The organism is Dorea phocaeensis (genome assembly GCF_900240315.1).
Lineage (GTDB): Bacteria > Bacillota > Clostridia > Lachnospirales > Lachnospiraceae > Dorea_B > Dorea_B phocaeensis.
The window spans coordinates 57,672-115,342 of record NZ_OEPZ01000006.1; the positions used below are offsets into that span (position 1 = coordinate 57,672).

Genomic DNA, 57,671 nt, shown 5'->3' on the forward strand with positions numbered 1-57,671 from the left:
TCTTGCTGTTCATTTTAAATTCCTCCTAATAAGTTTTCTTGATCTTTTTCAATCATGGTTGCTTGGGTTTCGTCCGGTAGCAGGCTCATCATTGCGATTTGATTTGCTTGAGCCATTGCATGGTAACTAGCAATTTTTCCGTCTATGTAGTTCTTCGTGTCTGCGGTGTAGGTTAGTTCTACGCTCGGAATTACTTCTCCACCGTCTACTGTGACTACTGTAGTTGGATAGTAGGTTGTTAATGCTCTGATTGCATCCTGCTGGTCTTGTTTGAGTGGGATGAATTGTTCGGTATTTGCTTTAAACATTACAGTTATTGGTGTACCACTCTCATACAATTTCTTAATGTAATCTGTGTATTTTTTATTTCTGGTTTCTTTAGAATCAGAATCGGTTATCCCTAATCTATCATTCGACAGTTTTATGTGAATTTGATTTATATTGTTGGTGATCCCTTCTTCCATGATGTTCGGTGCATATACATACTTAACCCACCGAAACTGCTTAGAAGCAACTAATTGGTCAGATACACTATATAAAATGTCAGGATTTGTAAAATACCGATTCGAAAACTTTTCTATATCATAGCCATCTCGATTTTCAAAGTTTTCGTTACCTGTAATTATGTACTGCTTACTTCCGTATAACCACCCAATCTGTCCATCTTGTTCTACAAGCTTGTCCCATTTTGTAATAGGGCGGTCTGAGGTAAGGGTAAGAGTTTGCGGTTCTCGGTATGATTCATATGTTGATGGTTCGTTATCTCCATAAAAGAGTGTTATTTTTTCAGAATGCTTATTATTCATGCTATCTAAGCCAGCAACTTGAATCTTGTTTTTGCCTTTTTTTAATGTCAAAATACCTTTGCTTCCAGGACTGATTCTAATATATGGACTATAATATTCATCATTGAATACAGCGGTAAAATACGAACCATATGCATTTTCTTCTTCGACTCTTACTGTATACTTTCCATCTATTGGAACTATAACTGTGTATACAAAACTTACATCCGTTTCATGTTGTACAGTCTCACCGGTATTATTATCAATGTGACCTCTAATGCCACTATCTTTGTTCCATAAGTTACCGCCATTTAAAATCACATCAATCTCATACTTCTGTGTTTCCTCATTCCACTTTCCAACATTCTTGATTTCCTGTGGATTGCTTGGACTTGGTGGTGGGTCTTGCTTTTGTACGGTATTTCCGATGATACTCATTCCCTTATTCACACGTTCCGCACTATCAGTAACTACCAAAGGACTTGCTCCACTCATGGTGTTGATAATCGGGATACCATCTCCACCGCCACTTGGTTTCTCCACAAGAGCCACCATTCCATCCGCACCGATTCCAAGAATCTTTCCGTTGTTTTCCGCCCCTTGATTCTTGTCTATCTTTTCCTTAAGCCTATCCCCTGTGGCTTTCGCATCCGAAGCTTGCCCTTCTTTCGTCAACGTCTTATCGATCGGTGTTAGTTCAATCGGGTTCTTCGCCAAGTATTCTTCAACTGCTTTCGCCAAGTCCTCGGGCGTCAGACCCGAAACCTGATCAAGCCGTTCAAGAATCTGCTGATACACGTCAGACGTTGGCGGTACAGATGCGTCCGAGTCCTTGTAACCTGTCTTTTCTATACTTACATATGCGTTATTTGTTGTCACCAAATCTCCACAGAATACACTCACCGTACCTCTTATATCTATGTCTGTGTCGAAAAATTCCCACGGGATTGCACATTCGTTTTTCTCGTCAAGTACCTGCGCTTTGGAATAACTTCGCTGAGAAAAGATCGCTGTTTTCGTGCCTTCCCATTCGGGGCTTAGAAACTCAAAGTGCGCCTTGTAGAGATTCCGACATTTCGCAACGGGTACAAGGTTATCTTTCCGTGAAATGTACTGCCCGTCTACTTCAAATTGTAGGGTTTTCATGTTTTCCCTCCTTTAATCAAAAAAAGAGGACGATCACTCGCCCTCAACCTCTGGAATACCTGCCACACTTGTTAAGATGCTTACCACACCGGCTACCACCGATGCGGATAATACCATCTTCCAATCCACCGCGGAAATGACCGCCCCTGTTCCGATCACCGCCACCGCTGTCTGTGCCATTGTTTTTACTGAACGGATTCCTGCTCTCTTAAGCCACTCCACCGTGTCTACGCTTGGCTTAAACACACTATTCTTAAACATATACTTCTCTCCTTTCTAAAACCCGATCTGCGAAGCTACTAATCCAAATACCGCCCCGATCGCCAATGTTAATAAGTACCACTTCACTTTTCTCCAGGTATCCCCGTCCCTGTTTTCCAACTCTTTCAACCGGCTCTCTTGCCGGTTCTGAGACTTCACGAGCTGTTCGACCGATTGCGCCAAGCTGTGCACACTGGTGGTCAGCTCTCCGATCTGCCGGACGGTTTCTTCCAAGTCTGTCAGTCTGTGGTTAATGCGCTTATGCTCATCTTCCATTCGCTTCGCAAACTCTAGGTGCTCTGCTCTGTCGATAGGTGTATCCATACTGCACCTCCTACATTAAACTATTCACGATCTCGGAAACCACGCTTTTTAAATTAAAGAGCTTCGGCACCTGATCCAAAGTAAATGTTCCTGCAAGTACAAGACTCACCCATGTTTTCACCAATACGCTGTCTTTCGTAAACGTCATATTACTCTACCTTCCCTTCTAATACTTTCCATACGATTTCCTGTAAGTTGCTGATCTTCGGAACGCTCTCTTTCTTGTACGTCCCATTTCTTACCAGTTCTACCCACGTTTTCACAATCACGCTATTTTCGTTAAACACCTGCGCCACCTCCTTGCAAGGATGCGATTAACATCGTCAGCTCTGCGACCGCCATCTGCATATCCGTGTTTGTTTTATCTATAGTCTGTTCTGCACTAGCAAGACGCTCCTCCACGGATTCTCCTACTTTGTTAACTACAACCCCGTAGATTTTCCCGGTGTACTCTTCNCCACAAAACCGAACGCAACTCCCGCCGCGATCTCCTTCACGTCTGTGATCAACTTTCGCTTCAGCTGCTGCGGTCCCGCGTTTTCGAGCCAGTCGCATATCTTTCTTCGGATCCTTATTTGCAGTTTCAGCCTGAAGGCTCTTAGCCGGCGTCTTTTTGATCTGATCCTCTCTTGTTTCATAATCCTTACACGCCATGCCCCTTGACCGATCCTTGTCGTTACACCGATGCCTTCTCCAGCATGATCTGCATCCTTGCATGGCTTATTCCTCCCCTCTAATTCTTTTTTCCAGCTCCTCCATTGTGATACCTAGGTATTTGGCAAGTTCCGTTGCTATCGTATGGTATTGAAACTGTGTCTTCCCTCTTTCTGGCGGGACAGCCCGTACAAACGTCCAAATATTCTCCCGTGCATTATGCCGGAGTCTTTGGGGTGTACAGCCAATAACCCTCGCCACGGCTGCTGCATTAGTAATAATTAAATTCACGTCTACACCTGCCCTTCTATCCTTTTTATCGGACAGCTTGTCTGTTAAGTTACTCTAAGAAGTATTCGATAGATACGCCGAAGTAGTCAGCTAGGATTTTTAGCTTGTCTGCACCAAGCATTTTGATTTTTCCTAGCTTCCAATCAGACAACAATGATTGAGCAATTCCTGTATCTTTCGATACTCTATACGGAGTTTTGTCTGATTCTACTAAAAGTTTCTCAAATTTTTTGTACACTATTGCACCGCCTTTCCGTACTTTTTTAATTGATATTACTACGGAATTATGATATATTTTATTTACCAGATAAATTATATTTTCCGTAGCATACACTCGAAAACTACAACGGTTTTCTTGTGTATGCTCATACTATACTACTGTTTTCCTTTTGTGTCAATATTTTTGCACCGGGTTTCTTTAGTATTTATATTTTTATGAGAGGTGAACAAATTATGTATGAGATTTTTAGTAAATTATTACAAGCACATGGGATTACCCCATATAAGGTAAGTAAAGAAACTGGAGTCTCTCAATCAACTTTGAGTGATTGGAAAAGAGGGATCAGTACGCCAAAACAGGACAAGCTTCAAAAAATAGCTGATTATCTTGGGGTTTCTTTAGATTATTTAATGACAGGTGAAGAAAAAGAAAACGATAGATATTATCTGAATGATGAAACCGCTAAAGTAGCGCAAGAAATATTTGAGAATAAGGAACTAAGAGCATTGTTTGACGTCCAAAGAGATATGGAGCCAGATGATCTGGTCGCCTTACACAATATGGCTCTTGCTTTAAAACGAAAGGAACGTGGAGGAATTGATGATACAGGATGTTAATGTTGTATTTTTAGATTTTCCAAACAAGGGTAAAGAAATGGTAGTAGAAAACGAAGACGGAACCTATACCGTTCTTATTAACGCCAGACTAACCCACGAACAGCAATTAAAAGAGTACTTACACGCGATCGGGCATATATTGTCCGAAGATTTCCAAAAGGAAAACGTGCAGAGCATAGAAGCATCTGCACATAAATAGAAATTAATTGATATGAACCCCTTGGGTTTATATAAATGTATGTAAGGTCGGGAAAGAGAGGAAATGAGATGAAAAATAAAACGACACGAATGCTGGTCACTGTCCTCGGTGGATGGTTTGGCTTACACAAGTTCTTGGATCACCGGATTGGAGCCGGAATCTTGTACTTTCTTACAGGAGGGCTGTTTGGAATTGGATGGATTGTAGATATTATTAGAGCGCTTACTTCAAATCAACATCAGTGTGATTACGTGCAATTCACTTCCGAACCACCTAGCTCTCCAATCGGGAATGGCCTTTATGAGGCTTGCATCGATGTAGCCGGATCGTCTTACTATTGCGATTCCATCGTGAGGTGCATGAAAAGGAATCCTAAATATGATCTTCCTGACAGCGAAATTCTAAAGCTGGGTAGGAATAGAACTTATGAATTTTTCCCGCTTGACGCCAATGCAATTCTGATGCCGGATCCGAATAATCCGCACGACAATAATGCTGTTATGGTTCTTGTAGACAATAACCTTGTTGGATATATTCCGGCTGAGTATGCTCTTTTTGTGAAAAATTTGATTTATCAAAAATCGCTATCTTTCGCAGGAGTAAGCATCTTGGGTGGAAATGTGAAGATTATCTATTCTAACAGGGATGTTGTTATTGACCGGAACGGATTCCGCGTTAAATTGAAATTTACATATCGAAAATAGAAATCAAAAAAACGCCCCAGCGCTATCGACACTGAGACGGTGCGTAATCTCCGAAGAGATTCCTATATTTGGCAGATATATTGTATCATCTTCGGGCAGCCTACGCAAGCGGAACACTCGTTCCATGCTGGCTGTTATTTTTGTACCCATTTTTTTAAAAAGGAGGCAATCTTATGGCAAAACGAAAGAAACACCCTAGGCTCCCTAACGGTTATGGACAGATCCGTTACTTAGGCAAAAACCGGCGTAATCCATACGGAGTCTATCCGCCCGCCACGGATGAGTACGACAGCGGACAGAAGAAGCCCCCGAAGGCTCTGTGCTATGTTAATGATTGGATGGTAGGTTTTGCAGTATTAACTGCCTATAAAGCCGGAACCTATGAACCTGGAATGGAACAAAGTCTGACAGAATTGACGCCTTCCGGTGATTCCAACCTAGTTAACCAAATACTGGCAGATTACAACCGATCAAAACCCGTGAAGGAAGCTCCGTGCAGTCCTACGTTCTCAGAAGTTTATGAAAAATTTTATGATTGGAAATTTAACGGAAAGAGGAAATATAGTCAATCCAGTATCGACAGCTCACGCGCTGCATTCAGGAATTGTTCGCCCATCCACGATAAGCCTATTGATCAGATCGGATACGATGAACTACAGGAGATTCTTGACACTTCTGTGCTCAAACATTCCAGTTTGGAACTTATGCACTCCTGCATGAAACAAACCTTTAAGTTTGCGCTGGCGCAGGGAATGATCGAAAAGAACCCAACTGAACTTTTGAAGATAAACATCGAAGATGACGATGAGCACGGAATTCCATTCACCAACGAAGATTTGAAAATTCTATGGAAAAACCGGGATAATGATATTGCTCAGGTGCTCCTGATCATGTGCTATTCCGGCTATCGGATTGGCGAGCTGTCCGTGATCGACGTCGATCTAGATTCCAAATCATTCTCAGGCGGATTAAAAACACGCACAAGCAGAGGCAGAATTGTACCTATACATTCTGCAATACTCCAGATAGTGTCAGGAAGGATTAAGGAATACAGATCAATAATGCACATGTCTAAGCAGAATTTCAGAAACTTAATGTATTCATACATTGAATCTATCGGAATCGAAAGGCACACCCCGCACGATTGCCGACATACATTTTCTAGACTGTGCGAAGAATATTCCGTTAGAGAGAACGACCGTAAGAGACTGCTCGGTCACAAGATCGGAGATATTACGAATGATACCTATGGACACAGGGAGCTGAAAGATCTAAGAGAAGAGCTTGAAAAAATCCCGTCTCCGAATTTGTTGTAAACGTGTTGTAAACGGATCCGATTTTTCCGCATTTTTCCGAATCTAAAAAAGCCGCTTAAAAACTCTCAAAACGGCGTATTTTCAAGGGTTTCAGCGACTTTTCCCTATAAATAAAGTGTTTGCTCAAAAAGCACTTTTTTAAACAAAGATTAAGAAAACATGAATTTTTCTTTACCAAATACGATACATCTCCCTCGCATTTGCCTCTGTTTGACGAACAACCTCTTCTCTAGTAATCCCTTTTAATCTAGCAATTTCATCCGCCACATAAGATAAATAAAGAGAAGAATTGCGTTTCCCTCGATACGGCTCTGGAGCAAGATACGGACAATCTGTCTCCAATAAAATGGACTCCAGTGGAATTGCTTCCACTACTTCCTTTAATTTTCTCGCATTTTTAAATGTTACGACACCACCAACACCGATATAAAAGCCCATCTTAATATATTCCAACGCCATTTCTTTTGAATAAGAATAGCAATGAATCACACCGTTAAGTCCACTTGCATAATTCTTCATAATTTCCATCGTATCTGCAGCCGCTTCCCGACTGTGAATCAATACTGGAAGATTCTTTTCCCTCGCCAAATTAAGCTGACGAATAAACCACTTCTTCTGCATTTCATGGTTCTCCTTATTCCAATAATAATCAAGCCCAATCTCTCCGACCGCAACCACTTTATCTCTTTGAAATAATGTTTTCATAGACTCAAAAGATTCCTCATTAAGACTGCCAACTTCGTCTGGGTGAATTCCTACCGCCGCATACATAAACGGATACTTCTGAACCATATCCACAACTCGCTCGCAAGAATCATAGGTTGCGCTGACATTTACAATATTGCCCACACCACCCTCAGCCATAGAATCAAGAAGCGTTTCTCTATCCTCCGCAAACTGTTCATCATCATAATGCGCATGCGTTTCAAAAATCATAATATCCTCCATTTTTAATTTGGGACGGGGTTTTTTTCAAAAAACCCCGTCCCAAATTAAACTCTTTCCCATTATTATATATATTTACAAAATTGATGCTCGAAGCTCTTCCGGCGTTTTCTGTGACAACAATGCAGGCGCAATGTCAAATACCGTTCTCGCGCCACACTCCCCAGCTCTTGACAATCTATACGCTGCTCTTGCATACGCTACCAACACGCTTGCTGTAAATTCCGGATTGGAATCTAACTTCAAAGAATATTCTATCACGTGTTTGTTGCCGTCGGTTCCCGTCTCTCCCGTACGAATCACAAAACCACCATGCGGCATTTTACTATGATTTGCTTTTAGTTCCTCTTCGGTAATAAATGTTACGGTTGTGTCGTATTCATCGAAGTAATTTGGCATTGTCTTTATTGCCTGTTCAATGACCTCTTTATCCGCGCCTTCCTCTGCTACCACATAGCAGTCACGAAGATGCTTTTCTCTGGTTGTAAGCTGTGGCTCACTTCCTGTTCTCACACGGTCTACTGCTTCTTCAATCGGAACTGTGTACTGGATTGCATTCTTAACGCCTTCAATCCTACGGATTGCATCAGAATGTCCCTGACTTACACCTTTTCCCCAAAATGTATACGTACTTCCCTGTACTAGAATGGACTCTGCATACAATCTATTTAGAGAAAACATCCCTGGGTCCCAGCCGACAGAAATAATCCCAATGTTCCCACCACTTTTTGCTGATTTATCCACATTTTCAAAATATGCCGGGATTTTTGCATGAGTATCAAAACTGTCGATAATATTGAAGTTTTCCACAACCTGTGGACCCATAACCGGTAAATCAGTTGCAGAACCTCCACAAAGCATCATAACGTCAATCTCATCCTTCATCGAGAGCATTTCATCAAAGCTTTTCACTACTGCATCTTCTGTTGCAATCTTTACGGAAGATGGATCTCTTCTTGTAAATACTGCTTTCAATTCCATATCATCATTACGGCAGATTGCCTTTTCTACGCCCCTGCCTATATTACCATAACCAACTATACCAATTCTGATTTTTTCCATTCTTTACTCCTGCCTTTCTGTACACAGTTTCACTTCCAAGTTGCCACGGATATTTTATCACGAATCATTTTTTCGGTCAATTTGGGACGGAGTTTTTTTCAAAAAACTCCGTCCCAAATTAAAATCACCCTGTCCCTTTTAACAAATTTCTGCGCCGGCCGGCATCGCTTTTTCCGGTGTCATCAACGCCAAATTTCCATCCGCATCTTCTGCACAAAGAAGCATTCCTTCAGACAATACGCCTGCCAGCTTCGCTGGCTTCAGATTAACAAGAACCATAACCTTCTTGCCCACCATCTCTTCTGCACTATAGTCTTTCTTGATTCCAGAAACGATCTGCTTTACCTGACTTCCAATTTTCACTTGAGAGCAGAGAAGTTTCTTGGATTTTTTTACTTCCTCGCAAGCAATAATCTCTCCAACCTGGAACTGCATTTTCCCGAAATCTTCAAATGTGATCTCTGGTTTTGCCTCAATATCTATCACATCTTTGTCCGTCTCTTCTACATTTTCCTCTTCCTGCTTTGGATGAAGTTCTTCTACCTTTTTCAGCACTTCTTCCAAATCCAGTCTTGCAAAGAGAATTTCTGGTTTCTCTGTCACTTTGCCATCACCAAGCTGTGCCAGAATCTTTTCAGATGTCTCTGGCATAAACGGTGCCAGCTGCTTTGCTCCGGACTTAATACTTTCAATCAGATTATAGAGTACCGTTTCGAGACGATCTTTTTTATCCTCTTCTTTCGCCAACACCCATGGCATTGTCTCATCAATATACTTGTTGCAACGTTTAAATAAATTGAATATTTCCGTAATCGCATCTGCCACACGCAGCTCTTCCATCTTCTTCTCAACTGCTAATGGTGTCTGTTCCACAACGGATTTCAAATCTGCATCAATAGCAGCATTTTCATCATCCAGTGTCACATCCTTATTTGTTACAGTACCAGCAAAGTATTTATTTGTCATAGAAACTGTTCTGTTTACCAGATTTCCCAGTGTATTCGCAAGATCCGAGTTAATACGCTCAACCAGGAGTTCCCAGGAAATAACACCATCATTTTCAAACGGCATTTCGTGAAGCACGAAGTAACGTACTGCGTCTACTCCAAAGAAATCAACCAGTTCATCTGCATACAGCACATTTCCTTTTGACTTACTCATCTTTCCATCGCCCTGCAGCAGCCACGGATGCCCGAAAATCTGCTTCGGAAGCGGCAAATCCAACGCCATCAGGAAGATTGGCCAGTAAAGTGTATGGAAACGAATAATATCTTTTCCGATCAAATGCAGATCTGCCGGCCAATTTTTATTGAATTGCTCCGTGCTGTCTCCATCTGCATCGTATCCAATACCGGTGATGTAGTTGGTCAACGCGTCCAACCAAACGTAAACTACATGCTTGTCATCAAAATCTACAGGAATTCCCCACTTGAACGAAGTTCTTGACACACATAAATCCTGCAGCCCCGGAAGAAGGAAATTGTTCATCATCTCATTTTTTCTGGATACCGGCTGAATAAATTCTGGATGTGTGTTGATATGCTCAATCAATCTGTCTGCATATTTACTCATTTTAAAGAAATATGCTTCCTCCTTAGCCGGCTTCACTTCCCGTCCACAGTCTGGACATTTTCCATCTACAAGCTGAGACTCTGTCCAGAAGGATTCACATGGAGTACAGTACAATCCTTCGTAAGAGCTTTTATAAATGTCTCCTTTATCATACAATTTTTTAAATATTTTCTGCACCTGTCTCTCGTGATCTTCATCCGTTGTCCGGATAAATTTATCATAAGAAGTGTTCATCAGATCCCAGATCTTTTTCACCTCACCGGCAACATTGTCCACATAAGCCTTCGGCGTAATTCCCGCCTCTTCTGCTTTCAGTTCAATCTTCTGTCCGTGCTCATCCGTTCCAGTCTGAAAGAACACATCATATCCCTGGCTTCTCTTATATCTTGCAATTGCATCAGCCAGTACAATCTCATAGGTGTTTCCAATATGCGGTTTCCCAGATGTATAAGCAATCGCTGTCGTCATATAAAATTTCTTATTATTCTCCATTTTTCCTCTCCTTATTTCCTTTGTATAAACAGCAAACCTTTCCATAAGCATAAAAAAACTCCAATTTTTCCAAAATCAGAAAAATCAGAGAAGGCGGAATTTCCCGCGTTACCACTTCCATTCACTCCCACTTCACAGTCAGAGCCTCTGCAGGTGCCAATCCGGCAAATGTATCTCTTTTGCCATAATTGTCGCATCTTTCGCTATAAAGGGCGATCCCTTTGCAGCCTAATATAAAGTCTTGAAATCTATTTATTCTCATACCTTATGCTCAGCCGCACCACTCAGAAGCCATCTTCCGTCAGTCTCCATCTATCCCTCTCAGCATCCCCGCAAGCGGTTCTTAGGAATTCTCTGTAAAATGTCAAAAAACGTACTCTCTTCGTCATTGCGTTTGCCTATTTACCATGTTAGAAATCGTAGCATAATCCGCCCCTAAATGTCAAGGTCAACCAACATTTCTTCCTCCACATATCATACCGCTTTCCTTCATATATATAAGTAAAAACTTTAAGGATTCATTATGACCAAAAAACGTTCTGTAATTCTCCTTCTCTTCGCAAGCCTTCTTCTCCTTCTGACCGCTGCTCTTTCTCAAACTTCTGCTAAATCTGAGAACCAGCAGTTTGAGGACTATACCAAACAGTTCTTCCGTCAGGAAGTCTCCGGGAATACAATCTCACTCCATTATATGCTGAAAAATCCCACCGACTACGGCATTCGTAAAATTCCAGTGACCTATGGACACTGCTCAACTGACACCAAAGCCGCCACCGCTTCGATTCAACAAAGCCTGGAGCAGCTTCGCTCCTATGACCGGGCAAATCTATCCAAAGAAAATCAATTAACTTACGATGTCATGGAAGATTCCCTTACCCTCTCCCTTGCACAAGCCCCCTATCTTCTCTACGATGAACCACTTACTCCACTGACCGGTACGCAGTCTCAACTCCCCGTTCTATTGTCTGAGTACCAGTTCCATACGGAAAATGATGTAAAGACCTACTTAAACTTGTTAACTAAGACACCTGATTATTTCTCTTCTATTATAAATTTTGAAAAAGCGAAGGCACAATCCGATCTTTTTATGCCTGCTTACTGTGCCGATGCCCTTATAGAAGAATGTAAGGCATTCATCGACATGGGTGCGGATAATTATTTAATTTCTTCTTTTCAAAATCGCCTTGCTCCACTGCCCATCTCCAAACAACAAGCAGATCATTATAGAGAAGAAAATTCTAACTGCATTTCCAACTATGTAATTCCTGCTTATCAAAATCTTCTGACTGCCTTGGAATCACTAAAGGACAGCGGGAAAAACTCCGACGGACTTGCTCATCTTCCAAACGGAAAAAACTTCTACGAAACACTAGTTGCCGCCGAAACCGGTTCTCACCGAAGTATTCCACAACTTCAGGAACTAACCAAGCGACAGATGGCTGACGATCTCTCCTGTCTTCAAACGGCTTTAACCACCTGTAGGACAGATCCCTTAGCCAGTTCTTCCTCCTCTGCTCCCCTTTCAGATCAGACTTCACTTCCTGATTTTGATGAGCCCGCCGAAATTTTAAGCACACTGTCTCAGAAGATGAAAAACGCTTTTCCAAAACCACCAGACGTCACTACAAACATCAAGTACGTGCAAAAATCAATGGAAGAATATTTAAGCCCTGCCTTCTATATGATTCCTTCCATCGACACCACCAAAAACAATACCATTTACATCAACAAAGGGCACCTTCCTGATGGATTGTCTCTTTTCACAACACTTGCCCATGAAGGATATCCCGGTCACCTTTACCAGACCACCTACTATGCAAGTCAAAATCCATCTCCCGTACGCAGTCTCTTAAACTATGGAGGCTATACAGAAGGTTGGGCGACCTATACAGAAATGATCAGTTACTACTATACCCCGCTTCCCAAAAATCAAGCCACCATTCTGCAAAAAAACTCCTCCCTGATGCTGGGTCTGTACGCCCTGGCAGATATGGGAATCCACTATGATGGCTGGACATTTGCAGAAACCGTTGCATTCTTCCGCCAATATGGCATCCAGGATACGGATACAATTCAAGATATCCACACTCTCATCATCGGAGATCCTGGTAATTACCTAAAATACTACATCGGATACGTAGAATTCCTGGAATTAAAGAAAGACGCTGTGGAAAACTGGGGAGATAAATTCTCCCAGAAACGATTTCACAAGGCCGTTTTAGATATCGGACCGGCCTCATTTGACGTAATAAGGAAACATCTGGGACGGAGTTTTTTGCAAAAAACTCCGTCCCAGATGTTTCTCTCCTTTTTCAACATATTCCCCCAGCCAGCACCATACTGGCTGCAAGCCCAGCCAAAGACGCAAACAGTGCTCCGGCCAGCGTATATCTGGTCCTGGTAACCTTAGCTGCCATAAAGTACACGCTCATTGTATAGAAAATTGTCTCGGTGCACGACATACTGATTGAGGCAATCAGTCCAATGTAAGAATCGGTTCCAAATTCTTTGAACACATCCAGTAAAAGTCCGGTAGCCGCCGATGATGAGAACATCTTCACCAGCGTCAATGGCACCAGTTCCCCCGGAAACCCAATCTTCCCGGTGAACTGCTGCATCAGCCCCGCCAGAAAATCCAGGAATCCAGACGCCCTCAACACCCCCACCGCTACCATAAGACCAATCAGCGTCGGCATAATTTTTAACACCGTAGCAAATCCATCCTTAGCTCCTTTCACAAAGGTATCATATACCTCCACTTTTTTCAGCACTCCGAAGCAGACAATTCCAAAAATAACCATCGGGACAATAAAGTCGCTGACCGCTAATAGAAACTTCAAAAAATCACCTTTCTTCCGTCTCTTGTTTCTCTTCCTGAAAGTATATGTCACTTTTCCGGCTTCTCATTCTTGAAATCCCACCATCCGGGTACTAAAATAGAATCAAACCCTCGCAGAACCGTTTACCAAATCGGCTTCAAAGCGCAGAGTTCTACTATATGCTGCCGCTATGGCGGCGGAACGGAGATTATCATGTCACAGCACACAGCTTCCAAAAATGATTTCAGCATCGGCAGCATTTCCGGGAACATCCTTCGTCTCGCACTTCCCATGACTGCTGCCCAGCTCATCAATGTTTTATATAATGTCGTAGACCGCATCTACATCGGCCATATTCCGCATGCATCCTCCCAAGCGCTGACTGGAATCGGGCTTACACTTCCCATCATCACCATCATTACTGCATTCGCAAATCTGTTCGGCATGGGCGGCGCGCCATTATTTTCTATTGCCCGCGGCGCAGATGAACCAGAGAAGGCCGGAGCAATTATGGGGAATTCCTTTTCCATGCTGGTTCTCTCCGGCTTTTTACTTTCCATCCTCTGCGGCCTGTTCAAGCGACCGCTTCTTTACCTATTTGGCGCCAGTGACACAACCTACCCATACGCCGCTTCCTACCTTAATATTTATCTCATCGGTACATTATTCGTGATGATCAGCCTTGGAATGAATAATTTTATCAATGCGCAGGGCTACGGGATCACCGGAATGCTGACCGTTTCTATTGGCGCTTTGCTGAATTTAATTTTGGATCCGTTATTTATTTTTGTATTCCAAATGGGCGTAAAGGGCGCTGCCCTTGCCACCATTATCGCTCAGTTGGTCTCTGCAATCTGGGTTCTTCATTTCCTAATTTATAAAAAAGAAATTATTCCGTTATCAAGAAAACAGCTTAAGCTACAGTCTCCACTGATCCGAGAAATTTCCGCATTGGGAATGTCCGGATTCGTCATGTCTATTACCAACGGTTCCGTTCAGATTATCTGCAATGCGACCCTTCAGCATTATGGCGGAGATCTCTACGTCGGAATTATGACTGTCATCAATTCCATCCGAGAGATTGTCACCATGCCGGTAACCGGTCTGACTTCCGGTGCGCAGCCGGTTATGAGCTTTAATTACGGTGCAAAAAAATATGATCGTGTCAGATCTGCGATCCGTTTCACGACCATATGCTGTATCCTTCTTTCCCTGACTGCATGGGCGTTGCTTTTTTGTTTCCCGCATTTTTTCATTCAGCTGTTTACCGACGAACCGGAACTTTTAAGCCAGGGCGTTCCAGCCATGCATTTATATTTTTTCGGTATTTTTATGATGTCCCTTCAATTTGCCGGACAATCCACCTTCACAGCGCTTGGCAAATCCCGTCAGGCCATCTTCTTCTCCCTGCTTAGAAAGGTGATTATCGTTATTCCACTGACCTTACTCCTTCCGGAAATCGCAGGTCTTGGAACCACCGGAGTCTTCCTTGCGGAACCAATCTCCAATTTCATCGGAGGCACCGCCTGCTTTGTTACCATGCTGTTCACCGTCTGGCCTTCCCTGAAATCCTGATCCATTTCACGCTCCGCACTGCCTGATTTTCACGCTCCGCACTGCCTGATTTTCACACTTCACACTGTCCGGTTCCCACCCTTCACACTTCCCGGTTCCCAGACTCTTCCTTTCTTTGCCCGAAAAGATCATACATATTAGATATTTCTCTGCATATCTGATATTTCTCTGCATATCTGATATTTCCCCGCATATCTTATAAAAACGGTTCAAAGAAAGCGATCCTATGCTCAACTATCTCTGGGCAGGCATGATCCTGACCGGTGTCATCTTTGCCGCCTTCTCAGGAACCATGCCTGATATCACAAACGCAGCCCTTGACTCTGCAAAAGAAGCCATTACTCTTTGTATTACCATGATGGGCGTCATGTCTCTTTGGATGGGGCTTATGGAAATCGCCGCCAAATCCGGAATCATCCGCAGCGCATCCAGGCGAATCCGTCCGCTGATCCATTTTTTGTTCCCCCGCCTTCCCCATGGACATCCGGCAGAAGAAGCCATCACTACCAATATAATTGCCAACATTCTGGGCCTTGGCTGGGCAGCCACTCCCGCCGGACTAAAAGCAATGGAAGAACTATCGAATTTAGAACAGGAGCGCCGTGACAGCAGACTGCCTGCGCAAAAACAAGGCGTTGCCAGCAATGAAATGTGCACCTTCCTGATTCTCAATATTTCTTCCCTGCAGCTGATTCCAGTCAACGTCATTGCCTACCGCAGCCAATATGGAAGCGTCAATCCTGCCGCAATCGTTGGCGCCGCAATCATCGCAACCACCATCAGCACCCTCGCCGGCATCCTTTACTGCAAATGCAGGGATCATCATTTCTAACCAAAAGTGACCGGTTCCCCGCCCGATCTATACAACCAGCTTTCCCTTATATCCGGCAAGCCCGCCAATATTCTCTGCCTGATATCCATTTTTTTGCAGAAATTTCTCCGCACGCTTAGATCTTGCTCCACTTAAACAGTACACAAAGATAGGGGTATCTTTGGAAATGTCTATCGTTGGGATCTGATTAATCGGAAGATTCACGCTTCCTTCCAAATGTCCCTGCTTGTACTCTTCCACAGATCTTACATCCAAGAGTACCGCGCCCGGTGTCGCCTGCACTTTTTTGATTCCTTCCTCCAGATTTGGCATATCCTGTAAACGATCAAATAAACCCATATGTTTCTCTCCTTTTCTACGATAATGTTTCTTGGTTTCAGCATACTGCACACCCGTCCAAATCTCCGTGATCACATCACAATTCTTAAGAAAACACTCCGGATTTTCTGCATAGAAATCTTCTTTTGAATTTACATTTCCTCAAAATACGACAAACTATTATTAATAGTTATAAATATACCGACTTTTATCTATAAATATTGACTTTTATCGCCAAAAGTTATACACTAGTTTTAATTCAATCGATGAATTCAAAAAGTTCATCACGATTTAGACATCTGAAAGGAGGAAGAGAGTATGTGGGGACATATTTTCGATCTGAACAATCCGCTGATCGGAGCGGATAACACCTGGGTATTGTGGGCTATTTGTGCACTGGGCGCTGCTACTGCTATTTATTTAGAGCAGAAGTACGACTGGGCCGCAAAAGTAACGGGAGCAATCATTGCTCTGGTGCTCGCAATTATTTTATCTAACTTTGGTATCATTCCAATGGCTGCACCTGTATGGGATGCAGTATGGGGATACGTAGTACCGCTTGCTATTCCACTTTTGTTATTACAGTGTGATATGCGTAAAATCGGAAAAGAAGCTGGACGTATCCTGATTATTTTCTTAATTGGTTCTGTTGGTACTGCCTGCGGCGCACTCCTTGGTTACGCGGTTTTAGGAAACTTTATTCCTGAACTTGACGGACTGGCTGGCGTATTCACCGGTACTTACATCGGCGGTACTGTAAACTTTGCTGCACTTGGCGCTGCATTTGAAGTATCTGGAGATATGATTTCTGCAGCTACTGTTGCAGATAACTTACTGATGGCATTATACTTCTTTGTACTGATCGCAATGCCATCCATCGGTTTCTTCCGCAAACACTACAAACATCCTTACGTAGATGAGATTGAAGCAGCCAGCGCTTCCGGAAACAAAAAAGCCGGTGAAACCAACGCAGCAGCTTTCTGGGGAAGAAAAGAAATCTCCTTAAAGGACATTGCTCTCGCAGCCGCTACTGCATTTACAATTGTGGCAATCTCCAATATTATCGGCGGCGTATTTACAGCAATTATTCCAACAAGCAATCCTGTATTGCAGATGCTTAACACCTTATTTGGTAACATGTATCTGTGGATTACTACCATTTCCATGGCATGTGCAACATTTGCACCTGGATTCTTTGGAGAAATCAAAGGAACAAACGAACTTGGTACTTTCCTGATTTACCTGTTCTTCTTCGTAATCGGTGTACCTGCATCTGTTCCGATGATTATTAAGAACTCTCCATTACTGCTTGTATTCGCAGCAATCGTAGTTGCAGTAAATATGCTCTTCAGCCTTGTAGCTGGTAAATTACTGAAATTCAACCTGGAAGATATCATCCTTGCTTCTAATGCCAACATCGGTGGACCTACAACCGCTGCTGCTATGGCTGTATCAAAAGGATGGACCAAACTGGTCGGACCAATCGTACTGGTTGGTACATTGGGATATGTACTTGGTACCTACTTCGGATTAATCGTAGGAAGTATCCTTGGATTATAAAAGATTTGGTCAATAGGGGAATTACAACTGAATAAAGATAAAGTTTTCATTGAGAGGAAGAATACAGGGGCGGATTCCAATATCGCTCCTGTATTTTATTAATTAAATATTTCACAAATAACAGAAAGGGGTCTGCTTATGAACTTTGATGCACATTGCGACATATGGACTGACGTTACACACCATTACTTGAATCAGGAACACGATATTTTTCGCAAATATCACTATGAACGCCTGAAAAAAGGTCAAATCGAGGGCGGCATCTTTGTAATCTGGAACGATCCTCCATTCGATGCCGATCCACTGAAACGTACCCATCAAATGATGGCTGCCATCACTCAGGAAGAACCGGAATGCGCCGACATCCTAAAGGTTTCCCGTTCTTACGAAGATATGATGAAAGCGAAGGAAGAAGGCAAGATGTATGCCTTCATTGGACTGGAAGGTTTAAAAAGCATTGGCGAAGACGTGGACATGATTGATGAATTTTATAAATTCGGTGCAAGACACGCAAGTCTTACCTGGAACGAAGAAAATCCTCTGGCAACCGGAGCTCTTGGCACTCCGGAACGAGGACTTACGGATCTTGGAAAGAGAGCTGTCCATAAACTCGAAGACCTGGGAATGATCCTTGATGTATCCCATCTAAATGATACGTCTTTTTGGGATCTGCTCTCAACAGCTCATGGACCGGTCGTTGCCACTCACTCTAACAGCCGCGCTCTCTGCAACCAGCGCCGGAATCTGATGGATGACCAGCTAAAAGAACTGGCCAGAACCGGAGGCATCGCCGGATTAAATTCCTTCAATGAATTCGTCCATGCCGAAGAGGACAAGCAGACAGTAGAAAATCTGGTAAAACATCTGGTACATATGGTAGAGGTAATGGGAATTGATCATGTCGGATTTGGATTTGATTTCTCCGAATTCCTGTGCGGCGATACCTTAAGCTCTTTCAGCAGCCAGGCAAATCCTTATACGATCGGTTTGGAAGATGCCTCCCACGTGCCAAACGTCATCGCTGAAATGAAGCGAGTTGGCTTCCATGAAGATGAGATTGAAAAGATCGCCTACAAGAACTGGCATCGTATTATCAAAGAAGTGATTAAATAATGATTCACAGAGAAACCGCCACAGAAAAGTAAATTTTCCGTGGCGGTTCCCCTATCTAAAGTTTCCTTATTCTCTATATTTCTCTTGTGTATTCCAGAAGCCATACCCGCTCCTCTTCACTCAGATATGGCGATATCTCTTCATATACTTTCTTATGGTAGGCATTTAACATGCGCTTCTCGTCCTCGCTCATCATTTCCGGCACAATCGCGTCCAAATCCATCGGCACAAGGGTAAGCGGTTCAAAATGCAAAAACTGCCCATATTCGTTCTGCTCTGCCTTTCGCACTAACAGCTCATTTTCCAAACGGATCCCGTGAGATCCTTCGATATAAATTCCCGGCTCGTCCGTAATCACCATTCCCTCTTCAAAGGCCGGCATTCCCCCGGGAACGCCCCTCCAGCGAAACGCAATCGGCCCCTCGTGGATGTTCAGAAGATAGCCAACACCGTGTCCAGTTCCATGCTTAAAATCCCGTCCCCTGTCCCAAAACGGCTTTCTGGAAAGGATGTCCAGATTCACACCCGTACACCCTTCCAAAAACTTTGCATTCGCCAGCGAAAGATTACTGATCGCAACCAGCGTAAAGTCTTCCTTCATTTCCTGAGGAATCTCTCCCAAAGCATAAGTTCTCGTAATATCCGTAGATCCTTCATAAAATCCAGCTCCCGTATCCGTCAAAAACAACATCCCCGGCTTAAGCTCTTTGTCCGTCTCTTCTGTCGCCGAATAATGCACAATCGCCCCATGCTCTCCTGCCGCTGCGATCGGATCAAAGCTTGGCCTGATAAAATGCTCCTGTCCTCTTCGGAATTCATCCAGCTTCTCAGAAGCGCTGATTTCCGTAATCCGCTCCGTTCCTACGTGTTCTTTCAGCCATTTCATAAATCGGATATGGCATACACTGTCCTTCATCTGAGCCTTTCTAATATTCGCAATCTCCACGGGATTCTTACGACACTTGAACATCACCTCTGGGTTAGCGGCTTCCACTACCGCCACACTACCTGGGATCTCCCGGTACAATGCATAGTTCATGCGCGCTCGATCCAGAAGGAGTGTCGTATTCGTAAGCTTCCCTATCTCCCGGTAAATCTCTTCATATGCAAAAAATCGGACTCCCGCGCGGGCAAGTCTCGCCTTTAAGTCTTCTCCAAGCTTATCCGAATCGATATAAAGCCTCACTTCCCTCATACTAATTAATGCATAAGCCAGCACCATCGGGAAAAATGAAATATCATTTCCTCGCAGATTCAAAAGCCATCCAATATCGTCAAGTGTCGTCAAAACATGCCAATCTGCACCGACCTTTTCCATCTCCTTACGAACTCGCGCAAGCTTCTCTTCCACCGATTCACCCGCGTAGCACACATCCAGCTCAAATGCCGGTTCCTTAGAAAGGGATGGCCGATTCGTCCAAATTCTGTCAATCAAATCACTTTCATATCGGATCGCACCACCCTTAGCGGTCACCATTTTCTCATATTCACAGCCATCCTCCATAGAGATCACACGCCCATCAAATCCAAGGACACCCTGATCCGGAAGCATCTTTCTTACATATTCCTTCAACGTAGGAACTCCCGGTTCTCCCATCTTCATCAATTGAATGGACATCCCTTTTAGTTCCTTTTCTGCCTGGATAAAATATCTGCCATCTGTAAAAAGAACAGCTTCCTCTGCTGTGATCACCGCCGTTCCTGCCGACCCTGTAAATCCGGTCAGATACTCCCTCGCATGAAAATAGTCTCCCACATATTCACTTTGGTGAAAATCAGCGGAAGGGACGACATAACAGTCTATCCCTTCCCGTCTCATTTCCACTCTTAACTTCTCAATTCTCTCTGCTGCCATCATCTTCGTCTTCCTTCCTCACACAATCTCTTCCGGAGAAATCTTCCGCTGCTTCAATTTCAGATACACAATCTCTCTAAATAAAGCGTACACGACAGAAACCAGCGGAATAAAGATCAACATTCCCACGATTCCCAGCAGATTTCCTCCAATCGTAACCGCAGCCAGTACCCAGATGGACGGCAGTCCCACCGAACTGCCCACCACATGAGGGTAAATAAGATTTCCTTCTATTTGCTGCAGTACCAAGAACATTACAATAAAGATCAGCGCCTTCACCGGGTCTACCATAAAGATCAAAAATGCTCCAACCACACATCCAATAAACGCTCCGAAGATCGGAATCAATGCCGTAAACGCAATTAAGATTCCCACCAAAAGCGCATATGGCAGCTTCAAAATCGTCATCGTGACTACGAACATACTTCCTAAGATCACCGCTTCCACACACTGTCCCGTCAGGAAACTAGAGAAAGTATTATAAGTCAGAGCCAATACTTCCAGCGTTGCCTCTGCACGCCCCTTTCTTGCAAATGCGAACAGCACCTTCTTAGCCTGTACAGACAGCTTCTCCTTCTGAAGCAGAATATATACTGCAAACACAAATGAAATAAAGAATGTTGTCAAACCGCTCACGATACTTCTCGCCGCCGTCAGCGTTGAATTCAACACGCTTCCAGCACCGTTTCGGAAGAAGTCTATCACTGCATTCATAATCTTATTCCAGTCAAATTCCAGGCTGTTCACCCAATTCATAATCTCATCATTATTGTGAAACAGCTGATCTGCCCATTCCTGCACCTGCGGAATGAACGCCTGAATACTTTTTCCCAATCCGGCAAATGTACTCGCAAGCTGCGGCAGCACTACGAACATGACAAGCCCAATCACTGCGATTACCGCAAACAGCACAATCAGCATACTGACCGGTCTGGCAAGTTTCTTCATCCCTTTGGATTTCTCTCTTCGTTCTTCAGGAAAGAGGTGCCGCTCAATAAACGACATCGGCACATTCAGGACGAAGGCAATTGCTCCGCCCAAAATAAATGGAAACAGGATACCAAATACGAATCCCAAAATATCAAATACCATCTCGTGTTTCCACAGGCATACGATCACCAGCGCTGTAAACACAATCAGTCCTCTTATTTTCCTTATGGTATCACGATTTAACTCCATGAAGTCCTCCAATCCTTATTTTTCTTTCCGTGTACGGATCCATTTCAGAATCTGGATGATTGGCAGATTCAAAAGTGCAAGACCATATACGGTAAAGAGCTGTCCCATACTCAGGGTAGCCACCTTAAAGATACCGTGAAGCGCCGGAATTGTCAGCACACCGGTAATCAATACCAGACCGATTAAGAATGCTCCGATCAGGTAAATATTATTGAAAAATTTCTTCGTAAAAATCACCGGCTTCTTTGCCTTACAGTTGAATCCATGTACCAAACGGCTTGTACACAGCGTACCAAATGCCATGGTACTTGCAAGCAGCGCACCGCCGCTGTTTAATCCAATCAGGAACGCAATCATCGTCATCACGCCGATGCTTAAACCTTCTGTTCCGATGCTCAGAAGATAATCCTTCGTCAGAATCGATTCATTCATCGGACGCGGTTTCTCATTCATTACATCTTTGCTGTGAGGCTCTAATCCCAATGCAATCGCCGGAAGACTGTCTGTCAGCAGGTTAATAAAGAGCAAATGCACCGGGGCAAATGGAACCGGAAGTCCTGCGATGGACGCATACAGTACCGCAAGAATCGCTCCAAAGTTACCAGATAACAGGAACTGAATAGAATTCTTGATATTCTGATAAATATTTCGTCCATTTTCCACTGCTTTAACAATAGTTGCAAAATTATCATCTGTCAATACCATTGCAGCGGCATCCTTGGAAACTTCACTTCCTGTAATTCCCATTGCCACACCGATGTCTGCCTGTTTTAAAGCCGGCGCGTCATTGACACCGTCTCCGGTCATCGCCACGATATTGCCTTTCTCCTGCCATGCACGTACGATACGGATCTTATGCTCCGGTGATACTCTGGCGTAGACGGAGATTCCTTCTACGAAGCTTTTTAACTCTTCATCGGACATGTCCTCGATCACAGCGCCCTCACAGGCCTCAGACTCATCCTTCAAGATCCCGATTCTCTTTGCAATAGCTGCCGCTGTAATCTTGTGATCGCCGGTAATCATAATCGGCTTAATGCCTGCGCGGATACATTCTGCTACGGCTGCCTTTGATTCCTCACGCGGCGGATCCATCATAGAAATCAATCCTAAGAAGATCAGATCCTGCTCATCTTCCAGTCCCAATGTTTCCTGCCCTTTTAGCTCTTTATAGGCAAATGCCAGCACGCGGAGTCCGCCTCTGGAAAATTCCAAGTTCTGCGCCTCGATTTTCTCTTTGTCTTCTTTCGTCAGTTCTCTTACAGTATCGCCAATTCGGATGGAAGTCATACGAGTCAGAAGCACGTCTACCGCTCCTTTGACGATCATGGTCTGCTGTCCCTGAAGTGTATGCACCGTAGACATCAGCTTTCTGTCACTGTCAAACGGAATCTCCAGCTGTCTTGGATACTGTGCTCTAACATCCGCAGCTTCTCTTCCCAACTTACTTCCCAGATTAATAAGAGCCGTCTCTGTCGGATCTCCAATCTCCTGTCCGTCTGCATTAGTGGAATCATTGCAAAGGATACTGCTCGTAAGCAGACGCTCCTGATTGCCGTCTGCAAGATCAATATCTGCTGCAGCAATCCGTTTCTCATCTACATAGTAATCTTCTACCGTCATCTTATTCTGGGTCAGCGTACCCGTTTTATCAGAGCAGACGATAGACACACTTCCCAGTCCCTCTACAGCCTGCAGTTTTCGGATGATGGCGTGTTCTTTCGCCATTTTCTGAGTACCAAATGACAATACAATCGTTACAATCGAGCTTAACGCTTCCGGAATCGCAGCTACCGCAAGGGCTACTGCAAACAGGAACGCATCCACTGCGGAACCACCGCGGATCACATTGATTCCGAATAAGATTCCACAGAAAATCAAAATAATAATCGACAATTTCTTTCCAAACTCATCCAGGTTGATCTGAAGAGGCGTCCGCTTTTCAGAGGTTGTCTTAAGAAGCTTCGCAATCTTTCCGACCTCTGTCTCCATACCGATCGCCGTCACTTCACAGGTCGCACGCCCATAAGTTGCAAAGCTTCCTGAGAATACCCGGTTGGTCTGATCTCCAAGGGCTGCGCCTTCCGGAACTTCATCAAGAGACTTCTCAACAGATAAGCTTTCTCCCGTCAGCGCACTTTCGTCCACCTTCAGGCTTGCACACTCTAATAATTTTCCATCAGCCGGGATACAGTCTCCCGCCTCAATGATCACTTCATCCCCGATGGTTACCTCTCTAGATGGAATCTGCATCAGCACACCGTCACGGATGACCTTTGCCTCCGGTGCAGACAGCTTCTTCAAACTATTCAATGACTGCTCTGCTTTTACCGTCTGTACGGTTCCAAGGATCGCATTCACCGTAATTACCACAAAGATTACGATAGAACTCTCCGCATCTCCCAGAAATCCCGATACCACAGCTGCAATAATCAGAATGATTACCAGAAAGTCCTTGAACTGCTCCAGAAAAATCTGAAGAGTGCTTTTCTTCTTGCCTTCTACAAGCTCGTTAAATCCATACTTTTCTTGGTTTTTCTTTGCCTGTTCACTTGTTAACATTTGTTTTCCTCACTTTCCTGCAATAGAAAAAGAGACTCCTATTGCATATATTTTCTATGCAATAAAAGTCTCACTATTTCATTACGATACGGATGATCTCTCATCGTATTGACGACATCGCAAACGCTGATTACTCATTTCCTATCAGCGCAAGTTACTCCCTTTTATTATTCCATAATATACAGGAAAATATACACGCTGTCAATATTTTATCTATATACAATTGTAAAACTATTATTAAAAGAAGCAGGCTCCCCCCTCATTGGAAACCTGCTTCTTCCTCTCTATATATTATCTTTGGTATTGGCTAAATCTTATCCCCATGGATTCTCAGTTGGGTACTTCACGCCTGCTGGCTGGTTGTATCCGATCTCTTCTACTGGAACTCCGATGTACTTAAATACTTCGTAAAGAGCTTTTCCATGGTGTCCGAATGCAACGGCTCCGTGATGTGGATATCCACCCTCGATCAGTACGTGACGGTAGAATCTTCCCATCTCCGGAATTGCGAAAATACCGATAGAACCGAAGGAACGTGTTGCTACTGGAAGGATCTCTCCATTTGCAATGTATCCGCGCAGAATGTTATCTGCTGTGCTCTGCAGACGGAAGAATGTGATATCTCCAGGCATGATATCTCCTTCTAAGGTTCCCTGTGTTACCTCTTCTGGAAGTGTTCTTGCCATGATCACCTGATACTTCATCTCTCCGCAGCAGATCTTGCTTGATGCTGTATTTCCGCAGTGGAATGCCATAAAGGTATCTTTGTGTGTATAATCGAATTTTCCTTCAATCTCAGATTTGTACATATCTGCAGGAACAGAGTTGTTGATATCAAGGAGTGTTACTGCATCCTGGCTGACAACAGTTCCGATGAACTCGCTGAGAGCTCCGTAGATATCTACCTCACAGGATACTGGGATTCCCTGAGATGCCAAACGGCTGTTTACATAACATGGAACGAATCCAAACTGTGTCTGGAATGCAGGCCAGCATTTTCCTGCGATTGTTACATATTTGCGGTATCCTCTGTGCTCCTCTACCCAGTCTTTCAGTGTCAGTTCGTACTGAGCCAGCTTGGTCAGGATCTCTGGTTTCTTGTTTCCAGTTCCTAATTCTTCTTCCATCTCTTTCACAACAGCCGGGATTCTCTCGTCTCCTGCATGCTTGTTGAATGCTTCAAAGAGGTCAAGCTCAGAGTTCTCTTCGATCTCTACGCCTAAGTTGTAAAGCTGTTTGATTGGCGCGTTACATGCTAAGAAGTTTAACGGTCTTGGTCCAAAGCTGATGATCTTTAAGTTCTGAAGACCTTCTACAGCACGTGCGATTGGAAGGAAGTCGTGAATCATGTCTGCACACTCTTCAGCTGTTCCAACCGGATACTCTGGGATATATGCTTTTACGTTACGAAGCTTTAAGTTGTAGCTTGCGTTCAGCATTCCACAGTATGCATCTCCACGTCCCTGAATCAGGTTGTCTCCAGATTCCTCAGCTGCTGCAACGAACATCTTTGGTCCATCGAAATGTTTTGCAAGCAATGTCTCGGAAATCTCTGGTCCGAAGTTTCCAAGGTATACACAAAGTGCGTTACATCCTGCATTCTTGATATCCTCTAATGCCTGAACCATATGAATCTCGCTCTCTACGATACATACTGGACACTCATAAATATCTGCCTCATCGTATTTTGCCTTGTATGCGTCTACTAATGCTTTTCTTCTGTTTACGGAAAGACTCTCCGGGAAACAGTCACGGCTTACTGCCACGATACCTACTTTAATTTTTGGAATGTTAATCATTGTTGTTATCTCCTTTTTCCTTATTTTTATATACAGGGAATGATTCCCTGTCTCCTATCCCTCTTGTCTGAACAGTCTTTTACTTTCCCGGCTGTCCATAATAAGCATTTGCTCCATGTTTTCTGTAGTAATGCTTATCCTGTAACTCCTGTGGAGCCGGCTCATTCTGTGGATTGATCATCTCACAGCGAGCTGCCATCTTAGCAACTTCTTCCAGTACAACTGCGTTATGTACCGCTTCGTGTGCATCTTTTCCCCATGTAAATGGTCCGTGGTTCTTGCACAGAACGGCTGGTGTCGCCTCGTAATCCCGTCCCTGACGCTCGAATTCATCTGCGATCAGTACGCCGGTATTCTTCTCATATGCCTCGTCAATCTCTTCTTTGGTCAGATTTCTGACGCATGGCACTTCACCGTACAGATAGTCTGCGTGAGTCGTTCCGTAACATGGAATTCCTCTGCCTGCCTGAGCCCAGCTTGTTGCCCATGGAGAGTGTGTATGTACGACTCCGCCAATGTTCGGGAAGCGGTTGTAGAGTTCTACATGAGTTGCAGTATCAGAAGATGGATTATATTCTCCTTCTACTTTATTCCCATCTAAGTCTACGACTACCATGTCTTCCGGTTTTAACTCGTCATATTCCACGCCACTTGGCTTGATTACGAACAATCCCTTTTCACGATCAATTCCGCTGACATTTCCCCAGGTAAATGTTACCAGACCGTATTTTGGAAGAAGCATGTTCGCTTCATAGACTTCTTTCTTTAATTCTTCCAGCATGTTTGTCACCTTCTCTTTTCTTTTTTCGGCTGCGCTGTTTCCTGCGCAGCCCTGCTCTTTTATAAGCGTTTTTAAAACAAGAATTTTCGATTCCTAGTTGAGATGTACTCCAGCTGCCTTCTCGATTTCGATTCCTGCTTTGTATCTCTCGATAAAGGTCTCGAATCCCTTCACATCCTCTGCGTCTGGGCTCATGCTTTCCCCTGTATCTCCGTGGAATACACGGTTTCCAAGGAAGTCGCCAAGGCTTTCACCTTCTGCTTTATGAAGCATGTAGGATGCCAGAAGAGCCATTCCCCAAGGACCACCCTCTCCGGCTGTCTTCATAACAGATACCGGTGTGTCGATGGCTGCCGCGAGAAGCTTCTGTCCCACACCTTTGGTCTTGAACAGACCGCCGTGTCCCATAATGGTATCGATCGCAACATTTTCCTCTTTCAGAAGAATATCCATTCCCACTTTCAGAGCTCCAAGCGCTGTGGAGAGGTTTGCTCTCATAAAGTTTGCAAGATTGAAATTGCTCTTTGGTGTACGGACAAACATTGGTCTTCCTTCTTCTACACCGGTAATATTCTCTCCAGAGAGATATCCGTAAGAAAGAAGTCCGCCGCAGTCAACGTCTCCTTCCAATGCCTTGTTGTACAGAGTTCCGAACAGCTTGTTCATATCTACGTCGATTCCGAAGCTCTCTGCGAACTCGCGGAAAATTCCTACCCATGCATTTAAGTCGGATGTACAGTTATTTGCATGAACCATACCTACCAGACTTCCATCTGGTGTCGTTACCATATCAATCTCTTTGTGTACTTTCTGAAGTGCATGCTCCAGTACGATCATTGCAAAGATTGAGGTTCCTGCAGATACGTTTCCTGTTCTTCTTGCCACACTGTTAGTCGCTGCCATTCCTGTTCCTGCATCACCTTCCGGTGGACAAAGAGGAACGCCTGCTTCTAATGCACCGCTCTCATCTAAAAGTTTTGCACCTTCTGCTGTCAAAGTACCAGCCTCTTCTCCTGCCGTCTTTACAACCGGAAGAATCTCGGTCAGTGTCCATGGGAACTTCTTGTCTGCAATCAGTTCGTCGAACTTCTGAACCATAGCTGCATCGTAGTTGCCTGTCTCCATATCGATTGGGAACATACCGGAAGCGTCTCCTACTCCCAGCACCTTCTCCCCTGTCAGCTGCCAGTGAATGTATCCGGCAAGGGTCGTAATATAATCAATGTCTTTTACATGCTCTTCGCCATTTAAAATTGCCTGGTAAAGATGTGCAATACTCCATCTCTCAGGAATATTGTACTGGAAGAGTTCTGTCAGCGCCTCAGCTGCAGGACCTGTGGTGTTATTTCTCCAGGTACGGAATGGAACCAGTAAGTTTCCTTCCTTATCAAATGCCATGTATCCATGCATCATAGCGCTGAATCCGATAGCTCCGATCTTCGTCAGCTTCACGCCGTATTTTGCGTTCACGTCCTCGGTCATTTTGCGGTAGCTGTCCCGAAGTCCGGTCCAGATATCGTCTAATGTATATGTCCAGATTCCATTATCCAGACGGTTCTCCCACTCGTGATCGCCGGAAGCGATTGGGTTATGATCTTCATCGATCAGAACCGCTTTGATTCTGGTGGAACCAAATTCCAGTCCGAGAACTGCTTTACCGCTCTCGATGACTGCTTTGATCTGCTCATTACTGCTCATCTTTATATCTCCCTTTCTTATCTATTATCTACGGTATACCGCATCGTTCCAACGCAGTTCATTCTTGAACTGGCGGATATTGGTATTCTTATCAATGTATACAGCTTCGATTCCCATAGCTTCTGCCCAGTCACCCATCTGCTCTGCCGTTAAGTCATAAGAGAATGCTGTGTGATGTGCGCCGCCTGCCAGGATCCATGCTTCTGCGCCTGTCTGAAGGTTCGGCTGCGGTGTCCAGAATGCAGTTGCAACCGGAAGCTTCGGCATCGGTTTCTCGGTCTTCTTGCAGTCTACATCATTGATGATCAGCCGGAAACGATCTCCCAGGTCAATGAGGGATGTCGCAATCGCCGGACCTGTCTTAGAAGTAAATACCAGTCTTGCCGGATCCTCTCTGTCACCCATGGACAATGGCTGGCATTTGATGCTGATCGGTCCGTCTGCAATCGTCGGACACACCTCTAGCATGTGCGCCTGCAGAATTCCTTCTTTACCCGGAACCAGATTGTAGGTGTAGTCTTCCATAAAGGAAGTTCCCTTGGCATCCTTTACGCCCTGTGCCATAACCTTCATTACACGAACCATGGCTGCCGTCTTCCAGTCTCCTTCTCCACCAAATCCGTAACCTTTCTCCATCAGTCTCTGGATTGCAAGTCCCGGAAGCTGCTGAAGCGCTCCCAGATCTCCGAAGTGGGTTACGATTGCCTGATAATTCTTCTCTTCTAAGAAACGCTCGAATCCGATCTCAATTCCAGCCTGAACAGCTACGTGTCTGCGGAATTCTTTCTCATCTCTTCCTTCCAGAAGGATGTCATATTTATCGTAATATTCTTCTACCAGCGTATCAATATCTGCCTGAGAAACGCAAGCCACAGCTTCTGCAATCTCGTTCACTGGATAAGCGTCTACTTCCCATCCGAACTTGATCTGTGCCTCTACTTTGTCGCCTTCGGTAACGGCTACATTTCTCATATTGTCTGCAATACGCATTACACGCACGTGACGGCTCTCAACTACGCCGACTGCTGTGCGCATCCAGTCGCCGATCCGCTTCTGAACGTCTGCATCTTCCCAGTAGCCCATCACGATCTTTCTGACCTTTCCAAGACGGGTAAAGATATGTCCGAATTCCCGGTCTCCGTGAGCTGCCTGGTTCTCATTCATAAAGTCCATATCAATGGTATCGTATGGAATCTCTCGGTTGAACTGGGTATGGAAGTGAAGAAGTGGCTTTCTGTACTCCTGAAGTCCCATAATCCATGATTTTGCAGGAGAAAATGTGTGACACCAGGTAATTACACCTGCACAATTCTCGTCATTGTTTGCTTCATTGAAAGTCTTTCTGATCATCTCGTTCGTCAGAAGCGTTGGCTTCCACACTAATTCAAAAGGAAGATTTCCAGATGCATTTAAGCGCTCCACCATAATTTGGGAATGCTCTGCTACATGCTCTAAGCATTCATCTCCATACAGATCCTGAGATCCTGTACAGAACCAAAACTGATATTTTTTCGTTGTTAACATAGAACCTGTCCCTTTCTATTCCATTGATATTTTGATATTTTCATTTTTTATAACACATAAAACGATGTACAGACCTTTTCTCCCGACCTGCACATCGTTCTTTACTTAGTTAGACTTACTCTTACGTGCCATTATCACACTCTGGATTACGAGGAACAGACACAGCATTGCTGCAACTGTAATTCCTGTCCACCATGCCTGATCAAGTCCGGCAGAAGATACAATATTCTGAATTGTACTCAGTGACATAACACCGAAGAAGGTTCCGATAATGTTACCTACACCTCCGGTCAGAAGTGTTCCACCGATAATGGATGACGCAATTGCGTTCATTTCCATACCTGTTGCATGGGATGGAGCTCCTGAACCTACGTGAAGGAAGTATACATATCCTCCGATTCCTGCCAAAAGTCCACAAAGCAGGTGCGCGATAAAGCGTGTTTTCTTTACATTGATACCAAGCATCAATGCGCTCTGTCCATTTCCACCTACTGCGTAGAAGCTTCTTCCAAGCTTAGTGTAACGCAGTGCGAAGAATAATGCGATTACTAAAACTACGGCTACGATTACACCGATCTCTACATAAGCGTCTACATATTTGCCAACTCTGTTGACTGTTCCAATTCCCGGAACAATCACACGAGTATCTTTTAATGCCACAAATGCTTCATTCTCTACGTTGAATGGGTTTGTATGTACAATCGTTGTCATACCACGGGCAAAGAACATTCCTGCCAATGATACGATGAACGGCTGGATGTCAAGGTATGCTACCAGATATCCTTGAACCAGACCAAATGCAAGACCGATACCAACTGCAATCAGAAGGGAAACGAATACATTTCCGCCCATCTTGTCAAGGTATACTGCACAACACATACTTACAAGAGCTGCTACACCACCGACAGAAATATCAATACTTCCCGTGATCATAACCAAACTCATTCCACAAGACGCGATCAAAAGCGCTGCATTGGCATTTAAGATATTAAAGAATGTCTGTGGTTTTAAGAAACCACCGCCCTGGAATACAATTGCTCCGATATACATCAGGAAGAATACAATCACGGTAATCATCAGAAGCAGATTTGTATCTGACATGTTTTTCAATCTATTCTTACCGGTTGCTGTCTTATTCATTTTAGCCATTTTAAGCAACCTCCTTTGCCTGTGGTTTTAACTTCTTTGCCAAACCGGCAAATTTCTTTCTTACGACCGGAGCACTGCTGACAACAAGTGCAATAACAACGACTGCCTTATATGCAGAAAGTGCTGCAGAATCTACGTTGAACTTGTAAAGTGTTGTTGTCAGGAACTGAATTACGTATGCACCTAAGATAGAAGCAGCCATGTTGAACTTACCACCACTTAATGCGTTACCACCAAGCGCTACTGCAAGGATTGCATCCATCTCGATATCTTTTGCGATAACAGAGTAGTTGATGGAAGACAGACGGCTTACCTTGATCAGACCTACAACAGCTACACACAATCCTAAGATTACGAAAGCCAGGAATTTGATGAATGCAGGGTTCAAACCATTTAATCTGGAAGAACTTGCATTGATACCTACTGCCTGTGTATATAATCCAAGGTTCGTGTATTTCAGAGCTAATCCTGTGACTAATACACAAATCAGCATAATAAATACCGGTGTTGGAATCGGAATTCCAGGGATAAATCCACCGTATACTCCAAAGGACTCTTCACTGATTACCGGCAGCTCATTGTTGTTTATCCAAGCTGCGATAGAACGACCTGCTGTAAATAAAATCAGCGTTGCGATCATTGGCTGAATATTAAACTTTGCAACCAAAAGTCCGTTAAATGCACCACATGCCATTGCTGCCAGACATGCTACTAAAAATGCTACGATTACTGGTGCCTGTAATGTCTCTGGACGAGAGTTTGTTCCGCAAAGTACACGAAGAATAACGGAACCTGCGATAGCTACTGTCGCACCCACACTGATATCCTGTCCACCGGAAGCCGCTGTAACAAGCGTCATACCGATTGCAAGAATTGCAAGCTCTGAACCGTAGTCCAGAATTGTGATCAGATAACCAGACAGAACTGGATTTCCAGCGCTGTTAACATCCATTGTAACTTTATAGAAAGACGGATCTACGATCAGGTTAAATAACGCAAGAAGCACCAATGCCACGATCGGAATGAAGATCTGTTTTCCTCTCATTTTATTTGTAATGTTCTTCATAATTAATTGTCACCTCCGGCAATTGTTGCCATAATACCGCTCTGCGTCAACTCATCACCGGTCAGTTCTCCAACGACCTTGCGGTCGCGCATAACAACCAGACGAGAACAGGTACGGAGCATCTCATCCGTCTCAGAAGAGATAAATGTAACACTCATACCTTCTGAAGCAAGCTTCAATACTAATTTCTGAATTTCTACTTTTGTACCTACGTCGATACCTCTTGTAGGCTCATCCAAGATCAAGTACTCCGGATGGGTCAGAAGCCAGCGTGCAAGAATTACTTTCTGCTGGTTACCACCGGACAATGCTTTGATCGGAGTATCTGCAGATGCAGTTTTGATTTCCAGAAGTTTGATATATTCTTCTGCGAATTTATTCTTCTCAGCTTTAGAGAATGGACGGAAGAATCCACGCAGTACCTGTGCTGCAAGGATAATGTTGTCTCTTACAGACATATCTCCAACGATACCATCCAGCTTCCGGTCTTCCGGCAGGTATGCAATTCCCTGTTTCATTGCATCTAATGGTTTGGAAATCTTTACTTCTTTTCCATTCTTCTTTAACTTACCATGAATAACTCTGTCAGCTCCAAAGATTGCACGAACACATTCACTACGTCCGGAACCGAGAAGTCCGGTAAAGCCGTTAACCTCTCCCTTCTTAATATAGAAGTCAAACGGTTTGATTCCTGCGTTACTCTGCAGTCCTTCTGCTTCAAAGAGTGACTCTCCACTGTCTTTTCCTTCATATACTTTCTGTTCGCCCTTGATATCGGACATATCATCTAATTCCTTACCAAGCATCGTTGCAACAAGCTTCACTCTTGGCAGGTCCTTGATTTCATATTCACCGACAAGCTTACCATCTCTTAAGACTGTAATCTTATCACATACCTCGTATACCTGATCCAGGAAGTGGGTTACGAAGATAATACCAACTCCTTTTGCTTTCAGGTCACGCATCAATACGAAGAGCTTCTCTACTTCCTGTTCGTCCAGAGAAGAGGTTGGCTCATCTAAAATTAAAACTTTACAATCCATATCAACAGCACGGGCAATTGCTACCATCTGCTGAATTGCGATTGAACAGCTTGATAACTGCTGTGTTGCTTTCGCTGGAATATCGAGGGATTTGAGGATCTTATCTGCATCCTCATTCATCTTCTTCCAGTTCGCGCAGACTCCTTTTCCACGTCCGATATACATGTTCTCTGCTACAGAGAGATTCGGACATAATGTAATCTCCTGATATACAGTACTGATACCAAGATTCTGAGCATCCTGAGGGGAGCGGATTACTGCCGCCTTATCAAGACCTTTCAGATAAATTTCTCCTTCGTCTTTCTCATACACTCCGGTTAACACCTTAATCAGAGTCGATTTTCCGGCTCCATTTTCGCCCATCAACGCGTGGATCTCACCCTCACACAATGTAAAATCTACTGCCTGCAGCGCACGGACACCGGGAAAGCTCTTGTGTATATTTCTCATTTCCAATACAGATTTCTCTTTCACCAGCGTATTCACCTCTTTACCTTTATTTGCTGTGTCACCTTTCACAGTAACACAGGCGCGGTAACCCCGCGCCTGTTAACAGTCACTTAGACACCATTTACTTCATATCCAAATTAGATTCCGTATGTATCAACATCTTCCTGTGTGATTGTTGTAGCATCAAATCCTTTTTCTTCCATGACGATTGTCTTCTCTTCGATTTCTTCACCCTTTTCGATCTTCTGGATTACTTCATCGATATATTTAGCCTGGAATGGGTTACACTGTCCATCGTAGTTCCAGTTCTGAGCAAGCAGTTCTTCTAATGCCCACTTGTTGCAGTCGAATCCCATGATAACAACGTCCTTGCCAACTCCGTGAGACATGTTTGCTTTGTCAAGAGCTGCTACAGCACCTTTTGCCATATCGTCGTTCTCAGCGTAGATTACGTTGAACTTCTGTCCTGCATCGATAGCGGACTGAACGATCTGCTGTGCTTTCTCTGCGTTCCACTCTGCTGTCTGCTGTGTAACGATGTTCCATCCTTCTTCTTTTGCCATAACATCTAATGCTTCAGAACGTCCCTTCTGTGCAGCAGATCCCATAACTCCCTGAAGGTGAATGATGTTGTACTCGCTAAGCTCCTGATCTTTCAACCATGTAGCTGCTGTCTCACCTTCTTTTTTCATATCAGATACGATAGATGCTTCGTAAAGCTCTTCGTCTGCATCGATTGTACGGTCGAACAGGACAACTCTTGTTCCAGCATCCTGAGCATCTTTCAGTACAGAATCCCATCCAGATGTATCAGCTGCGGATAACAGTAAGTAGTCAACACCGTCCTGAATGAATTTCTGAGCTGCTGTGATCTGCTCATCGTTCTTAAGGCTGTATGCGAAAGAAGCATCATATCCATTCTCTTTTGTGAACATTTCTTTTAAGTCTTTGTCGTTTGCTGTACGGAATCCAGACTCGTTAGGGTCGTTGTTGATGATACCAACTTTGATCAGACCGCCATCTTTTCCGCCGTCTTTTGCTTCTTCAGCTGGCTCTTCTTTTCCGCCACATCCCATTGCCATTGTTGCAACCATTGCTGAGCATAACAATACGCTTACGATTTTTCTTTTCATTGTGAAAATCCTCCCTTTATATAGTTTCTCTTTTTTTGCCCGGTACTTTTGTTTTCCGTTCCGGTTGTTGAGATTAATATACGGAATTTTTCACATTTTTGAAACCAGCTATCTTCTGTAAAAGGTTTATATTTTTTTTATTTTTTTATTTTTTTGTGTTTTTTTACGAAAATTTTGTGTTTTTTTTAGATGGAATCATAATAGTTGCTTCCGTCCCTACATTTTCCTCGCTTTCAATCTCTAAGCCGTACTCTTCTCCGTAATAATACTTGATCCTCTGATTTACATTTGCCAGTCCAAAGCTGTCGCTGCCTCTCTGCTCAATCGGTGTTTCTATATTCTCTCTTAACGCCTTAAGCGTCTCTGGCGGCATTCCTTTTCCATTATCTTCCACCTTGAATACCAGACAGCTTCCTTCCTGATATCCCCAGACACGAATCCGGCTCTTCCCTCTTTTCTTCTTCACACCATGATAGAGGGCATTTTCCACTAACGGCTGTAAGAGAAGCTTCGGAATCATACATTCTGAGATTTCTTTTTCCATTTCAATCTCATACTCCATGATATCCTGATAGCGAAAGCCCTGAATCTTCAGGTAGCTTTCTATATGGGAACGCTCTTCCCTTACCGTCATAAAATCCTTTCCTGCTGCCAGCATCGTCCGAAAGAAATCGGACAAATCTGTTACCATAGAAATAACATCTTCACTTCGGTCGTCCTCTGCCAGCCACACAATGGAGTCCAACGTATTGTAAAGAAAATGAGGATTGATCTGCTCCTGCAAAAGCCTGGTTTCAACCAAATGCAGATTCTTCTCTTTCTCCTTAATATTTTCCACCAGCGTTCCGATCTCTTCCGTCATATTATTAAAGCTGTCTGACAGTACCTGAACTTCCCGGATATTAGCATTGCCCGCCCGCGCGGTAAAATCTCCTTCTCCTACTTTTTCTGTCTGATCGCACAGATTCTGAATCGGCTCTGTAATGCTTTCAAACGCCCGCATCGTCAATACAACCGCCAGATAAACGGCTTCTGCCGCAACCAGCAGGCACAGAAGCAGAACCCTTATATTTCGCTTCTCCTGCAGGATGGAGATCTGCTGAAGCTGCGCCGTCTCCACACGGATATATTCTCGAATGCCTTCATCGATAATCGTTGTCAGCATATAGATATTATCTTCCAGATACTGCATATTTTCTTCATAGACTCCGCTTCCCTGAATCATATCTTCCAGCGTCTCCAAATTAAGTTCCAGCACATTCAGTGTGTTAGAAAGTCTTCGGATCTGATTCTGATTCATATCCACGGCCGTCATATCCGACAGTTCCCTGCATCCGCTTCGCAAATCCTCTATGGCTTCATAAGGATTGACCGTCACTACACCGTTGACCATGATCTCTCCGTCTCCGAGATCCTGGAACTCTTCTTTCTGTACAACGGCAAGATAGGTGCTGTAATCCATCGATTCTTTAAAATTCAAACGGTCGTTTGCATAGGTAATACTCTTGGTAATCTCTGAATAAGTAGCGGTCGCGCTGATCATTGAATGGATACTGTACACCAGCGCAAAAAACATCGGAAGAAACACCGCCAGCGCGATGATAACCAGCTTTGTATTCAGCGATATTTTCTTCTTTTCCTTCATATGTCTATCCCTTCCCGGCAATTTTCTTCCTTTCTATTACTGACTTTTTCGCCTTGCCCGATACTCTTTCGGAGAACAGCCCTGGGTTTTCTTGAAAATGTAACTGAAATAATGCGGATCTCGATATCCCACTTCATAGCCAACCTCTGACGTCTTCATCGCAGAACACATCAACAGTTCCTTCGCTTTGTTCATTCTTACCTCCGTCAGATACTCCACAAAGGTCTGTCCTACTTCTTTACTGAAGATAGAACTGAAATAACTCGGACTCATGCCTACACGCACCGCCACTGTATTTAAGGAAATTTCTTCCGACATATACTTCTTCTCAATCTCTTCCTTCGCCGTGGCAATCAGGTCTGAATAGCGTCTTCCGCTTGCCCGGTCACGAATTTCAATCGCTTTTAGCAGAAGCTGTTCAATAACTCCTCTCATCTCGCCAAATGCATCCGCCCTGGCAGCCGATGCCTGCAGATCCTGAACTTCCTTCTCCACTTCTTCACCTGCCGACAACTTCTCGCAAAACGACATGATTACGATACCGATATCCATCACCACATACTGCCTTACCATAGCAGAGCGCATATGATCTTTCTCCAACTGCGCCATATAAGCCTCGCAGAAGGTCCCCACTTCTTCTCTCGTACCTCTGTTCAAGAATTTCTCTAAGATTGCCCGGGACTGTCCTACCTGTACGAATCCCTTCACCGGAACCTCTTCTTCATCCTGACTTCCCAGATCTTCCATCGAAAGAATCTGTTTTGGCTTCTCTGTAAATCTTGCCGCGAAAACTTTGTCCGCCTCCCGGAAAGAATCCTTAAGATTCCGGAGACGATCGACGCACATTCCGATTCCACCGAAGTATTCCATATCCTTCCAGGAATCCATCACGCAGTGGAGGCGGTTACTAAAGCTTCGGATTCGTTCTTTCATCTGTTCTTCATCTTCTGCCAGAAGGAGAAATGTCCATCCGGAAATTCCCCGCCGGAACAGATACAACGCATCCGTTCTGTTTGCCTCTTCTTCTATCTTCTCACTTGCCCGAACAATCTGTTCCAATACCGTCTTATCATCCGCGCTCATCAAAATCTTGAACAGGCAGACCGCGTAGCATGGGGCGCTTAGATTCATGCCATACTTTTTCCCTTCTTCCACCGCTTCTGCCATAGACATCTCATTTAGAATCAGCCGATCAAAGAACTTTGCCTTCTCATTTTCCGTATTCTCCTGCATGTCTTTCGAGTACCGAATCAGAAGTTCCTTCTCTTCACGATCATGCCAGATGCTTTCCTTCACCTGATTTAGAACTTCCAAAAGATTCGCTGAGGAAATCGGCTTCAGAAGATAATCCGTCACTCCGATCCGAATCGCTTCCTTCGCATATTGAAATTCATCGTAGCCGCTTAAGATCAGAATCTTAATATCTGGAAGCTCTTCTTTCACCAGACGGCTTAACTCCAGACCGTCCATGAACGGCATACGGATATCCGTAATCAGAATATCCGGCTTCTCTTTTAAAATCAGCGGATAAGCAAGTTCCCCGTCACTTGCCTCGCCCACAAAATCATAGCCTTCTTCTTCCCATTTGATTCCTTTCTTCACTCCGTTTCGGATAATCATCTCATCTTCTACCAGAAACACCTTAATTCCACTCATCTTTTTGCTCTCTCCCTATTCTCTTCCCAGTCATTTCACTTTTTCTGCTTCAGATTCTCTGCTTCGGATCTAATATCCTCGTTTTTGCACGATGGATTCCGTTACTGTCTGCACGGTGTACTCCTTCCCGCCCAGCATGATCTGCATATCCTCTGGCATACTATAGAAAGTCTCTTCCGGGACGTACATCTCTTTCTGCCATAACTCATTTGTTTCCAACAGGTGAATCACTTTCTCCACATATTCCCCATGCCAGGGATTACATTCTCCGTTGATCAAGATCTCCTTGTGAAGTGTTCTGCGAAGGCCTTCCCTTGTCGCATCAAAAGAAATGATCTGGATATCGCCTCCTGGTCCTACCGTTTTCCCCGCATCCCGGATTGCATCGATTGCTCCAAACGCTTCATTATCATTTTCACAATATACAAAATTAATATTATCGTGCTCCAAAAGCATCTTCGACATCACTTCATAGGCCTTCGCTTCCGTATACTCTCCAGATTCCTGCTCCAGAAGGTTCCACCCGTACTTCTGCGCTGCATCTTCCAATGCATTCGTTCTTCCGATCTGGGCGGTAGCCCCTAAAGTTCCCTGAATATTTACAATATTCACCTCAGGAATCTGCTGTTCGTCCACATACGCCTTCATCACTTTACACGCCTTCTGCCCTTCCAAATAAAAATTAGAGCCAATCCAGGCTGCATACAGGCTGGAATCCTTAACCGCCACCTTTCGGTCAATGATAATCACAGGAATCTCTGCTCGCTTCGCTTCTTCCAGCACCGTGTCCCATCCGCTCTCTACCACCGGAGAGAACACAATGTAATCCACCTCCTGCTGGATAAATTTACGAATTGCCTTAATCTGGTCTGACTGCTTCTGTTTTGCGTCTTCAAAAATCAAATCATATCCCCGCTCCGGTGTAAACGTCCGCTTCATTGAAATCGAATTCGCACTTCTCCAGTCGGACTCTGCTCCCACCTGAGAAAATCCAATCGTAGTCAAAGAGTCTTTCTCGCCGTTTTTCCATATTTCCGTCTGTTTACCAGATACCTCTACCATTGAAACCGCTACAATCAGAATCGCTGCTGCCAAAACCACTCCGATTGCCGTCGTTAATATCTTCCGTCTCATTCCTATTCCTCCGTATCGCTCCAGGTGAATCTGTATCTCCCCAGGCGTCTGTTCCTACGGTTCTATTTTAGAGGGAAAAGCTGAAATATTCAACTATAGAAAATCGGTTTTCATAAGAAAAAGACCGGGGCGCTCTACGCGTCCCGGCCTTTCCCTTTTGTATAAAGCCTGATTATTCTGATCGAAATGTCAAATCCAAAGCTTCTAGCTGTGTTTCTTACGGTAAACAACTACGCCTGCAGCTACCACTGCTACTACCATACATCCAACTAAGATACCAAACGGAGCGGTATCGCCTGTCTTCACAGAACCAGTTCCTTTTCCATTTGTTGTACCTGGTTTGCCAGTTGTGCTTCCCGGCTTTCCGTCGGTACCGGTTCCTGGTTTGCCTGGCTCAGTAGAAACAGGTTTCAGCGCATCTTTTGCTTTGTTCAGCTCTGTCAGCGCATTTGCAATGTCTTCTTCTGTTGCATTCTCATCCTTCAGAACGTCTTTCGCATGATTCAATGCATTCTGATAAGCTTCCCAGCTATCCTTGGTGTACTTATCTTTCTCAGAATCTGGAATTGCATTGTCTACTGCATTCTGCAGATCTTCCTTGCTTGGTTTTTCCGGCTCTGGATTCACTGCTGTGTCTTCTAATGCAGCCTGAAGTGCTTTGTATGCATTGTAAACTTCTGTCTGTGTTGCAGCTTCATTTGCAAGAACTTCCTGTGCATCTGCAATTGCCTGCTGAAGTGCTGCCCACTGCTCTTCGGTATAGTCATCCTGACTTGGTACTTGATCGCCAGTTGTTACAGCGTCTACCAGAGCCTGAAGAGCATCCTTATTTACAACAGATGCATTATCTTCTACTTTTACATAAGCATGATATCTGTAGTTGTAAGCATCGTACATTGGATAGAACTGTAATCCGTTGGTTGTAAGGTGTGGTACCTGCTCAGAATCAGCTCCTGTTACTACGCTGATAGAGTCTTCCAGGTTGTCGCTTAATGCAACGGTATACCAGTTCATCGGTGTGTAAGAATCTCTCTCATCTTTTGCTACCATAACCAGTGGTCCATACATAACGGATGCAACGGTACTTCCGTCTACTTTGTCCGGAGTCTTGTCAAGGTGAAGTGTATATGGCATATGAATGGTTACCACGTCTCCATCTTTCCATGTACGGTTGATCTCTACGTATGTGCTTACTTCTGGATTGGTGCAGATAGTCTCACCATTTACCTGAACCTCAAATCCCTTGGTTGCCCAGTAAGGAACTCGAAGCTTCATAGCAAATTCGCCAGAACCCTTCACTGTTAATTTAGAGTGCTCGGATGGGAATTTGGTCTCCTGTTTTACAGTGATTCCCTTCTCTGCCCAGTTCAGAGTTGTTGGCATATACTGGTTTACATACAGTGTGTTGGCAGATTTTGCGTAAGCTGCTGCCTGATATTTTACATGGTTTTCCATACCGGTTCCGTTACAGCAGGTAAATCCGCCGTAGTCAGAATCATAGCCTCTTCTCTGGCCCGGATCGATTGGAAGCATGTATGTTGTTCCGTTGTGCATGTAGTCTGTTGTATCATGGCTCTGAGATGCTGCGATCTGGTTGATCATAGTTCTCTCATAGTAATCCATGTACTCTGCCGCGTCTGGTTCATAGTTATATAAGTCTTTGGTAAGCTTCAGCATGTTGTATGCTGCACAGGTCTCGCAGTTCTCACCACGACCTCTGTTACCAAGAATAAAGTTACCCTGCTGATATGGTTTCTGGAATTTCTCTCCGGTTCCCACACCACCGATGGAGTAAGCATAACGCTGTGTTACGATGTTCCAGAAGTTCCGTGCTGTATTATAGTAAGCTACGTCTCCTGTTGCTGCATACTCGTGAACCGCACCTACGATTCTTGGAATATGCTGGTTGGCATGTTTGTCCTGAACTACGTCAACATTTGCCGCCAGATCTGCGAACCATGTCTTATGGTCAAATAATGCTGCTGCTTCCTGGTAGCGGTCTTCATGTGTGATCTCATACAGTCTTGCAAGAGATTCATTCATACCACCGTACTCACCGGCGATGTACATTGCCCACATGTTCTCACGCTGTTCCTCTGTAGTACAGCCTTCCAGTCTTAAGTAAATCCAGTCGCCGATTCCCTTTGCTACTTCCAGAGCTTCTTCATTTCCGCCGTATTCGTAGCAGTCGATCATACCAGCTTCAATTTTGTGAAGTGTATAGTATGGAGCCCAGATGGTTGCATATGGTGTATACTGCTCTAAGAGTGCGAACTGGTCTGGAGAATAAGCACTTAAGAAGCCTTCTCCCCATGTAGATGGATCTTTGCTCCACTTGTTCTGTGCCGCATCGGATGGTGTACACTGAGTTACGAATTTTGCCGGATCACCCTTGGACATATCCTGTAACTTCTTCAATTCAGTTACCATGTAATCCATCTTTTCTTTGTAAACTGCCTCTCCTGTTGATGCATAAGCCTGTGCCAGTGCAGACAGGAAGTGACCGGTAGAGTGTCCTCTTAAGAGTCCGGTTGGCTCTTCCCATCCGGTCAGAGGCTGTGCGCCCTTGGTATCAGCGCCAAAGGTTTTTCTGAAGTTATAAAGCATTCTGTCTGCATCCATAACCTTCAGATATTCTAAGTCACGTGCCATATTCTGTCCGAAGATGGTGTCCGTTCCATCCAGATGGATATCGCTTAAGCTAAACTCTGTTGTTACCGTTGCCGGCGCCTCAGATGTCGTATCTGTTACAGTTACGGTTGCCTTTACTTCTACGTCGTAATCAACAATCGTTCCAGTTACTTCTACCTTGTCACCTGCTGTTGCAAACTGATCTGCTGCCAGATCGATTGGCCATGTAACCTTCTCTTTTCCGGTTGTGCCATCTTCATAAGTAACGTCTACGGTAGCCGGAAGATAAGGAAGCGTATTCTTAACTGTCTTAACTTCCACTGCCTTTACATCTACAATGTCTGTCTTCTCATAAATCGGCATTACGGTTGCAACGAATTCTTTGGTCACAGATTTGTCGCCATAGGAAATCGTTGCAGTTAAGGTTACTTCTGCTTTATCTCCGATTGGTCTTGTCACCGTACCGTCTGTTGCGATCACTTCCGGATTGGAGCTTTCCCATGCGATTGTAGAACCTAATTCTCCTTCTGTTGGAAGGGTAAGATTGTCTCTAACAGAAGAAAGTCCGCTAAGAACCAGAGCCTCTGCATCACCGTTTACAATCTCTTCTGCGGTCAGGTTCTGTTTTACCGTTACTTTGAATACCTTTGTATCCGTTACGTCACCAGATGTGAGAGTTGCGGTCAGTGTTACCACTGCATCGCCTTCTCCTGCTTCCGGTCTGGTTACCTTACCGTCTTTTCCAATGACTGCTTCGTTATCACTTGTCCAGCTGATATCAGATCCTGCTGCTCCCTTTGTCGGAAGAATCAGATCAGAAGTCACTTCGCTGACATCTCCAAGATCCAGCCATTCTTTGTCACGTTTTACCTTCTCTTCATCAGGAACTGCGAACTTATCTTCAACCTGTTCCTGTGTCATAGCATAGTCGTAGATCTTAAAGTCTGCAACCATACCATTTAAAATATCATTCTTGAACTGACCATAACCGATCAACGCATTATTCGCGCCCTTTAATACGGAAAGGTCTGCCTGTGTCTTCTCTGTTCCGATCAGGACACCGTCCTCATAGAGAGACATCTCTTTCTCAGAACCATCAAAAGTAACGGTTGTGAAGATCCATTCATCAGTGGCTAACGCCTTCCCTTTCTCTGGTCCCTTCTCATCGCCCCAGCCGCTGTTGGTTAAAGCTGCTGTGTATCCTTTGTGTCCCTCATTGGAACCGTCTGCCAGAAGATACATATAAGTTGTGGTATTGAACTGACCCTTGTCATTCTTAAATCCAAAATCCCAGATTCTCTGATAAGAGCCCCATGCTTCTTTCATATTTACCCAGCAGCTGACTGTTATATCTTCCAGATCATTGAAGACACCAACCGGAAGCTCTACATAAGTATTCGTATTGCTTGGCTGTCCTCCAAGGAATTTGTATGCAGTCTGATCTGCTCCGTAAATATTAACGTCCTCTGTCGTTACCTGAGACCCTGTCGGACGGATTACTCCCGCTTTTCCGTTACCGCTTAAGTCTTCTACGATGGTTCCTGTCTTCAAACTTTTAAAGTCATAGTGAAGAATCAGTCCATCTTCTGCCGCTTTGGCATCCTTCTCTCCGGCTGCCAGCGCCTGGATGCTGGTCATCGGAAGGGATGTCGCTGTGATGGCGCATACCGCGCCCAGGGCAAGTCCTTTCTTTGCCCATCTCTTAAAACCTTTCATTTCATCTACCCTTTCCCTTTCTATAGATTTCGGTTTTGATTTCTTTCACACTTCCTCGATCGCCCCCTTTGTTTTTTAGGCTGCGCAAGGAAACTTCCTTACGCAGCTTTCGTTTCGTTATTACATTAAGCTCTCCGTTTGCGAATCACCAGCGCTAATGCGCCTGCGCTTCCCAGTAAGAAGAGCATGATGCCTGGATCTGCTTCATCGCCTGTCTTCACTTTGCCAGCCTGATTTGCACTGTTTTTATCTGTGCTTCCAGTATTTCCGGCTCCCGGCTTTCCGGTGTTTCCTGTATTTCCACTGTCTCCACCCGGTTTGTTGCCGTCACCGCCTGGCTTATTGCCATCATCTCCGCCTGGCTTGTTACCGTCATCTCCGCCGCCTGGATTCTCCGGCTCTTTCTCCAGTCCGTCGATGGCTTTCTGAAGTGCTTTTACTGCATCTTCTACATCCTGCTTCGTCTCCACGGTATTCATAGCATCCTGGGCTGCCTTGATGGCATCCTGAAGAGCCTGATAGCTCTCTTGTGTGTAGCCTTCCGCCTGAATTGCCATGGCTTCTTCGATCTTATTCATCAGTGGAGTTTTGTCCACCTCTGGCACAGCCTCTTCTACCTTTCTAATCGTTACCTGATAGTCTTTGGCCGTCACATGATCCTGTGCTTTTGTCGTAATGGAAACGACCGTCTCATCACCTGTCAGACCGATCTTTCTTGGATGCTTATCATCAATCAAAATGCCGCCTACATAGACCAGACCGCTTTCCATCTTCGGTGTCGCAAGCATGTTCACGCTTTCTGTATCCATTGGTACTTCCAGCACATACTCTGTCTTCTCCGATGCAAAGCCTTCCGTTAACTTACCGGTGTCGAAAGACAAAGCCTTCAAACTTGCATCGGTGTCATACTCTGCGGAAGTGGAAGTTCTGATTCCAAACAGTCCTCCTACGAAACTATTGTATTCCGGACGGGACTGGAATCTTACGGTTACCTTGCCACCTTTGGCATTATCGATAATTTCCTTTGGTATCTCTACCGTATGGGTATAGAATTCATTTGCGGATGGAGCGTCGCTGTAATCATAAGGACCATCCAGTACGGTTCCGTCTACCATGATGTCAAATTTTCTTCCGCGGTCTCCGGAGAAGAATACGCAGTTCAGATAGTTGTGTTCTGCATTCGGATCAATCTTCATATCATAGCTGAACCATCCGTTTGTCTTACCGTCACGATAAGTTTTTCCAAGATGAGAACCTACCTGTGTATTTTCACCCTGCTGGTTCTTTGCCGCCTCTGAGTTATTGGCGTCAAAGCTGTCCAGATAATCGATACTCATTTCCTGATCCCGGATCACCTGCTTATTTGCCAGGATACGATCCTGAGATGCCTGAGAGTCCGGCTCTTCCATATACATGTAGATACCGTAACGCTCTTTATATCTCATATAATGTGGAGAGTAAACCAATGTCTCAGACTCGGAGTCCACATTCTTAAGCGCGAACTGGATTTCTCCATTCTCTCCGTCTTCCATCCGAACCATATTTTCATTCAGGTTCGTAAGCCATTCATCTGGGCTCATATTCTGCGTGGTGATAACCGTCTGTGCTTTTGGATCAAAGGTTCCAACTCTTACCAGGATTCCGTTTGGATTGGAAGCTTCGATATTATTTGTCGTCAGTTTTGCACTCAGTACGATTGGGCCGTACTTGAATGCAATCAGATTCGGTTTATCCGGCATCGGATATGCCACCATCTGCATTGGCATCTGATAGGTCACCTTATCGCCGCTCTTTACTGTAACCTTGAAGTATCCATTTTCTTCCTGAAGGTCTGCCTTTTTATCGTTCACCTTGATCACAGCTTCTCCTGCTAACCAGTCTGGTTTCCGAAGCCGTAATACGGTTCCTGCCTTTGCTTCTTTTACTTCAAAGGTCACCGTGTCTTCATTTGGCATATTGGCGATCTGCTTGATATGGATTCCGTCCCGATTTAATTCGGAAGCCCAGAACATATGCACAGACACGCCGTCTTCATTCAACTGGTAAATATTGTCACCCAGCTTAGAGAAGTTCTCCATACCCGTTCCGGTACAGCACCAGAACTCGTCAAATGGACGGTTGAATACCTTATTGTATCCCGGCGCCATTGGCTGGAAATACATGGTGGTTCCTGTCTCCGGGTTCTGGGATGGCAGGATCGCATTCGTATAAGTTCTCTCGAAGTAATCCATATACTTCTTATCACCGGTCACATGATACAAAGCCTTGGACAGCTTCAGCATATTGTATGTATTACAGGTCTCACAGGTGGTACTTGCATCGTACTCACTCTTGGTTGCATCATATCCAATCTTGTCTGCCTCATGGAAGTGCTCGGACTGGCTGTTGCCGCCTGTTACATAAGTGTGATGATCGATGGTAATATCCCAGAAGTTCTTCGCTGCTTCCAGATACATATTCAAGCTGTCTTTTTCTCCCCGAGACAGTGCATTGTAATATTCTTCATTCTCTGTCAGAACGGTGTAGCGCTTCACTGCACCGGTAAGCTTCGGAACGGTCGTGTTGGCATGCTTGCCGTTTAACACGTCCTGATTTGCCGCCAGCTGTTCAAACAGAGCAGTTTCATCAAAATATTCTGCTGCCGTCTTAAAGTGATCATTTCCAGTCAGATTGTAAAGCTCATAGAGGGCTTCATTCATTCCGCCGTACTCGGTTCTTAACATCTGATTCTTATCTGTCAGCATACTGAAACGGTTGTAGAGATATTCTCCAAATCCTTCTGCTACGCTAAGAGCTGTACTCTTAATCGCCGGATCATCTACATTCTTCGTCACATCCAGAAGACCTGCCACCATCTTATGAAGGTTGTAATATGGAACGATCAGGTTGTCGCCGCTCTGGATCTTTGTTCCTGCAAGCGGAACGCCGTCCACTCTCTGCAGCCATTCCTCCGGGAATGGGGAGACGTAGCCTGCACTTTCCGGATGCGCTGCCCCGTAGGCGCTCTGGCAGGCTGCCAGTCCGTTCACCGCCTCGGTAATCTCTGCTTTTAATTTCTCTTTGGTCTCTCCGCTGCTGCTTAAATAAGCCTGGGATGTTGCGGACATATAGTGTCCAAATGCATGACCACGGAAGTTATTATCCGTTCCTCTCTCCCAGCCGCCGTAACCGGATTCTGTAGTTGGTTCCAAGCCAGCAAGCTTGTACCACTGGTATAAGAACTTTTCAGAATCTAAGCTCAGCAAGTATTCGCTCTCTTTTTCTGCCGCGTTGGCAAGCCAGTCATCCTGAAGAACCACGCTTCCCATAATACTGTCCGGCTCTGCTTTTACTTCCTTCTTCGCAATGACGGTAACCTTGAATTCTTTGGTCACCTCTTTGCCGCCTGCGTAGGAAGCCGATGCGGTCAGCGTCACCGTTACGTTCTCTTCGCCGATCTCCGGGCGCGTCACCTTACCGTCTGCACTGATCACGTCTTCATTGCTGGACTTCCATGTGATATCGGAGCCGCTGGAGCCCTTAGTTGGAAGCATCATGTTATTCTGAACCTCTGACGGGATATTCAAAGCGTCAAGGTCTGCCTGTGCTACCCCCTCTTTGTCGAAGGTCTGTCCGGCATCTTCATAGAGTCCGATGACTTCTTCCTGTGTTGCCACATCATTATAAATCTGATATTCATCAATCACTGCGTTCAGATATCCCGCATTATACTTCGGACCATTGTAACCAATGGATTTCTCCATAGATGGATCTGAGCCAAGTACTCCGGTAGCCGTCTCACTCATTCCGTAGGTAATCGACGTCTTACATTTTGTTCCATTTCTATAGAAACAAATTTCTTTCGTCTCCTTATCGTAAGTAACTACTACATGAGTCCATTCTCCCGTTGGGAAGAATGCTGCACGATTTCCGTCTACACTTACCCGATACGGCTGTCCGTTCGTTGCTGCCGGTCCTACAGATAAGGTCAGTGGACGATTTCCATTCTCCATAGAAAGGTACCAGCCATCTGTATACCATTCATTCTTGTTCCAGGAGATCAATTGCTCCCCGTTTCCCATATCCTGATTAGGTTTCAGCCAAAATGACAGTGTCAAATTCTCTGGCTGAAGATCAGCTTCCGTTCCCAGCTTGACATAGCTTTTCCCATCCAGAGAAAGCCCTTGCCCTTTGACTCCTTCTGCATAGTTCTCCGCACCTCTTCCCATCACGACTGCATGAGAGCCGGCCGGATCACTTAAGCTGCCGTCAAAACTTAAGTCCAGCACCTGACCTGTCAATCCCCCTTCCGCTTCTACAGTCAGCGGAGAAAGGGGAGTCACCAGCATTGCCGCAGACAGCAGCATTGCCATGCTTTTTCCTCTTTTCATAACTTCTCCTTACCGGTATTATTGGTAACGTCTAGTAGACCAATTTATACCATTCTATGCTTTTCTATTACACAGGATATTCTTTTTTTATCCACTCGTAAATACAATAATTCTAGAAAAAGGTGAGAAAATTTTCACTTTTTCCTCACCTTCTTCAAAAAATACATTTTTTTATGATATTTGTTAGATTTTTTATCTGTTAGATTTCCGTTTTCTAACAGTCACGGTACATCCAGCTAAAGATGCGCCGATTAAGACTGTCCACAGCATCCAGTTTGCACTGTCTCCGGTCTTCACAGTTCCTGCCTGTGTTCCAGGTTTGCCTGCTGTACTTCCTGGCTTATTGCTGCCTGCGTTACCAGTATTTCCGGTATTTCCAGTATTGCCATCACCAGTTCCTGGTTTGTTGTCTCCGCTTCCTGGTTTGCCAGTTGCCGGAATTACCTGAACATCTTTCTTCGCAGTACAGTTCTTACAGTGGATGGACTTGCTTCCATCTTCCGTCTCGGTTGCTTCTTTGTCGATGGTGTAATCATCTTCCCACTCATGCTCTGCCATTGGAAGTACGGTCTCTTCTTCACTGATTTCAAGGGTTCCTTCTGCATCACTGAAGTATTTTCCACAGTCTGCACAGTACCAGTATTCAATATTTCCTTCAGAAGTACAGGTTGGCTCTACGCCGTCTGTCTTCTTCAAGTCATGCACATGTGCCGGAGGTGCGTCTTTTGTTACTTCCACTGCAGTAGAATATTCCATTGCGAATCCGCCGTATACCGGTACGTCTTCATTTGCAGTTACGGTTGCAGTTACCACTGCTTTTCCTTCTCCTACTGCCGTAAGGCTACCGTCTGCGTAAGTCACAACCTTGTCATCTTCGCTTTCGTAGGTTACGGTTACCAGAGCCTGAACTGCTTCTGGAAGAACGAAGAGTTCCTGTGTCTCTCCTTCTTTTAAGCTTACCTTCGCTGCCGGTTCTGCAATCAGATCAAACGGATTGTCAACATGATCGTAAGACATCTCTTCCATCGCACGTTTCAGATTCTCATATGCTGCTGCGATTCCTTCATAAGTCGGATTCTTCACTGCTTCTTCTGCTGCCGCAATGGATTCATTTAATCTCTGCTTTGATACTTCGGAAAGTCCGGTCTGATCCATTTCTTTTGCTTTTTTGATCAGATCATTAAGCTCTGTTACATCAAGCGCTTTTACCGTTACCGTGAAGGATGCTTCTCCGGTAAGAACTCCGCCTGCAACTTTTGCAGTTACAGCTACTTCTGTATCCTTTGCCGGAACGGAAATGGTTCCGTCTGCCGCAACCACATCTTCGTTGCTGCTGCTCCAGTCAAGCTTGATGCCTTCCACAGCTGTTGGAAGCGCCAGGTTGTAGTAGATCTCATCTGCGCTCTTGTTCTGTCCCAGAATATCCTTAACCGTCAATTCACGCTTCAAAGTTTCCTGTGCCTTCTTGCTGAATTCTTCTGCTGCCTGATTCTGTACTTCCTCTTCTGTCATTGCAACGCTGTAGATCTTCACGTCATCCATCAGACCTTCATACTCTGCGTCCCAGTTGTTAACACCCAGGTAGATATCCTGATTTACTCCGGATAATGGATTATTGCTGTCTGCGGTTCCCAGACAAATTCCATCCAGGTATACACTGACCTTTCCGCTCGTTCCTGTCATGGTGATCTGGTGCCACTCTTTTCTTCCAATCTCTGGATTGAAGAGAGTCGTATGTGTACCATAGATGCCGCCCTTTGCCCAGACCTTGCACTTATCAGACTCATAAGCGCGTCCGGAGATGGATATCCAATTTTCTGGATTATGGTGTCCAAGGAACATTACGACTTGATTTTCTACCAAGCCTGCATCTGCTTTTACCCATGCGGAAACGGTATAATCATTTCCAAGGTTTTCCTGGTTAAGCTTCAATCCATACTTTCCAAGCTGAACAGCTTTCCCTGTACGGCCTTCTTTATAGACAACTTCTCCAGTATAGTTTTTCAGTCCAGTTACGATTGCAGAAGCTTCTTTTGCGCCTGCCACACCGTTTGTCAGATTTTCTTCAAAATCAAAGGATGCTTTCAGCTGACTGTTTAAGTTATCTTCTACATGAACCTTCGTCTCTGCTGTCTTTTTCACCTTACCAAGGGTTACTGTCGTTGTGATCGTCGTATCTCCTGCTTTTTTCGCGGTTACGACGCCATTTTCATCGACCTCAGCTACTTCTTTATCTTTACTTTCGTAGGTGGCTTTCGCTCCTGCTTCCACTGCTACCGCCGGGATATTCACCGTAATCTGCTCGATTCTTCCCTTCAGGGTATTGATGGACTCTGTTGCGGTGATGCCTTCCTGATCGAAAATGTCTTCTGCTGTGATCTCCGGGTTATAAAGCTGCAGTACTTCTGAGTCTGTCAGCTTCCGATTGTAGACCTTAACATCGTCTACCAAGCCTTTAAATTCCGTATCCCAGTTATTAACACCAAGGTAAATGTCCTGATTATCTCCGGTCAGCGGTGCGATACTTCCGCCAGATCCAACTGCCTTTCCATCCAAATAAGCAGTTACTCCGGCGTTAGATCCTGTCACTGTCAGACAGTGCCAGTTCGCATCAATATCAAAGTTACCGAATCCTGCCCATCCAAAGCTCTGGTTGTTGCCGCTTCCATTGGTCCAGAACTTGCAGGTTGCACTTCCTGCCGTCTCCGGTCCTGCCACTGCAAGCCACTTCTCCGGGCTGTGATATCCCAAGAACAGAACTGCTTCATTCTTATCGAATACACCGTCTGGCTTCAGCCACATGGATACGGTAAAGTTATCGCCAAGATTTTTCTGGTTTAATTGTAATCCATACTCGCCCAGACGAACCGCCTGCCCTTTGTCCTTGTCTCCAGCTTCAAATACCGGCTGACCGCTGTAATCTTTCAATCCTGTTACAACAGCCTTAGCCTGTCCCTGTCCATCGACGCCGTTTGCAAGCTGACCGTCGTTAAAGTCATAAGATGCAACCAGCCCTTCTGTAAGGGATTTCCCTTCCGCCTTTACGGACGCCTGACCAGGAACGATAATAGAGGACATAACCAGCGCGCCTGCAAGACAGGCTGCCATGAGTTTCTTTTTCTTCATCTCTTCCTTCTCCTTTCCCTTTGTCCGCTTAACGGTAGTTTTCTTCTACAACGGTGATCTTCACATTCTTGGTATACTCCGTGCCGTCATAATGATAAGTAACCTCTAATGTCTTCTCACCAGGTTTCTTCATATCAAGATCCGCTGCATTGGTCTCGTAATCTTTCACTGCTTCCGTCTTTCCATTTGGAAGAGTTACAATGACACGCATATCGTCAGTATTCAGTTTCTCTCCGACCGTATAGAATCTTGTGGTCTTTAATACTTCTGCATTCTGAGCTGCCTGTGCCTCATCGTTCTTCGCCTCTGTTGATACGAAGAAGGTTGCCTCTTCTTTTTCTGTATCTTTAGAAACGAAAAGTTTTCCTTCTCTGCTTACCAGATAATATCCCGGATAAACTACACTTTCAAAGGTCACGCCGTATCCTGCCAGTCCTTCTACTGTCTTAAATGTCATGCGGTTTGCTTCATCCTCCGTTCCGCCTGCATCCTGTGCAAGTACAACCGGAGCTGTTCCGTTATCATCAAGCGCTACTTTCAGATACATACCCGGCTTGTAGTTAGACTCGATCGACACATACTCTGCCTTATTCTTGTCTGCTTTACCTGGAACGATCTCCCATTCTCTCTCTTCGCTTCCTGCATAGAAGTCAGCAATGACTTCCTTGCTTCCGCCAATGGAGCCAAAGCTTCCCGGATTCCAGTCGGTCATCGGATACTGCTTGTCATCTGTCGTATTCTCAAATGTCTCGCTTGCGATATAGTTTCCATTCCAGTCTGTGATCTTGCTGATAGTTCCAGTAAGTCCTATTGCCGTCTTCTTGATCGGATCAATGCTTCCGTCTGCATTGATATCGAACTTCTCCACACAAGCAACTCTTCGGAAACCGCTTCCGTGCGGCATACTTCCGTCATGGTAAACGAAATATGGCTGACCCTTAAAGTTAAATACTGCCATATGGTTCGTGTTTGCCGTTGCGGAGGGTTCCATGATGACGCCGCCAAAGTCCCAATCATTACTCATAATGTCATCGGTGGTAGCATATGCCATCTGCTCTCTCCAGTCACAGGCAAAGAACATGTAATATGGTCCAAAATAATTGCCGTTCTCATCCTGCTGACGATAGTAATAAGGAGCCTCTGTAAAAGAATGTCCCTCGAATTTATCTTTATCGCTGAAGATCTCTTTGCCGTTCATCTTTCCGACAACAATGTCATGGCCTTTTCCATAACCAACGGAAAGATTATCTTTATTACCATCCTGATCCTTGATGGAAATCATATCTTCATTTAACTCACATACGAAGAAACGGTTGTTTCCCCATCCAAGGTAACGATGTTCTTCACCGTTCTCATCTGTCTCAATCCATACCGTTGGATCAATGTCTTCCCATGAATGCGGTCCGTTTGGTGTCTGGGTATCGCTGACAAGCGGTTTTCCAATGTCTTTAAATGGACCCGTTGCCTTGTCAGAAACTGCTACACCAATGGATTTTCCAGGTCTTCCTGCCTCTTCACAGCAATAATAGAAATAATATTTTCCGTTGCTTCCTTTGGTAACCTGTGCTGCCCATGCAGATACATCATCCTGTGCCCAGGTGATGTTGGATCTATCTGCTTTTAAAATCATACTCTCATACTTCCAGGTCTTCATATCCTTGGAAGAATAACATCTCCAATCCGGCATATTGTAATATTCTCCCGTGGAAGTATCATGGCCTACATAGCAGTATACGGTGTCCCCGTCCACCAAAATGGACGGGTCACCACCGTATAAAATGTTTCCATCTGCATCAAAGCCAAGCATCGGGTTACCAGAATTACTCTTATTCAATTCCTTCACCACAGGCGCGGCAGCTTCCGCTGCCTGTGCCTTCATCAGTGCAGGTTCTGCTAACAAAGCCACGCCTGTAAGCATAGCCAGTGCTCCTGCAATTGCTTTTCTTTTCATGCACTAACTCCTTTTTCTTTTCATAACCAGTACGATTGCTGCACCTGCTGCTACCAGTAATACGACTGCAACTCCGATTGGTGCAACATCTCCGGTCTTCACTCCAGCTGGGTTCTTCGAAACGACGCCCTGACTTGCATTTCCCTGGTTTCCGTTCGGATTCTCGCCGCCTGGGTTACCGCTTGTTCCTTTTTCTTTTACAGTTACAGTGAAGGATGCTGTCTTTCCTGCATAGGTTACGGTAATCACCTGAGCTCCAGCCTGATCCTTATTGTATCCTTCTACTGTTACTTCACTAAGGTCAACCGTTACTTCACGTCCGTCTCCGTAAACAGCTGTTACCACCATTCCAGTAAGATCAAGTTCTTCACCCTTCTGGTATTCTACCTTCGTTGGTGCTGTCACTTTGATGAAATCAAGAACGTCTGGATTGCCGCTTTCTTCTTTTACAGTAACATCGAATGTTGCTGTCTTTCCTTCGTATGTTACGGTGATCGTCTGCGGTCCAACCTGATCTTTGTTGTATCCTTCGATTGTTACATCATTAAGATCAACTACTGCCTCTTTTCCATCGCTATAAATGGCTGTTACAACCATTCCTGTCAGATCAAGCTCTTCACCCTTCTGGTATTCTACCTTCGTTGGTGCTGTTACGTTGATAGACTCTAACTTACCTTCTTCTGCTTTCTCTTTCACAGTTACGGTAAATGTTGCTGTCTTTCCTTCGTATGTTACGGTAATTGTCTGGGTTCCAACCTGATTCTTGTCGTAGCCTTCTACCTTCACATCCTTCAGATCAACCTCAACTTCACGGTTATCGCTGTAAACTGCCTTTACAACCATTCCAGTAAGATCAAGCTCTTCGCCTTCCTGATATTCCGTCTTAGCCGGTGGTGTTACCTTGATAGAAGCTAAGGTAATCTCCTCCTTTGGAACCAGTGCGTTCATTGCGTCGCGAAGTGCCTGTGCTGCTGCATCTGCTTCTGCTGTTGTTGTCACAGTGTCAAGAGCTGCTTTTGCTGTATTCAGGGCTTCTTCAAATGCTGCGTAGCTTTCTTCTGTATAATCTTCTGGATTCAATGCTTCTCCGTCTGCAATTGCTTTCTCAAGCTGATACTTATCTACGTAGTCAGCATTGCCCCATTTTCTCTGAAGTGCGCTGTACTCAGATGCTGTTACCGGCATTACATAACCATGACGGAACTTGCTTCCGCTTGGGAAGGAGTATTCGCCCTCATCCAGCATTCTGAATTCACCAGACTCCAGATCTGTTGTAATCAGTGGATAGTATCCCTGTCCTCTTGCGAAGCGGTCTACCATCAGACACCACTGATCTTTTCCATCTGCTGATTTCTCATTCATCTTGAAGATGATTGGTCCTTCTACAGCGCCCTGTGCTGCCATCAGATCTGTAGACAGAGTCTGGGATGGAATTTCTGTAAATTTACCAAGAACTGCATCAGACTTATCGATCACGGTAGTTCCCTTGCTCTCATTCTTGGTATAACGGTAATATGTTCCGTTATGCTCAATCATGGTAGAGTCGATTACCTTCACGATCTTTCCGTTTGCATCTGTTCCGCCGTCACGATAAAGTTTCGGCTCTGTAAATGTACGGAAATCTCTTGTCTTACAGTAGTAAATTGCATGGTTCTCGAATTCCTGTGTTACATTTTCATTTTCATCTACTTCCAGTTTTGTTGCAGACCAGTATACTACGTACTCTCCGGTCTTCTCGTCGTAAATGAATTCTGGTGCCCATGTACATCCTGCTCCTTCCGGTGCAATCTCAGATAACCATGGCTCGCTCCAGTTTACAAGGTCGTCAGACTCCCACACAACGATGCTGTGACTTCCGCTTCCGCCAGCGCCCCCCCAGCCAACAGCGCCTTCATTGTGGTTGTCTCCTCCTTTGTTGGTTGCAATACTTAAGTCTGTTGCGATCATATAGAACTTGTCGCCTTCCGGTGAACGTGCAATGTAGTGATCACGAAGTCCGCTCTCACCGATGTTGCTTGTCAGTACCGGATTATTCTTATTTAAGTTCTCCCAGTTCAGTCCGTCTTTACTCAGTGAGAAATAGGTCTGTTCCTGATTGATATTCTCTTCTGTTCCGTTGAAACGAACGAACAGATATCCTACATAATCGTCTTCTTTTACTTCCTTCGGAGCAGCTTTTACCGTCACTTCGTATGTCTTGGTGATGGATTCGCTTCCCTTCTTGGAAAATTCTGCAGTCAGAGTTACTTTTGTATCCTCTTTCTGTCTTGTTACCACTCCTGCCGGAGTCGCATCGTATCCGTTGTTATCCTTCGCTTTTGTACTAATTACTTTTTCATTGGAAGAAGTCCACTTAATAGATACACCGTTCTTCTCTGCCGGAAGGGTAATATTTCCTTTGATGCTGTCTGCATTCGGAATCACAACACTATCGGCTACCATAGCAACCGCACCCATCATTTCCTTACGTGCTGTCTCATCCTTCTCTGTGAAGTTCTTAACTTCCTCATCTGTCATTGCCCAGTCATATACTTTTACATTATCGTAATAAGCACGGAAGTATTTGTCTGGATTTGTTGGCATAGTCTCTTCGTTATAAAGAGATTTTCCAAGGTATGCAATCAGGTTCTCACCAAGATCTGTCATGGAAATACCCGTACTATTGTTGGATGCAATCTTCTTTCCGTTGCGATAAACTTCTAAAGAATTCTGGGTTACAACAATCTTGATATTCTGCCATACCCGGCTGTTGTTCGGATATGCGCCTGACTGAATCGCCTGGCTTTCATTCTGATAAGAAGTTGTAGAGATCGCGGTCTTAACCTTATTTGGCTCTACCTTCAAGAACAAATATTTATTATTGTCCTGTCCTACGCCAAAGGTAAAGTAGTTACCAGATCTTGTTACTTCTTTTACATCCATGGAAATGGTCATACGATCTTTTCCATCGAAGAATCCCTGTGGGAATGTAAGGAACGCATTATGTCCGTTTACTTTCTTGTCTCCGTCAAGGTATAATACCTGTCCGTATTCTTTATCCCATACGTAGGATGCTCCTTCGCTTAAGGATGCATTCTTGTCTTTGTCTTTTCCGGTGTCTGCTACACCTGTCTCAGCATTATATTCCTCATCAAACTTGTATTCCAAAGAAGGAGTGGTATCTGCTGCTTCACCTTTCACAGTAACCTTGATACTTGTCTTGCCTTCTTTTGCGAATTCCTTCTCTGACATGTTGAGGATCGGCATACCGTCTTTATCGTAGAATACCGGTTTGATATATGCATGACGACATGGGTCATACAATGGATCTCCGCTGTGTCCCTTATGTGCTGCTGTCGGTCTTGCGTGGTATACGATAATCTGGTTTCCATGCTCATCAACGGTAAAGGAGTTGTGTCCCGGTCCGGATACCTCATCATTGAAATCGGTACTCGTCATGATTGGGTATGGGTTCTTGGTCCAGTTGTCAGGATTTGTTAAATCGTCTCCTGCCTTACCGCTAAGAAGTCCGATACAGTATTCAGAACCTGTTCCGGAAGCAGAGTAAGCAAGGTATACATTGTCATCTCTCTGAATGACTGCTGCACCTTCATTTACCCGGAAACGTACATTCTCCCAGAAGTACTCTGGTACCGTGATTACAGATGCTTTACTTGTCAGCTGTGTCGGATTGCTTGGATCAATCGTCGCAATGTAGAGACTGGAAATTCCTTCCGGGTTCGCTTCATTTCTTGTAAAGTCTGCCCAGCAAAGATAATGTCTTCCACCTGCTTCAAAATAAGTCATATCAAGAGACATCGCATTCAGACAGTTCTTTTCATCGCCTGGCATTGCTTTTACGTCTCCTGCCATCTCCCAGCTAGCCGGATTCATCATATCATCGGAATTATTACATTTCACCATAAATGGACGAATGTTGAAGGTAGTTCCTGTTCCGCTGTTGATTCCTGCTGTACTTAAGTAGTACCAGCTGTCGCCAATCTTATGAAGCTCTGGCGCCCAGATAAATCTTCCTCTTGCCGGATCATCCTTCTCATCCCAGATTGTTACTTCCTCAGCCGTTGCCAGTCCTGCAACTGTCTTGGCTCTTCTAAGAACCAGTCTGTCGTAACCGTCTGGATCATTGCCTCCATTCATTGGATAAGAAGCTGTGAAGTAATAATAACCATCATCTTCATTGTATACAATATGCGGATCCGCTCTCTCTGGAATCAGCGGAGCATCTGCATCCGTATACTTGGTTCCAACGATTCCGTCTACGGTATAGGTTCCCGGACGATTGGTATCGATCTTCGCAATATCGTTCTCATCCCAGGTAATACCATAGGTCTTCTGTGTTCCGTCAGAGTAGGTTGCGGATGCTTCTGCGCCAGATTCTTTTGAGAGAAGCTCAGCGGA

General features: G+C 44.6%; 42 protein-coding genes (2 of these 42 cut by a window edge). 9 read left to right on the forward strand and 33 right to left on the reverse strand.

Translation table 11 applies throughout. From position 1 onward, the window contains the following. The 8 genes from C0979_RS11185 to C0979_RS11215 form a co-directional block, all read right to left on the reverse strand. Nucleotides 1-13: the start of a hypothetical protein gene (locus tag C0979_RS11185; protein ID WP_101696073.1), read on the reverse strand. It extends 167 nt beyond the left edge of the window; 13 of the gene's 180 nt are visible here — the first part of the coding sequence; its start codon is at nucleotides 11-13; its stop codon lies beyond the left edge, outside the window. A 1-nt stretch (nucleotide 14) separates the two neighbouring features. Continuing rightward, entirely contained in the window at nucleotides 15-1,931 is a 1,917-nt protein-coding gene (locus tag C0979_RS11190; RefSeq protein WP_101696074.1) for a hypothetical protein, read from the reverse strand. A gap of 33 nt (nucleotides 1,932-1,964) precedes the next feature. Next, the gene (locus tag C0979_RS11195) at nucleotides 1,965-2,192 is read right to left on the reverse strand and encodes a holin (RefSeq protein WP_101696075.1); all 228 of its coding nucleotides are present in this window, start codon (nucleotides 2,190-2,192) and stop codon (nucleotides 1,965-1,967) included. Between the two features lie 15 nt (nucleotides 2,193-2,207). Beyond that, nucleotides 2,208-2,516 (reverse strand): hypothetical protein, encoded by a 309-nt coding sequence (locus C0979_RS11200; RefSeq protein ID WP_101696076.1) that lies wholly within the window; start codon nucleotides 2,514-2,516, stop codon nucleotides 2,208-2,210. A 10-nt stretch (nucleotides 2,517-2,526) separates the two neighbouring features. Further along, nucleotides 2,527-2,664: a hypothetical protein gene (locus C0979_RS12040; protein WP_200816265.1), complete on the reverse strand. Its 138-nt coding sequence runs from the start codon at nucleotides 2,662-2,664 to the stop codon at nucleotides 2,527-2,529. 1 nt (nucleotide 2,665) lies between these two features. Then, nucleotides 2,666-2,803, reverse strand: coding sequence for a hypothetical protein (locus C0979_RS12045; RefSeq protein ID WP_200816266.1), 138 nt, complete (start codon nucleotides 2,801-2,803; stop codon nucleotides 2,666-2,668). 433 nt (nucleotides 2,804-3,236) lie between these two features. Next, nucleotides 3,237-3,461 (reverse strand): hypothetical protein, encoded by a 225-nt coding sequence (locus C0979_RS11905; protein ID WP_101696078.1) that lies wholly within the window; start codon nucleotides 3,459-3,461, stop codon nucleotides 3,237-3,239. A 49-nt stretch (nucleotides 3,462-3,510) separates the two neighbouring features. Next, nucleotides 3,511-3,699 (reverse strand): helix-turn-helix domain-containing protein, encoded by a 189-nt coding sequence (locus tag C0979_RS11215; protein WP_101696079.1) that lies wholly within the window; start codon nucleotides 3,697-3,699, stop codon nucleotides 3,511-3,513. A 215-nt stretch (nucleotides 3,700-3,914) separates the two neighbouring features. Between C0979_RS11215 and C0979_RS11220 the strand changes: the two genes are divergently transcribed. The 4 genes from C0979_RS11220 to C0979_RS11235 all read left to right on the forward strand — a co-directional run bounded on the left by C0979_RS11220 (nucleotide 3,915) and on the right by C0979_RS11235 (nucleotide 6,517). Next, nucleotides 3,915-4,298, forward strand: coding sequence for a helix-turn-helix domain-containing protein (locus C0979_RS11220; RefSeq protein ID WP_101696080.1), 384 nt, complete (start codon nucleotides 3,915-3,917; stop codon nucleotides 4,296-4,298). Further along, nucleotides 4,282-4,497: an ImmA/IrrE family metallo-endopeptidase gene (locus C0979_RS11225; RefSeq protein WP_101696081.1), complete on the forward strand. Its 216-nt coding sequence runs from the start codon at nucleotides 4,282-4,284 to the stop codon at nucleotides 4,495-4,497. Before C0979_RS11220 ends, C0979_RS11225 begins: the two co-directional genes overlap by 17 nt. Nucleotides 4,498-4,565: 68 nt before the next feature. Then, nucleotides 4,566-5,201: an NINE protein gene (locus tag C0979_RS11230; protein ID WP_101696082.1), complete on the forward strand. Its 636-nt coding sequence runs from the start codon at nucleotides 4,566-4,568 to the stop codon at nucleotides 5,199-5,201. A 173-nt stretch (nucleotides 5,202-5,374) separates the two neighbouring features. After that, entirely contained in the window at nucleotides 5,375-6,517 is a 1,143-nt protein-coding gene (locus tag C0979_RS11235; RefSeq protein ID WP_101696083.1) for a tyrosine-type recombinase/integrase, read from the forward strand. 171 nt (nucleotides 6,518-6,688) lie between these two features. Here C0979_RS11235 and C0979_RS11240 read toward each other — a convergent pair whose 3' ends face one another. The 3 genes from C0979_RS11240 to metG form a co-directional block, all read right to left on the reverse strand. Then, entirely contained in the window at nucleotides 6,689-7,453 is a 765-nt protein-coding gene (locus tag C0979_RS11240; RefSeq protein ID WP_101696084.1) for a TatD family hydrolase, read from the reverse strand. Between the two features lie 84 nt (nucleotides 7,454-7,537). Beyond that, complete coding sequence (locus C0979_RS11245) at nucleotides 7,538-8,524, reverse strand: diaminopimelate dehydrogenase (protein WP_101696085.1); 987 nt, start codon at nucleotides 8,522-8,524, stop codon at nucleotides 7,538-7,540. A gap of 138 nt (nucleotides 8,525-8,662) precedes the next feature. Next, nucleotides 8,663-10,633: a methionine--tRNA ligase gene (metG, locus tag C0979_RS11250; RefSeq protein ID WP_101696113.1), complete on the reverse strand. Its 1,971-nt coding sequence runs from the start codon at nucleotides 10,631-10,633 to the stop codon at nucleotides 8,663-8,665. A 478-nt stretch (nucleotides 10,634-11,111) separates the two neighbouring features. Between metG and C0979_RS11255 the strand changes: the two genes are divergently transcribed. Then, nucleotides 11,112-12,992, forward strand: coding sequence for a DUF885 domain-containing protein (locus C0979_RS11255; RefSeq protein WP_101696086.1), 1,881 nt, complete (start codon nucleotides 11,112-11,114; stop codon nucleotides 12,990-12,992). Here C0979_RS11255 and C0979_RS11260 read toward each other — a convergent pair. Beyond that, nucleotides 12,901-13,428 carry a spore maturation protein gene (locus tag C0979_RS11260; RefSeq protein WP_101696114.1) on the reverse strand — a complete coding sequence of 176 codons (528 nt, stop codon included), beginning with the start codon at nucleotides 13,426-13,428 and terminating at the stop codon, nucleotides 12,901-12,903. The two genes, C0979_RS11255 and C0979_RS11260, sit on opposite strands and share 92 nt — an antisense overlap. A gap of 192 nt (nucleotides 13,429-13,620) precedes the next feature. Between C0979_RS11260 and C0979_RS11265 the strand changes: the two genes are divergently transcribed. Beyond that, nucleotides 13,621-14,982, forward strand: coding sequence for an MATE family efflux transporter (locus C0979_RS11265; RefSeq protein ID WP_101696087.1), 1,362 nt, complete (start codon nucleotides 13,621-13,623; stop codon nucleotides 14,980-14,982). A 6-nt stretch (nucleotides 14,983-14,988) separates the two neighbouring features. On the opposite strand, the gene C0979_RS11910 is transcribed toward C0979_RS11265, so the two are convergent. After that, nucleotides 14,989-15,156 carry a hypothetical protein gene (locus tag C0979_RS11910; RefSeq protein WP_159459879.1) on the reverse strand — a complete coding sequence of 56 codons (168 nt, stop codon included), beginning with the start codon at nucleotides 15,154-15,156 and terminating at the stop codon, nucleotides 14,989-14,991. A gap of 52 nt (nucleotides 15,157-15,208) precedes the next feature. Here C0979_RS11910 and C0979_RS11270 point away from each other — a divergent pair, with 52 nt between their 5' ends. Next, nucleotides 15,209-15,814 carry a nucleoside recognition protein gene (locus tag C0979_RS11270; RefSeq protein ID WP_101696088.1) on the forward strand — a complete coding sequence of 202 codons (606 nt, stop codon included), beginning with the start codon at nucleotides 15,209-15,211 and terminating at the stop codon, nucleotides 15,812-15,814. 27 nt (nucleotides 15,815-15,841) lie between these two features. On the opposite strand, the gene C0979_RS11275 is transcribed toward C0979_RS11270, so the two are convergent. Next, nucleotides 15,842-16,153, reverse strand: coding sequence for a rhodanese-like domain-containing protein (locus tag C0979_RS11275; RefSeq protein WP_101696089.1), 312 nt, complete (start codon nucleotides 16,151-16,153; stop codon nucleotides 15,842-15,844). A 297-nt stretch (nucleotides 16,154-16,450) separates the two neighbouring features. On the opposite strand from C0979_RS11275, the gene C0979_RS11280 reads away from it, so the two are divergent. Beyond that, the gene (locus tag C0979_RS11280; protein WP_101696090.1) at nucleotides 16,451-17,692 is read left to right on the forward strand and encodes a DUF819 family protein; all 1,242 of its coding nucleotides are present in this window, start codon (nucleotides 16,451-16,453) and stop codon (nucleotides 17,690-17,692) included. 138 nt (nucleotides 17,693-17,830) lie between these two features. After that, nucleotides 17,831-18,805: a dipeptidase gene (locus tag C0979_RS11285; RefSeq protein ID WP_101696091.1), complete on the forward strand. Its 975-nt coding sequence runs from the start codon at nucleotides 17,831-17,833 to the stop codon at nucleotides 18,803-18,805. 73 nt (nucleotides 18,806-18,878) lie between these two features. Here C0979_RS11285 and C0979_RS11290 read toward each other — a convergent pair whose 3' ends face one another. From C0979_RS11290 to C0979_RS11380, 19 genes are all read right to left on the reverse strand, one after another. Further along, entirely contained in the window at nucleotides 18,879-20,663 is a 1,785-nt protein-coding gene (locus tag C0979_RS11290; RefSeq protein ID WP_101696092.1) for an aminopeptidase P family protein, read from the reverse strand. A 15-nt stretch (nucleotides 20,664-20,678) separates the two neighbouring features. Beyond that, nucleotides 20,679-21,839, reverse strand: a complete 1,161-nt coding sequence (locus tag C0979_RS11295) for an AI-2E family transporter (RefSeq protein ID WP_101696093.1) — start codon at nucleotides 21,837-21,839, stop codon at nucleotides 20,679-20,681. Between the two features lie 15 nt (nucleotides 21,840-21,854). Further along, nucleotides 21,855-24,401, reverse strand: a complete 2,547-nt coding sequence (locus tag C0979_RS11300; RefSeq protein ID WP_101696094.1) for a cation-translocating P-type ATPase — start codon at nucleotides 24,399-24,401, stop codon at nucleotides 21,855-21,857. Between the two features lie 314 nt (nucleotides 24,402-24,715). Continuing rightward, entirely contained in the window at nucleotides 24,716-26,200 is a 1,485-nt protein-coding gene (locus tag C0979_RS11305) for an L-fucose/L-arabinose isomerase family protein (RefSeq protein ID WP_101696095.1), read from the reverse strand. Nucleotides 26,201-26,279: 79 nt separating this feature from the next. After that, nucleotides 26,280-26,981 carry an L-ribulose-5-phosphate 4-epimerase gene (locus C0979_RS11310; protein ID WP_101696096.1) on the reverse strand — a complete coding sequence of 234 codons (702 nt, stop codon included), beginning with the start codon at nucleotides 26,979-26,981 and terminating at the stop codon, nucleotides 26,280-26,282. A gap of 93 nt (nucleotides 26,982-27,074) precedes the next feature. Beyond that, complete coding sequence (locus C0979_RS11315; RefSeq protein WP_101696097.1) at nucleotides 27,075-28,679, reverse strand: xylulokinase; 1,605 nt, start codon at nucleotides 28,677-28,679, stop codon at nucleotides 27,075-27,077. Between the two features lie 24 nt (nucleotides 28,680-28,703). Further along, nucleotides 28,704-30,203: an L-arabinose isomerase gene (gene araA, locus C0979_RS11320; protein ID WP_101696098.1), complete on the reverse strand. Its 1,500-nt coding sequence runs from the start codon at nucleotides 30,201-30,203 to the stop codon at nucleotides 28,704-28,706. A gap of 105 nt (nucleotides 30,204-30,308) precedes the next feature. Beyond that, on the reverse strand, nucleotides 30,309-31,352 hold the full coding sequence (locus C0979_RS11325) for an ABC transporter permease (protein WP_101696099.1): 1,044 nt from the start codon (nucleotides 31,350-31,352) through the stop codon (nucleotides 30,309-30,311). A gap of 1 nt (nucleotide 31,353) precedes the next feature. Continuing rightward, nucleotides 31,354-32,418, reverse strand: a complete 1,065-nt coding sequence (locus C0979_RS11330; protein ID WP_101696100.1) for an ABC transporter permease — start codon at nucleotides 32,416-32,418, stop codon at nucleotides 31,354-31,356. 2 nt (nucleotides 32,419-32,420) lie between these two features. Then, on the reverse strand, nucleotides 32,421-33,911 hold the full coding sequence (locus C0979_RS11335; protein ID WP_101696115.1) for a sugar ABC transporter ATP-binding protein: 1,491 nt from the start codon (nucleotides 33,909-33,911) through the stop codon (nucleotides 32,421-32,423). Between the two features lie 137 nt (nucleotides 33,912-34,048). Continuing rightward, nucleotides 34,049-35,044, reverse strand: a complete 996-nt coding sequence (locus C0979_RS11340) for an ABC transporter substrate-binding protein (protein ID WP_101696101.1) — start codon at nucleotides 35,042-35,044, stop codon at nucleotides 34,049-34,051. Nucleotides 35,045-35,207: 163 nt separating this feature from the next. Then, a complete protein-coding gene (locus C0979_RS11345) occupies nucleotides 35,208-36,689 on the reverse strand; it encodes a sensor histidine kinase (RefSeq protein ID WP_242962700.1) in 1,482 nt (493 codons plus the stop codon). Nucleotides 36,690-36,725: 36 nt separating this feature from the next. Next, nucleotides 36,726-38,345 carry a response regulator gene (locus tag C0979_RS11350; RefSeq protein WP_101696102.1) on the reverse strand — a complete coding sequence of 540 codons (1,620 nt, stop codon included), beginning with the start codon at nucleotides 38,343-38,345 and terminating at the stop codon, nucleotides 36,726-36,728. A gap of 69 nt (nucleotides 38,346-38,414) precedes the next feature. After that, nucleotides 38,415-39,479, reverse strand: a complete 1,065-nt coding sequence (locus C0979_RS11355; RefSeq protein ID WP_242962701.1) for an ABC transporter substrate-binding protein — start codon at nucleotides 39,477-39,479, stop codon at nucleotides 38,415-38,417. 204 nt (nucleotides 39,480-39,683) lie between these two features. Next, nucleotides 39,684-43,826, reverse strand: a complete 4,143-nt coding sequence (locus C0979_RS11360; protein ID WP_101696103.1) for a beta-L-arabinofuranosidase domain-containing protein — start codon at nucleotides 43,824-43,826, stop codon at nucleotides 39,684-39,686. Nucleotides 43,827-43,951: 125 nt separating this feature from the next. Next, complete coding sequence (locus C0979_RS11365; RefSeq protein WP_101696104.1) at nucleotides 43,952-48,196, reverse strand: beta-L-arabinofuranosidase domain-containing protein; 4,245 nt, start codon at nucleotides 48,194-48,196, stop codon at nucleotides 43,952-43,954. 192 nt (nucleotides 48,197-48,388) lie between these two features. Beyond that, nucleotides 48,389-51,322: a LamG-like jellyroll fold domain-containing protein gene (locus tag C0979_RS11370; protein ID WP_101696105.1), complete on the reverse strand. Its 2,934-nt coding sequence runs from the start codon at nucleotides 51,320-51,322 to the stop codon at nucleotides 48,389-48,391. 28 nt (nucleotides 51,323-51,350) lie between these two features. Then, nucleotides 51,351-53,273, reverse strand: a complete 1,923-nt coding sequence (locus C0979_RS11375; RefSeq protein ID WP_101696106.1) for a family 43 glycosylhydrolase — start codon at nucleotides 53,271-53,273, stop codon at nucleotides 51,351-51,353. A 3-nt stretch (nucleotides 53,274-53,276) separates the two neighbouring features. Next, nucleotides 53,277-57,671: the 3' portion of a family 43 glycosylhydrolase gene (locus tag C0979_RS11380; protein ID WP_101696107.1), read on the reverse strand. It continues 1,890 nt past the right edge of the window; the window shows 4,395 of its 6,285 coding nt (coding positions 1,891-6,285); its start codon lies beyond the right edge, outside the window; the stop codon is at nucleotides 53,277-53,279.

Bases quoted from the DNA above. Each gene is read 5' to 3' on its own strand.
- C0979_RS11315 (WP_101696097.1), bottom strand. From the start codon at position 28,679: ATGAGCAGTAATGAGCAGATCAAAGCAGTCATCGAGAGCGGTAAAGCA.
- C0979_RS11335 (WP_101696115.1), bottom strand. From the start codon at position 33,911: ATGAGAAATATACACAAGAGCTTTCCCGGTGTCCGTGCGCTGCAGGCA.
- metG (WP_101696113.1), bottom strand. From the start codon at position 10,633: ATGGAAAGGTTTGCTGTTTATACAAAGGAAATAAGGAGAGGAAAAATG.
- C0979_RS11295 (WP_101696093.1), bottom strand. From the start codon at position 21,839: ATGGAGTTAAATCGTGATACCATAAGGAAAATAAGAGGACTGATTGTG.
- C0979_RS11280 (WP_101696090.1), top strand. From the start codon at position 16,451: ATGTGGGGACATATTTTCGATCTGAACAATCCGCTGATCGGAGCGGAT.
- C0979_RS11275 (WP_101696089.1), bottom strand. From the start codon at position 16,153: ATGGGTTTATTTGATCGTTTACAGGATATGCCAAATCTGGAGGAAGGA.
- C0979_RS11200 (WP_101696076.1), bottom strand. From the start codon at position 2,516: ATGGATACACCTATCGACAGAGCAGAGCACCTAGAGTTTGCGAAGCGA.
- C0979_RS11355 (WP_242962701.1), bottom strand. From the start codon at position 39,479: ATGAGACGGAAGATATTAACGACGGCAATCGGAGTGGTTTTGGCAGCA.
- araA (WP_101696098.1), bottom strand. From the start codon at position 30,203: ATGTTAACAACGAAAAAATATCAGTTTTGGTTCTGTACAGGATCTCAG.
- C0979_RS11310 (WP_101696096.1), bottom strand. From the start codon at position 26,981: ATGCTGGAAGAATTAAAGAAAGAAGTCTATGAAGCGAACATGCTTCTT.
- C0979_RS11910 (WP_159459879.1), bottom strand. From the start codon at position 15,156: ATGCAGAGAAATATCAGATATGCAGAGAAATATCTAATATGTATGATC.
- C0979_RS11375 (WP_101696106.1), bottom strand. From the start codon at position 53,273: ATGAAAAGAAAAGCAATTGCAGGAGCACTGGCTATGCTTACAGGCGTG.
- C0979_RS11325 (WP_101696099.1), bottom strand. From the start codon at position 31,352: ATGGCTAAAATGAATAAGACAGCAACCGGTAAGAATAGATTGAAAAAC.
- C0979_RS11245 (WP_101696085.1), bottom strand. From the start codon at position 8,524: ATGGAAAAAATCAGAATTGGTATAGTTGGTTATGGTAATATAGGCAGG.
- C0979_RS11330 (WP_101696100.1), bottom strand. From the start codon at position 32,418: ATGAAGAACATTACAAATAAAATGAGAGGAAAACAGATCTTCATTCCG.
- C0979_RS12040 (WP_200816265.1), bottom strand. From the start codon at position 2,664: ATGACGTTTACGAAAGACAGCGTATTGGTGAAAACATGGGTGAGTCTT.
- C0979_RS11235 (WP_101696083.1), top strand. From the start codon at position 5,375: ATGGCAAAACGAAAGAAACACCCTAGGCTCCCTAACGGTTATGGACAG.
- C0979_RS11230 (WP_101696082.1), top strand. From the start codon at position 4,566: ATGAAAAATAAAACGACACGAATGCTGGTCACTGTCCTCGGTGGATGG.
- C0979_RS11285 (WP_101696091.1), top strand. From the start codon at position 17,831: ATGAACTTTGATGCACATTGCGACATATGGACTGACGTTACACACCAT.
- C0979_RS11350 (WP_101696102.1), bottom strand. From the start codon at position 38,345: ATGAGTGGAATTAAGGTGTTTCTGGTAGAAGATGAGATGATTATCCGA.
- C0979_RS11220 (WP_101696080.1), top strand. From the start codon at position 3,915: ATGTATGAGATTTTTAGTAAATTATTACAAGCACATGGGATTACCCCA.
- C0979_RS11290 (WP_101696092.1), bottom strand. From the start codon at position 20,663: ATGATGGCAGCAGAGAGAATTGAGAAGTTAAGAGTGGAAATGAGACGG.
- C0979_RS11190 (WP_101696074.1), bottom strand. From the start codon at position 1,931: ATGAAAACCCTACAATTTGAAGTAGACGGGCAGTACATTTCACGGAAA.
- C0979_RS11345 (WP_242962700.1), bottom strand. From the start codon at position 36,689: ATGAAGGAAAAGAAGAAAATATCGCTGAATACAAAGCTGGTTATCATC.
- C0979_RS11340 (WP_101696101.1), bottom strand. From the start codon at position 35,044: ATGAAAAGAAAAATCGTAAGCGTATTGTTATGCTCAGCAATGGTTGCA.
- C0979_RS11225 (WP_101696081.1), top strand. From the start codon at position 4,282: ATGATACAGGATGTTAATGTTGTATTTTTAGATTTTCCAAACAAGGGT.
- C0979_RS11305 (WP_101696095.1), bottom strand. From the start codon at position 26,200: ATGATTAACATTCCAAAAATTAAAGTAGGTATCGTGGCAGTAAGCCGT.
- C0979_RS11265 (WP_101696087.1), top strand. From the start codon at position 13,621: ATGTCACAGCACACAGCTTCCAAAAATGATTTCAGCATCGGCAGCATT.
- C0979_RS11270 (WP_101696088.1), top strand. From the start codon at position 15,209: ATGCTCAACTATCTCTGGGCAGGCATGATCCTGACCGGTGTCATCTTT.
- C0979_RS11370 (WP_101696105.1), bottom strand. From the start codon at position 51,322: ATGAAGAAAAAGAAACTCATGGCAGCCTGTCTTGCAGGCGCGCTGGTT.
- C0979_RS11300 (WP_101696094.1), bottom strand. From the start codon at position 24,401: ATGTTAACAAGTGAACAGGCAAAGAAAAACCAAGAAAAGTATGGATTT.
- C0979_RS11365 (WP_101696104.1), bottom strand. From the start codon at position 48,196: ATGAAAAGAGGAAAAAGCATGGCAATGCTGCTGTCTGCGGCAATGCTG.
- C0979_RS11360 (WP_101696103.1), bottom strand. From the start codon at position 43,826: ATGAAAGGTTTTAAGAGATGGGCAAAGAAAGGACTTGCCCTGGGCGCG.
- C0979_RS11195 (WP_101696075.1), bottom strand. From the start codon at position 2,192: ATGTTTAAGAATAGTGTGTTTAAGCCAAGCGTAGACACGGTGGAGTGG.
- C0979_RS11240 (WP_101696084.1), bottom strand. From the start codon at position 7,453: ATGATTTTTGAAACGCATGCGCATTATGATGATGAACAGTTTGCGGAG.
- C0979_RS11255 (WP_101696086.1), top strand. From the start codon at position 11,112: ATGACCAAAAAACGTTCTGTAATTCTCCTTCTCTTCGCAAGCCTTCTT.